39 protein-coding genes (2 of these 39 cut by a window edge) are annotated in these 57,671 nt (G+C 48.1%); 2 read left to right on the top strand and 37 right to left on the bottom strand.

The features are described 5' to 3' along the window. The 8 genes from LC508_RS14645 to LC508_RS14680 form a co-directional block, all read right to left on the bottom strand. On the bottom strand, positions 1 to 231 hold the 5' end (the start) of the coding sequence (locus tag LC508_RS14645) for a response regulator (RefSeq protein WP_118593790.1). The gene continues 1,278 nt to the left of window position 1, outside the view; only the first 231 of its 1,509 coding nucleotides appear in the window; it begins with the start codon at positions 229 to 231; the stop codon falls past the left edge of the window. 258 nt (positions 232 to 489) lie between these two features. Further along, positions 490 to 1,881 carry an alanine/glycine:cation symporter family protein gene (locus LC508_RS14650; protein ID WP_103732313.1) on the bottom strand — a complete coding sequence of 464 codons (1,392 nt, stop codon included), beginning with the start codon at positions 1,879 to 1,881 and terminating at the stop codon, positions 490 to 492. A gap of 140 nt (positions 1,882 to 2,021) precedes the next feature. Beyond that, on the bottom strand, positions 2,022 to 5,804 hold the full coding sequence (addA, locus tag LC508_RS14655; protein WP_103732312.1) for a helicase-exonuclease AddAB subunit AddA: 3,783 nt from the start codon (positions 5,802 to 5,804) through the stop codon (positions 2,022 to 2,024). A 3-nt stretch (positions 5,805 to 5,807) separates the two neighbouring features. Beyond that, entirely contained in the window at positions 5,808 to 9,239 is a 3,432-nt protein-coding gene (gene addB, locus LC508_RS14660) for a helicase-exonuclease AddAB subunit AddB (RefSeq protein WP_103732314.1), read from the bottom strand. Between the two features lie 14 nt (positions 9,240 to 9,253). Continuing rightward, on the bottom strand, positions 9,254 to 10,069 hold the full coding sequence (locus LC508_RS14665) for a Cof-type HAD-IIB family hydrolase (protein ID WP_033139207.1): 816 nt from the start codon (positions 10,067 to 10,069) through the stop codon (positions 9,254 to 9,256). Positions 10,070 to 10,234: 165 nt separating this feature from the next. Then, a complete protein-coding gene (locus LC508_RS14670; protein WP_103732897.1) occupies positions 10,235 to 11,620 on the bottom strand; it encodes an MFS transporter in 1,386 nt (461 codons plus the stop codon). A 13-nt stretch (positions 11,621 to 11,633) separates the two neighbouring features. Then, on the bottom strand, positions 11,634 to 13,187 hold the full coding sequence (locus LC508_RS14675; protein ID WP_103732896.1) for an alpha-N-arabinofuranosidase: 1,554 nt from the start codon (positions 13,185 to 13,187) through the stop codon (positions 11,634 to 11,636). A gap of 176 nt (positions 13,188 to 13,363) precedes the next feature. Next, complete coding sequence (locus LC508_RS14680; RefSeq protein WP_118593791.1) at positions 13,364 to 14,569, bottom strand: helix-turn-helix domain-containing protein; 1,206 nt, start codon at positions 14,567 to 14,569, stop codon at positions 13,364 to 13,366. 171 nt (positions 14,570 to 14,740) lie between these two features. Between LC508_RS14680 and LC508_RS14685 the strand changes: the two genes are divergently transcribed. Next, positions 14,741 to 15,178: a hypothetical protein gene (locus LC508_RS14685; protein WP_018597792.1), complete on the top strand. Its 438-nt coding sequence runs from the start codon at positions 14,741 to 14,743 to the stop codon at positions 15,176 to 15,178. 127 nt (positions 15,179 to 15,305) lie between these two features. Here LC508_RS14685 and LC508_RS14690 read toward each other — a convergent pair whose 3' ends face one another. The 21 genes from LC508_RS14690 to LC508_RS14790 form a co-directional block, all read right to left on the bottom strand. Further along, the gene (locus LC508_RS14690; protein ID WP_052098790.1) at positions 15,306 to 16,397 is read right to left on the bottom strand and encodes a LysM peptidoglycan-binding domain-containing protein; all 1,092 of its coding nucleotides are present in this window, start codon (positions 16,395 to 16,397) and stop codon (positions 15,306 to 15,308) included. A gap of 324 nt (positions 16,398 to 16,721) precedes the next feature. Further along, positions 16,722 to 17,579, bottom strand: coding sequence for a carbohydrate ABC transporter permease (locus LC508_RS14695; RefSeq protein ID WP_033139205.1), 858 nt, complete (start codon positions 17,577 to 17,579; stop codon positions 16,722 to 16,724). Then, positions 17,579 to 18,619 (bottom strand): carbohydrate ABC transporter permease, encoded by a 1,041-nt coding sequence (locus tag LC508_RS14700; RefSeq protein WP_033139204.1) that lies wholly within the window; start codon positions 18,617 to 18,619, stop codon positions 17,579 to 17,581. The genes LC508_RS14695 and LC508_RS14700 overlap by 1 nt, the downstream gene beginning before the upstream one ends. A 64-nt stretch (positions 18,620 to 18,683) precedes the next feature. After that, positions 18,684 to 20,018: an ABC transporter substrate-binding protein gene (locus LC508_RS14705; RefSeq protein ID WP_103732841.1), complete on the bottom strand. Its 1,335-nt coding sequence runs from the start codon at positions 20,016 to 20,018 to the stop codon at positions 18,684 to 18,686. Between the two features lie 525 nt (positions 20,019 to 20,543). Then, positions 20,544 to 21,560 carry a LacI family DNA-binding transcriptional regulator gene (locus tag LC508_RS14710; RefSeq protein ID WP_147396151.1) on the bottom strand — a complete coding sequence of 339 codons (1,017 nt, stop codon included), beginning with the start codon at positions 21,558 to 21,560 and terminating at the stop codon, positions 20,544 to 20,546. A gap of 19 nt (positions 21,561 to 21,579) precedes the next feature. Beyond that, positions 21,580 to 23,643 carry a glycoside hydrolase family 31 protein gene (locus LC508_RS14715; RefSeq protein WP_103732285.1) on the bottom strand — a complete coding sequence of 688 codons (2,064 nt, stop codon included), beginning with the start codon at positions 23,641 to 23,643 and terminating at the stop codon, positions 21,580 to 21,582. A gap of 282 nt (positions 23,644 to 23,925) precedes the next feature. Then, positions 23,926 to 25,005, bottom strand: coding sequence for a hypothetical protein (locus tag LC508_RS14720; protein ID WP_054352004.1), 1,080 nt, complete (start codon positions 25,003 to 25,005; stop codon positions 23,926 to 23,928). Positions 25,006 to 25,088: 83 nt separating this feature from the next. After that, positions 25,089 to 26,069 (bottom strand): Gfo/Idh/MocA family protein, encoded by a 981-nt coding sequence (locus tag LC508_RS14725; RefSeq protein WP_054352003.1) that lies wholly within the window; start codon positions 26,067 to 26,069, stop codon positions 25,089 to 25,091. A gap of 37 nt (positions 26,070 to 26,106) precedes the next feature. After that, positions 26,107 to 27,201, bottom strand: a complete 1,095-nt coding sequence (locus LC508_RS14730; RefSeq protein ID WP_054352002.1) for an alcohol dehydrogenase — start codon at positions 27,199 to 27,201, stop codon at positions 26,107 to 26,109. 52 nt (positions 27,202 to 27,253) lie between these two features. After that, on the bottom strand, positions 27,254 to 29,167 hold the full coding sequence (locus LC508_RS14735) for an NAD(+) synthase (protein ID WP_103732286.1): 1,914 nt from the start codon (positions 29,165 to 29,167) through the stop codon (positions 27,254 to 27,256). An 18-nt stretch (positions 29,168 to 29,185) separates the two neighbouring features. Continuing rightward, positions 29,186 to 30,070 (bottom strand): Hsp33 family molecular chaperone HslO, encoded by an 885-nt coding sequence (hslO, locus tag LC508_RS14740; RefSeq protein ID WP_054352001.1) that lies wholly within the window; start codon positions 30,068 to 30,070, stop codon positions 29,186 to 29,188. 66 nt (positions 30,071 to 30,136) lie between these two features. Further along, positions 30,137 to 30,898: a class I SAM-dependent DNA methyltransferase gene (locus LC508_RS14745; protein WP_033139195.1), complete on the bottom strand. Its 762-nt coding sequence runs from the start codon at positions 30,896 to 30,898 to the stop codon at positions 30,137 to 30,139. Between the two features lie 381 nt (positions 30,899 to 31,279). Continuing rightward, entirely contained in the window at positions 31,280 to 33,487 is a 2,208-nt protein-coding gene (gene bglX, locus LC508_RS14750; RefSeq protein ID WP_103732420.1) for a beta-glucosidase BglX, read from the bottom strand. A 17-nt stretch (positions 33,488 to 33,504) separates the two neighbouring features. Further along, on the bottom strand, positions 33,505 to 35,103 hold the full coding sequence (locus LC508_RS14755; RefSeq protein ID WP_158587224.1) for a response regulator transcription factor: 1,599 nt from the start codon (positions 35,101 to 35,103) through the stop codon (positions 33,505 to 33,507). After that, positions 35,078 to 36,865: a sensor histidine kinase gene (locus LC508_RS14760; protein WP_103732422.1), complete on the bottom strand. Its 1,788-nt coding sequence runs from the start codon at positions 36,863 to 36,865 to the stop codon at positions 35,078 to 35,080. The genes LC508_RS14755 and LC508_RS14760 overlap by 26 nt, the downstream gene beginning before the upstream one ends. Before the next feature lie 7 nt (positions 36,866 to 36,872). Next, the gene (locus LC508_RS14765) at positions 36,873 to 37,775 is read right to left on the bottom strand and encodes a carbohydrate ABC transporter permease (RefSeq protein ID WP_033139191.1); all 903 of its coding nucleotides are present in this window, start codon (positions 37,773 to 37,775) and stop codon (positions 36,873 to 36,875) included. Positions 37,776 to 37,785: 10 nt separating this feature from the next. After that, positions 37,786 to 38,709 (bottom strand): ABC transporter permease, encoded by a 924-nt coding sequence (locus tag LC508_RS14770; RefSeq protein ID WP_033139190.1) that lies wholly within the window; start codon positions 38,707 to 38,709, stop codon positions 37,786 to 37,788. Between the two features lie 144 nt (positions 38,710 to 38,853). Next, positions 38,854 to 40,359 carry an ABC transporter substrate-binding protein gene (locus tag LC508_RS14775; RefSeq protein ID WP_103732423.1) on the bottom strand — a complete coding sequence of 502 codons (1,506 nt, stop codon included), beginning with the start codon at positions 40,357 to 40,359 and terminating at the stop codon, positions 38,854 to 38,856. A 366-nt stretch (positions 40,360 to 40,725) separates the two neighbouring features. Further along, positions 40,726 to 40,899, bottom strand: a complete 174-nt coding sequence (locus tag LC508_RS14780; RefSeq protein WP_081960325.1) for a DUF4250 domain-containing protein — start codon at positions 40,897 to 40,899, stop codon at positions 40,726 to 40,728. Between the two features lie 15 nt (positions 40,900 to 40,914). Beyond that, positions 40,915 to 43,497, bottom strand: a complete 2,583-nt coding sequence (gene clpB, locus LC508_RS14785) for an ATP-dependent chaperone ClpB (RefSeq protein WP_033141394.1) — start codon at positions 43,495 to 43,497, stop codon at positions 40,915 to 40,917. A gap of 190 nt (positions 43,498 to 43,687) precedes the next feature. Further along, the gene (locus LC508_RS14790; RefSeq protein ID WP_118593793.1) at positions 43,688 to 45,070 is read right to left on the bottom strand and encodes an RNA-binding domain-containing protein; all 1,383 of its coding nucleotides are present in this window, start codon (positions 45,068 to 45,070) and stop codon (positions 43,688 to 43,690) included. Between the two features lie 433 nt (positions 45,071 to 45,503). On the opposite strand from LC508_RS14790, the gene mscL reads away from it, so the two are divergent. Beyond that, positions 45,504 to 45,902: a large conductance mechanosensitive channel protein MscL gene (gene mscL, locus LC508_RS14795; RefSeq protein WP_103732781.1), complete on the top strand. Its 399-nt coding sequence runs from the start codon at positions 45,504 to 45,506 to the stop codon at positions 45,900 to 45,902. A 234-nt stretch (positions 45,903 to 46,136) separates the two neighbouring features. Here the strand turns inward: mscL and LC508_RS14800 are convergent, their stop codons facing one another. The 8 genes from LC508_RS14800 to iorA form a co-directional block, all read right to left on the bottom strand. Next, positions 46,137 to 46,721, bottom strand: a complete 585-nt coding sequence (locus tag LC508_RS14800) for a 50S ribosomal protein L25 (protein ID WP_054351991.1) — start codon at positions 46,719 to 46,721, stop codon at positions 46,137 to 46,139. A 340-nt stretch (positions 46,722 to 47,061) separates the two neighbouring features. Next, positions 47,062 to 49,587: an FAD-dependent oxidoreductase gene (locus tag LC508_RS14805; protein ID WP_103732782.1), complete on the bottom strand. Its 2,526-nt coding sequence runs from the start codon at positions 49,585 to 49,587 to the stop codon at positions 47,062 to 47,064. Between the two features lie 543 nt (positions 49,588 to 50,130). Then, positions 50,131 to 51,486 (bottom strand): C40 family peptidase, encoded by a 1,356-nt coding sequence (locus tag LC508_RS14810; RefSeq protein WP_118593794.1) that lies wholly within the window; start codon positions 51,484 to 51,486, stop codon positions 50,131 to 50,133. Between the two features lie 331 nt (positions 51,487 to 51,817). After that, complete coding sequence (locus LC508_RS14815) at positions 51,818 to 53,239, bottom strand: C40 family peptidase (protein ID WP_103732188.1); 1,422 nt, start codon at positions 53,237 to 53,239, stop codon at positions 51,818 to 51,820. A gap of 184 nt (positions 53,240 to 53,423) precedes the next feature. After that, positions 53,424 to 54,986, bottom strand: coding sequence for a sodium:solute symporter family protein (locus tag LC508_RS14820; protein ID WP_103732189.1), 1,563 nt, complete (start codon positions 54,984 to 54,986; stop codon positions 53,424 to 53,426). Between the two features lie 145 nt (positions 54,987 to 55,131). Beyond that, positions 55,132 to 55,566, bottom strand: a complete 435-nt coding sequence (locus LC508_RS14825; RefSeq protein WP_033141402.1) for an amino acid-binding protein — start codon at positions 55,564 to 55,566, stop codon at positions 55,132 to 55,134. 86 nt (positions 55,567 to 55,652) lie between these two features. Beyond that, entirely contained in the window at positions 55,653 to 56,225 is a 573-nt protein-coding gene (locus LC508_RS14830; protein ID WP_033141403.1) for an indolepyruvate oxidoreductase subunit beta, read from the bottom strand. Next, a protein-coding gene (gene iorA, locus LC508_RS14835; RefSeq protein ID WP_033141404.1) for an indolepyruvate ferredoxin oxidoreductase subunit alpha crosses the window boundary here: on the bottom strand, positions 56,225 to 57,671 show its 3' portion. Its footprint extends 293 nt past the window's final position; only the last 1,447 of its 1,740 coding nucleotides appear in the window; the start codon falls outside the window, past its right edge — the gene reads right to left on this strand; its stop codon occupies positions 56,225 to 56,227. The genes LC508_RS14830 and iorA overlap by 1 nt, the downstream gene beginning before the upstream one ends.

Below are 57,671 nucleotides of genomic sequence, written 5' to 3' on the forward strand. Positions count from 1 at the left end.
AGGACGTATGTCCCGGATCTTCTCTATCAGAGTGACCCCTGATATGTGGGGCATTTTAATATCTGTCACCACCACGTCCACCTGACCCGGATTTTCCTCAATAAAACGGATGGCAGGCTCCGGATCTGTAAAGCTTCCCGTTATCTCGTGATCCGGAAACTCCTCCGCCAGCAAGTGGCTCATCCCCTGCAGCACTACTTGTTCATCATCAATCAATACAATCTTCAGCATAGTTTTCCACCCGCAATTCTGATCAATTTTCTGTTGACAGCTCTTTTTAACACAGTTCCTTTTCTGTATCTGTCCCCCATATGCCGCAGCTAAAAATCCTCTGCAAACTGCAGATATACAGAATATGTAGATTATTATAATATATTGTCGAATTATAGACAATGGGTAATCACTTTATTTCCTCTATTTCACATCAGGCAGACGCAAAAGAACCTGCGGCAGTCAGCGCAGGTTCTCTCTATACCTCTTACAGCAGGTTTATTTTTTCTTTACTTCTTTCTGGAAATCAAAACATTCTTCCGCCACCACATTACTGAGCACCAGAAGACAGATCAGGTTTGGTATCGCCATAAGACCGTTCATTGTATCTGAAAAATCCCATACGATCTGCAGCGTTCTTGTAGCGCCCACAAATGTGATAAAGGAAAACAGCACCCTGTATATCCTATTCATCTTTGTAGAGCGGACTAAGAATTCCAGGGATTTCTCCCCGTAGTATTCCCATCCCAGGATCGTGGAAAAGGCAAAAAGCATGATGCCAATGGATACCAGATAGCTTCCCATGGGCCCCAGCGCGCTCTCAAAGGCTTTTATGGTCAGGTTCACACCCGTGATCAGTTCACCGGAGGCATCCTTCATACCGAGGACACCGGAGGACGCAATGACAAGACCTGTAACGGAACAGACTACCAGTGTGTCAAAAAAGGTTCCTGTCATATTGATATATCCCTGTCTGGACGGATAATCCGTCTTGGCTGCAGCCGCTGCAATGGGAGCGGAGCCGAGACCTGCCTCATTGGAGAAGACGCCTCTGGCAACACCCCAGCGCATAGCCGATAACATTGTGGCAATAATATTGCCGCCCACACCGCCGGCTACCGCCTTTACGGAAAATGCCATGCCGAATATCTGGGCAAGCCCATCGGGGATATGCTTTGCATTTATAATAATAACACCTATTCCGCATGCAAAATACAGAACTGCCATAAAAGGAACCACCTTCTCACAGACCTTACCGATGCTTTTAATTCCACCTACCAAGACCACCAGTGCCAGTGTTGTGATCACTACGCCTGTCACAATGTTCGGAATCTTGAAGGTGCTGTTCAAAGCGTCCGCAATAGAATTGGCCTGTGTCATGTTGCCGATTCCGAAAGATGCCAGGACCGCGAAGACAGCAAAAAGCGTTGCCATCACTGCACCCAGTTTTTTGTATTTAAAACCGTTTTTCATGGCATACATAGGGCCGCCAACCATCTCGCCGTCTGCGTTCATTTCCCTGTATTTTACAGCGAGAACGCTCTCCGCGTATTTGGTGGAAAGCCCGAAGAGAGCAGAGATCCACATCCAGACGATCGCGCCGGGACCGCCCATGACCATGGCAGTGGCAACACCCACAATATTGCCGGTACCTATGGTTGCCGCAAGAGCGGTCATCAGAGACTGGAACGGTGTGATATCACCTTCCCTGCTGCCCATGCCTTCCTTGTCGGGATCTTTAAAAATAGACTTCAGCGCAAATCCCAGATTGCGCCATGGCAGAAAATTCAGCCGAATGGTAAGAAAAACTCCTGTACCCACCAGCAGTACCAGCATAAAAGGGCCCCATACAAAATCATTCACTGCTTTCAGTATTACTGCAAAATCCATACGTTACCTCCCTCACATGCGACAACGCAGAAAGGGACAGACTACCGACCGTCTGCCCCTTTGCTCCATCGCGTTATCACATCAACGTTTTATTCTTTCTTCCTATCATAACATGGGGGAAGGGGTTTGTAAATCTGAAATTACGGGGCAGCCTGCTGCACAGCCAATCCCTTCTGTAATTCCACGGAATAAATATACTTCTCCGTCACTTTCCTTCCCGTCACCCGTTCCAAGGCCTCCGCATAGTAATCAAGCTGGACCCTGTACTTCTCGATCAGATCACTTCCGTCTCTGCGGCGCACCCTGTCTGTTTTGTAATCCACAAGTACAATGCTGTCCCCCTCGTAGAAGAAGGCATCAATGATTCCCTGTACCAGAACACGCTCCTCCTCCGGGTATTCCTCCTTCAGCCTGTCCGCTGCAATCTCCATGACAAAGGGCTGTTCCCGATACAGCGATCCACGGGTCTGGGCTTCTGCCATGCGTCTGCCAATGGAGGAAGCGGCAAACTGATACACATCACGGGGAGAAACCGTGCGGCGGATCTCACTGTCAATCCTGTGTTCAGACTCCAGAGCCAAAAGCTGCTCCTCCGCCTCTTCTGCAGACCCGGCTTTTGAAAAGTCAAGGCACTCGAATACCCTGTGGTATGCGGTACCTCTTCCGGCTCCTGTCAGTCCTTCCTCGCGTTTTTCAATAAAGGACGGGATATAGGGTATCATCTCCTCCTCTTCTTCATACCAGGAAGTACTCTCCTCGTCTTCCATGTGCAGCCGCTTCACCTCGGATACCGTGACCTTTGCAGGAATCTTGTCCCGGTCCGGATAAGGATAAGAATAGGTAAAACGCTCCTCGATCTGTTCCCTGACCTTTTCATCCCAGACTGCGGCTGTATCAAATTCCAGAATTTCCTGCTTTTTCATCTTCTGTATCATTCTGGTCTCCGCTTCCTCCAGTGTAAGCTTTGTGGGTGAGATCACCTGTATATGGAAACCGGCCTCGTCATCGTGGAGCGGATTTAAAACATAGGGGCGTTTCTCATAGGAGAGGTACACCTCATCCATACAGCGGTGCCTTGCAAGGGCAGGGAAAATCCAGTCCAGATAACAGCGGGCTTTTGCCAGCCTGCCGTAAGATATCCTGCGCTCCTCCTGTTTTTTCAGGGGTTCTAAGGCAGTCAGCCGCTTTTCCAGCCTGGAGGTACTTCCGGTGAGGATCAGTTTTTCCTTGGCGCGGGTCAGCGCCACATAGAGAATACGCAGTTCCTCTCCCAGATTCTCAATCTGTATCTGGCGCTGCACTGCTTTTTTCAGAAGAGTCGGCGTTTTGGTGCGCAGCTCTGCATCCACCCAGTCGGCGCCCACTCCCAGATCAGGGTGCATGGCAAGGGATGCCCTGGCATCCTGCTGGTTGAACTGTTTTCCCATGCCGGAGACAAAGACCACCGGAAATTCCAGACCCTTGCTCTTGTGGATACTCATAATCTTCACTGTATCTTCATTTTCGGAAAGAATGTTCGCCTCCCCGAAATCCACCTGGTATTTCTGCAGATTCTCTATATACCTGACAAAGTTAAAGAGACCCCGATAGCTGGTACTCTCATAATCCCTGGCCTTCTGAAGAAGCATCAGCAGGTTGGCCTTCTGCTGTTCCCCGGAAGCTCCTGCCTGTATATAGTCAAAGAGTCCTGTCCTGTCATAGATCTCCCACAGCAGTTCATGCATGGGTGTGTAGGGAACTTTCTTCCGGATACTCTCATACAGCTCCAGGAAACGGCCTGCCTTCTCCCCGGTCTGCCTGTCCTGGGCATTATCCGATTCACACAGACTTTCCGCCGCCAGAAGTGACTGATACATGCCGGCTTTCTCCATCTCTCTGCCCACGCATTTTACACGGGCCAGCTCCTCCATGGAAAATCCGCCCGGCAGGTTGTGAAGCGCTCCGGTAAACGGAATGTCCTGCAGCGGATTGTCCAGAATGCGCAGATAGTTCAAAACGGTCATAACCTCTGAGGCGGAAAAATATCCCGTCTTTGTCGTCACACTGGCCGGAATCCCCTGGGCATTCAAAACGCGTTTAAAAGTCTCCGACCAGCCGGAAAGGGTTCTGAGCAGTACCACACAGTCTCCAAACCTGGCCGGGCGGTACTGTCCCGTGGTTTTGTCAAGAACAGGATAGGAACCCACCAGCTCCTGAATCCTTGCGGCAGCGGCTCTGGCCTCCAGCTCCTGTACATTTTCACCGGACTCCATAACCTTCCACTCTTCCTCATCTGTCTCCACCAGGATCAGTTCCGTATCCGCCGCCGAGTTCTGTCGCTTCTCTGCCGCATCCGATCCACCATCCTGCTGGTTCTCTGACGCATCCGGTTCCCCATCCTGTCCCGCCGGATACGGAGGAAAAGATGCACCCGGATACAGCGCCGCTGCATCATCGTACTCCACTTTTCCAAGCGCTTCCCCCATGATCTGATAGAAAAGGAAATTCACCCCGTCCAGCACTTCCTTCCGGCTTCGGAAATTTTTGTGCAGGTCGATTCTAAGGCATTTCCCTCCGGCTGTGGAATAAGTTTTGAATTTTTCCATAAACAGATCCGGTCTTGCAAGACGGAAACGGTAGATGCTCTGTTTCACGTCCCCTACCATGAAAATATTGTTGTTTCCTTCCTCCATCTTAGACACAGCGTTTAAAAGCTTTTCCTGTACAAAGTTGCTGTCCTGGTATTCATCTATCATGACCTCAGCAAATCTGTCCGCCAGTTCCTTTGCCGCCTGAGTCCGCTTATCCTTCTCCCCGGAATGGTCCACCAGGATCTTCAGGGCAAAATGTTCCAGATCCGAAAAGTCCAGTATATTTTTCTCCCTCTTCTTCTCTGCAAACGCCCGGGCAAACGCAAGCGTCAGATCAATGAGCACCCCAACCGGACCTCCCGCCATACGCACATACTCCGCCGCGTCCTCCAGAGAGAGGGCAAAATACTGTTCCTTCAGTTCACCCAACAGGTCTTTTACCTGCTGCCGCAGATTCTTTGTTAGCTCCTTTGCCTCCTCTGAGACCTGGGGGTCCTTTTTTGCCGCAAGCCTTGCAAAGGAAAGACCGGAAAAAAGTTTCTGCCATTCCTCAAAGGAATCCGTCTGCAGCAGTTTCTGCACAAATATCCTGTCAGATTCCAGGGCATTTTCATAATAATAAGGTCCGCCCTCTCCTCTGGCTGTCTCCAGCGCCGCGTCTGCCAGATTCATGGCCTCCTGCAGGCTTTTTCTGATATCCTCTTTGATCATCTGCATCCATCCGGCCTGTTCCAGTTCCTCCACGAAAGAAATACTGTAAGCCTCCTTACAGGACAAAAGCCATTCCTCAGGATACGGATAGCTGACAGAAAAGGCATAGAGGTGCTTTATCATATCCTCGATCCCCTCATCCGTCTTCCCGGTGGAAAAACACTCCACAAACTGCAGAAATTCCGGCTCTTTCCTGTCGTACGCATCGTTAAGTACCTGGGCAGCCACATCCCCCTGCATCAGGCGAAGCTCACCCTCCTCCGCCATACGATAAGAAGGGTCCAGATCAATGAGATGAAAATAATTTTTCACCACATAGGAACAGAAGCTGTCAATGGTGGTGATCTGCGCGTGGTGAAGCAGTGTGCTCTGCCTCTGCAGATGCTCATTGTCCTCATCCTCCGCAAGCTTTTTTTCAATTGCCAGCCGGATACGTTCCCGCATCTCCCCCGCAGCCGCCCGGGTAAAAGTCACGATCAGCAGCCTGTCAATATCCACCGGATGCACCGGATCCGTGACCATGGAAATAATACGCTCCACAAGCACAGCCGTCTTGCCGCTTCCCGCCGCTGCACTGACCAGTATGTTGCAGTCTCTGGAATCGATCACCTTCTGCTGCTCTGTTGTCCACATCACTCCCATTTTTTACACCTCCTTATCCACAGGGTCTTCAGACTTTTCCCCGTCTTTCATTCTGCCCCATATCTCCTCCGGCTTCAGAGGATTCAGTCTGCGGTAGTGGTATCCCGCGGTTTTCTCGTCAAACCCGCAGGCACCTTTATAAGGACAATACTGACACGCATTTCGCTTTCCCATCTCATAAGGCTGAGTCTCAGCCTCCCCTGCTAAAATCCTGCGGCCGATCTCCTTCATCTTCTGGTTTACATAATTCGATATCAGACGGAACTGCTCCGGGCTGACCGCACTGGAATTCCGTGACAGGCTTCCGTCCTTGTTGATGGTCACCGGAACACAGAGGGATGAGGTACCGTTTGCGCTCAGGTTTTCATCCAGCTTTTCCAGCACACCCCTGTCTGAGGAGGCCAGGCCGTTCATGCGCAGCTCCTTCAAAATGCGGCGGTTCAGCGCCTCCGGGTCCTCCTCCTCCACTTTCTCAACCACAGGGTCTTTGATATTATAGTAAAAAATACCTGCAGGCACCACCTGCTTATCCGGATGGTTCCTCTGCTCCAGCTCCATAGCTGCGTTCATATACAGCACAAGCTGAAGCTGCAGGCCGTGATACAGAGCCAGCAGGTCAAAGGAGGTATTTCCTGACTTATAGTCAATGACCTTCACCAGAACCTTGTCCTCCTCCTCGCAGGTATCCACCCGGTCAATTCTGCCCAGGAGTTTCATTTTCTCCTCCTTTGACAGGGCAATGTTGATACTCTCCAGAGAATCTGCCATGGCAAAAGAGACCTCGAAACGGCTGGGCGTGAACGCTCCCTGCTCCATCTGCTTTGTCAAAGCCCAGATGGTGCGCTTCATCATCCTTTTTACCCGGCTGACCATGTATTCATTTCTGGCACTGCTTTTCAGCACGGTATTTCCGTAGTAAGAAACTACCTCCTCCACACAGTCTTCTGCCATCTCATCCATCTGAACCTCATCAAGAGCAGTCCACGAAAGACCGCGCTGGTGCATTTTTTTTGCAAAACTCTCAAGGCCGCTGTGCAGTACATTTCCCATATCCATGGGGCTGAATTCATATCTGGCCCGCTCTTTTAATTCCAGACCGTACGCCATAAAATGGGCACAGGCACACTGGGCAAACAATTCCAGACGGGTGGCGCTGTTCTCCAGGGTGGTGCCATAGAGTGCTCTTGCCACACTTCTTCCGATCTCATCCTCAGGATTGACGCGGAAAGCTCCTTCCACCATATTCTCCATGGTCTGTTTCCAGGCATCCTGCTTCTGGTACCAGGAAAAAAGCTCCTTCCAGAGCAAAGAAGGCTCACGTTCCAGAATTTCCTTAAATCCCCACGCCAGATACGCAAGCGCGCTTTTGGGATTTTCCACTTCCCAGACAGCATCCTCGGACGGCCGTTCCAGAACAAGCGCCGGAAACAGCTTCTTGACTGCACCGATCAAAAAGGACTGGGTCATGGGTTCCCCTCCGTCGTCGGCTCTGCTGTAGGAGAGATACAGTTTATCGGATGGCTTTGTCATATTCAGGTACAGATAGAACCTCTGGGTGTACAGATTTTCCCGGTAGGTGGGCGCCAGGGCAACAGAGGAAGCCTTTAAATCCTCCCGATTCAAATCTGACAGGATCTTGCCTGCAGCGTCCTCTCTTGGAATTTTCCCGTCATTTACACCCACAAAGAAAAGCACCCGGATATCCTTAAGCCTGGTCCTCTCCATATCACCCACGAGCACCTGGTCGGAACTGGGCGGAATGATGCCGATCTTCACTTCGGAAAGGCCTGCCTCCAAAAGCTCCTTGAACTCCCGGAGGCTTACTTTCTCCTCCCCCAGAACCTCTGTCATCTTGTCAAAAAGGTCCATGACCATAGGGTAGATCTGCTCATATTCTTTTGCCCTGTCCATGGCGTTTTCTTTTGCGAACTCTTTTCCGCTTCTGTCCAGTTTTTCCTGGATACCACAGGCAGTGATAAATTCATAGAATGCCAGGACGCGTTCCCGGACAGTCCCTTTTCTTGTCTTCATCTGTTCTGTAAACGGCGCCAGGGTCTCCATGAGCTGCTGCCGTATCCTGTCAATCTCAGGAACCTCCTCCGGCCTTTCCCCGCGGTAGTGGAGCACCCACTCCTCCTGCCATTTGCGGAACCCCCGGATTCCCATGCCAAGCACATAATTTTCCAGCCGGTCCATATCCCGGCAGGGCAGATCCAGCAGTCCGCAGCGCAGCAGCCGAAAAACACTCTCATAACTGTAATTTTCCAGAAGCATATCCACAGCCGAGCGGAGAAATTCCACAAAAGGATTCATGAATACAGACTTCTTCTGGTCTATGAAACAGGGGATATCAAACTTATCAAAGGCCCTTGCCGCATGGTCCGCATAGGTCTCCATATCTCCTGTGATCACTGCGAAATCCCGGCATCTGTATCCTTCCTCCCGCATCAGACGGCGTATCATAAGAGCTGTCTCCTCCATCTCCCGGGCCGGGTTTCTGCTCTCCCGGATATGAACTGCCTGCTGTTCTTCTGTATAGACTTCCTTTCTGAACCGGAACAGATTCCGTTCCAGAAATGCCATAGGCTTATTAGCTGAAAATCTTCCGTTTTCTTTTACCCATGTCTCCTCGATCTGACTGCCCGCCGCCCCCGCAAGTTTACATAACTTAGCCACTGTTTCCCTGCTCAGATGAAAGAGATGGTGGGGGCTGCCCGGGCGATAGGGGTCCAGACGGTCATCCATGGTGACGGTCACGTACATGGTCTCACACAGAGGGAGAATCCGCTCCAAAAGCTGTAACTGAATAGGGGTAAAACCCGTATAGCCGTCCAGGACCATCACGCTCCCTGCCAGCTTTCCGGACTGCCCTGCCACCCTTCCCAGCACCTCCAGCACCTCCTCCTGGGTGATAAAATTCCCTTCCAGGTAATCAAAAAATCCCTGATACAGCACAGAGATATCTTTCAGCTTGTAATACAGCTCCGGCTTGTTTTTCGCATAGTCCAGCATAAGGTCCATATCCTCTTTTGTGACCTCATACTGCTTCAGCTCTGACACCATGGATTTCATCTGGGAAATATAGCCCTGCTTTTTCATTTTCTCTCCCAGGATCTTCAGTTCCTTTTTCTTCTCCTGGGATACCTTGCGAAGCACCAGGCTTTTTCCCGTCTCTTCCAGGACCTGCGCGCAGGATTCCCCTGTCTCCTCCAGAACGCGGTAGGCAAGGCGCTCAAAACTCAGGACATCTATGTTCAGAATCCCCTTTTTGGGGTGCATCATTACAAGCTCTTTCTGCGTCTGCATGGTAAACTGCTCCGGAACCAGCACCAGATACTGCCGTCCGGGATGCTCCATGGATTCCTGTATGATCTTCTGATAAATATAGTGCGATTTCCCGGCCCCTGAAGCGCCGAATATAAAATGCAGCGGCATGGATTCCCTCCTTATTATTCTTTCAAGAAAAATTTCTCTATCACTTCTTCGACTCCGTCCTCATCATTGCTGCGGACTGTGATATAGTCAGCCACATCTTTTACCTTTTCCTGGGCATTTGCCATAGCTGCCCCAAGGCCTGCAAACTGTATCATGGAAATGTCGTTATATCCGTCCCCGCAGCACACCATCTCCTCCCTGGATATGCCCAGAAGCTTCAGCAGCTTTTCCAGACAGTAGGCCTTGTCCACATTTTTAGGCGTTGCCTCCAGGAAAAACGGCTCTGAACGGAATATCTGGGCCTCATGGAGATACTCCTCAGCCAGAAGCGGCTCAATTCTCTCCAACTCATCCGGCTCTCCTGTGAGAAGACATTTATTCACCGGAAAGTTTACATAATTAGGAAAATCCTGTCTGTAACAGATGGGCAGTCCTGTGATCCTTGACTCTGTCTCCATATAGATATCCGGCGTTGTCCCGGCAATGATCTGCTCCTCTTCATATGTGATGATCCCTACCTCATGGCGCACTGCGCTGCGGTAGAGCTTTCTGGGCATTCCCAGAGGAAGGGTCTTGGAATAAATGCACTCCTTTGTCTTCCAGTTCACGATCCTGGCGCCGTTAAAGGCCAGCACATAACTGCCGTATTTATCAAACTCCAGTTCATCTGCCACCGGCGCGATCCCCCTTGTGGGCCGCCCGGAAGCAATGGCCACCAGGGTGCCCTGCTCCTGCAGTTTCTTTATAGCTGCTTTTGTCCTCGGTGTCACTTTTTTCTCTGTATTGGTAACTGTGCCGTCAATGTCCAGCACAAGCAATCGGTACTTCATATTTCTCCTGCCTCCTTAGCGACAAAAATTGTCTTTGTCTGCAACCAGTGTATCACAAAACGGGGGCGGAACCAACCTTGTTTTTCTGTTGGTGTATACTGAATAAATACTTTCCTACTATAGAAAAGGGCCGCCGGCACACTGCCGGCAGCCTGGTTACACACATTATGATTCCAATGCTGTTTCGTTCATACGAACCGCTGCTTTCCTCTCTTCCAGTTCCTTCTTGATCGTTCCGTACCCTTTGTCCAGCTTATAGAAATGAAGCAGAATCATACACGCCGCATTGCAGAGAATAGGAAGCCCCACAAAAGCCGCAATGATAGCTGTCTGCGCTGCCGGAGACTGCACCGCCGCGGTCCCGTCATAACCGCCCGAGGACAGAAGCCATGCCACGATGGCAGACGCGGATGCAGAGGCCACCTTATTCACAAAACCACTGACAGCCGCCTGGGTGCCCGCAAGGTTCTTTTTGAATTTCCACTCGCCATAGTCCACCACATCTGCCAGCATGGAATAATACATGGTGGTACGGAACCCGTTCCCAAGACCTGCCAGCAGAATTCCGGCGTAGATGACAGATGTATTTCCGCCTGAGATTCCCACAAGTATAAATCCGAGAATCCCCACCAAGGTTCCGAACTGGGTGATATCTTTCTTACCGAATCTTTTATTTGCCACAGGGGAGAGCAGCATGGTGAGAATAGGGGCAATGGTCATAATACTGATGGCAGCACTTGTCTGCATTTCATTTCCCACAATGTATTTAAAATAGTAAGCAATGGCTGCGAACATGCCAAGATATCCCACAAAGAGAAAGTAGGTATCACCAGCCATGAGCAGATAGGGTTTATTCTGCATCAGACATTTAAAGTCATGGAAGACGCTTGTTTTCTTCACCACCTGTGGTGCCGGATTCACTTCCCGGATACTGGCAACACAGATCAGCAGAATAATGACCACGATCACACCGAAGACAAGGTTTGTCCTGAAATATCCCTTCACCACATTGTCTCCCCCCAGCTTTGCGATCAGAAACAAGGCCATAGAAGCTGATGTCAGGGAGCCAAGGCTTGAAAAGATACTTCTGGATGTAGCGATATTGGTCCGCTCAATGGGATCAGCACTCAGAGTAGGCAGAATGGAAGCCATGGGAATGTTCACCAGGGTATATCCAAAAGAAAATAACATATAGGTGAAATAAGCCCACGCCAGCTTGCCCGTTGTCCCAAAGTCCGGGGCAGTAAACAGAAGGATCATGCCGATTGCCAGAACCGGCGCACCGGCCAGCATCCAGGGCCTGTTTCTTCCCATCCTGGTGTTCGTCTTGTCTATCAGAGTTCCAACCATATAATCAGTGAACGCGTCAAAGAATTTTGTGATCAGAAACATAAATCCCGCTGCCGCCGCACTGATGCCTGCCACATCGGTATAATAGATCAGCAGATATGTATTCACCATCAGATATGCCAGGTTACAGGCATAATCCGAAATCCCAAACCCAATCCTCTGCCTCCATAAAAATGCCTTGCTGTATGTTTTCCCGTTCATTTTCTTTCTCCTCTCAATCCTTCTTCTCTGTATTCAGGGCAAATGTATAGACACTGACAGACGCCGGCGGCAGTATCACCTGTGCCCGTTTTCCATGTAAAACAGGTGCTTCTGCCACTCTTTTACGAATCAGGTCCGGCTGATCTGCCGTATTGCAGTCATGGACATCACCGGAATACAATGCCTCACCACCTGCGTAAGTGACCGCCTGTGTAAACGTGAGTTCTGCGATTCTGCTGCTCACCATATCTGTATTCACCAGATTCACGTATATTATTCCGCCCTTTCTGGATGCAAATCCATTAATCCTTTCCTCTTCTCCGCCGCTGTCCCGGGAGACCGCAAGTGCTTCACCGCCCCGATGCACTTTGTACATGTCAAACACATGATAATTCGGCGTACGGATACACTGCCCCTTCTCTGTCAGCAAAAGGGAATTCAACACATTCACACTCTGAGCCACACAGGCTGCTTTTACCTTCTCACAGTTCCTGTGGAAAATATCAAGTGTCAGCGCGCTTGTCACCGCATCCAGCATAGTACACTGCTGATACAGGGCAGGCCGGTTCCCGAACGCGGCGCCGTGCCAGTTCCCCCACTCTCCCACGATCAGATCACACTTCTTTTCCGGTGAGGGAAAAGGTCCTTCTGCCTCTCTGAAACTGTCAAGACCTTCCCTTACCAGCCTGTACTGTTCCAGGATGACCTCTTCCAGTTCACGGCAGCCGTCAATCACACGGTACCAGTCTTCTTCCCCATACTCAGTTTCCTTCTGCGCCGGATTTTCAATGTTCCAATTGTAAAAATGAATGTCATACCCATCCAGGATTGGCTGCCTGAAACGGGAGAGCTCTTTAAAAAATTCCCTGGTCCACTCTGCCCGCTCCCTGGGTTTATTTCCGTCCGGTCCGCAGGCAATGCGGTACATTTTTGGCTGTTCCTCCTGCTTCTTTCCCAGTTTTGCGAAAGATGGAAATGCTGAGGCGTATTTCCGGTATTCCGCTGCATACCCGGCTGCTGTCATGGTGCCGCCGCCTGCCCACATCTCGTTTCCAACGCCCCAGTATTCCACCTGAAAAGGTTCCTCCGAGCCGTTTTTCTTCCGCTCTGCGGCAAGGGATGTGGAATCCTCCCTGTTACAGTATTCCATCCATTCCCGCATCTCCGCCACGCTGCCGCTCATCATATTGATGTTAAACCACGGTTTTGCTCCGATCAAACGGCAGAACTCCATAAATTCATGAGTCCCGAACTGGTTGCTGTCCGGCTCAAATGTGCCGAAGTTTTCATTGTAAGTTACAGGCCGCCTGTCTCTTGGTCCTATTCCGTCCCTCCAGTGATAAGTGTCCGCATAACACCCTCCCGGCCAGCGCACCAGCGGCGGCTGAATTTCCTTAAGCGCGTCCACTACATCCTTTCTCAGCCCGTGGTAATTGGGTATTTCCGAATCTTCCCCCACCCAGATACCGTCATAAATACAAGCACCAAGAAATTCAATAAACTGACTGTGCAGTTCCGGACTGATACGGCCCTTTTCTTTATGGATATCAATTTTAATCCGTTCCATGACTACCTCACTTTTCTCAATATTGGAATTCCTATTAATAGAGGATAGCAGAGAAAATGAGGAAGTTATATCATAATTTTAATCTGTTTATCATATTTTTATCTTCTTTGAAATCAAAAAAGGCGCCTCAGCGGACAAATTCTTTTATCCCCTGTCAGCGCCTGTCTTCTGAATGCTCAATCTTCCATAAATTCCCTGACTCCGTATTTACTGCGATACTGGCCCGGAGTCATATTTTTCCACTTTTTAAACACTTTTCCGTAATGGCTCTGGGAACAGAATCCAAAATAATAACTGATTTCCCTCATGGAATATCTGGAATACATCAGCAGATTCTCTGAGAGCCTGACCTTTTCCCTCATAATATAATCATTGACTGTGATGCCCTCTGCCCTTTTAAAAAGAGCGGACAGATATTCCGGGGTAATATGGATCTCCCCTGCCACATCTTTAATAATGATTTTTTTATGCATGTCCCTGAAAATAATACGCTTGGCTTCCTCCACCAGCGTATTCTCTTTCCTGTGCTCTTTCAGGTTATGTACCAGCGTGGCATACTCTACCTTTGCTTCATAGTCAAGAGCTCCTATCTGCTCTATAGTAGCGGCTGCATCCACGCGGAGAATATAACTGTCATTGATGGAAAAAGCCTCCTCCGGGTTCATCCCTCCGTCTATAGCGGCTCTCGCCACAATAGCTAGGGCTACGATTTCCAGATTCTTCATGGAGCGCAGAGAATCTTTGGACAGGACCGCATATTCGCCTTCAACGACCTCTTTCAGAGTCATTTTCAGCTTTTCCACATTTCCTTCCCGGATACTGTTCATCTCCCGCCTCTCATGGTCATAAGAATTATGTACCTTTTCATTTTCCTGGTACTGGAAATACACGCGGCTTCTCTCCGCCCGGACATTATGCCTGACTTCCTCCTTCGCGACAGACCACATACAAAGCTCCGAATAGGTATAATCTGTGTCTGCAAGACAGTTGAACAACAGAAGATACTCCTCACAGAAATTCTTATGCTCACAAAAAGAGATTCTGTATTTGTCCTCCGGCAGATGATGCAGTCCGGCGTAATACCTGCCAATAGGCTGCTGCTGAATAGTTGTCACCGTAAAATCAATATTGACAGGCCCCATAATGTAAATCTTGCCTTTTGCCCTGATCACGCCGTAATAGATGGGATACATTTCCTGATAGATCATGGGCACATTCTCCTCCGCACAGGAAGACAATATATCCAGGAACTCCGCATCATGGAAAAGAACATCCTCCTTTGCTCCATCCCCGTTGTAACGGATCATATTTTTATATTCATCATATTCCCTGACAGGTACATTGACTGCGGCCACAATATGATTGATGATCTTCTGAACCATGAATACTCCTCCTGCGCCACTGCTTTATGTCCGTATTTTAACACAACTTCACGCCCCGGGCCACTCCAATCTCCATCCGCCTCCCCAACAATTTGTCCTCCCCAAAAGAATCCTTGCATATTTTCCCCACTTCCATAATAAGTTATAAAAAGGAATGCAGGAGGTGCAGCCATGAGCTCAAAGACCAAGATTGTCGTATTACATATGAAAGAAGTCATTTATACCATTATTTTCGTGGTACTTGCCATTCTTCTGGCGGTTCTTCTCTTTATGATGTTCGGAAAAGACCGGAAAGCCGACTCAGCCGCCACTTCAGCCGCTGTCTACCACGCTGGCGTGTATAAAAGCCCCATCACACTAAATGGCAACACATTTGACGTTGAGGTTACCGTGGACGAAAACCACATAAATGCCATATCTCTGGTAAATTTAAGCGAGACCACCACTGCCATGTATCCGCTGATGGAGCCCGCACTGGATGCGCTCTCCAGCCAGATATACGCATCGCAGACCACGGAAAACATCACCTATACAGACGAAAACAAATACACCTCAATGCTTCTGCTGGACGCCATCAATGAGGCACTTGACAAAGCAAAAGCTGACTGAACGCTGCGGCTCTTATCATGTGCCGGCTCTTACAAAAACGGGGATGCTCCGGAACATCCCCGTTTTTTTCTGTCTGTTCTTCTATCTGTTCTTTTACCTGCATTTCATATCGTCTCTTCCTGCCTGCTCAGCTGACTGTAAGAACTTCCCCGGCGTAAATCAGATTCGGGTCCGCTATCCCGTTAACTGCCGCAAGCTGTGAAACCGTAGTCCCAAACCTGGCCGCGATCCCTGACAGCGTATCCCCGTAACGCACAATATAGGTCCTTCCCACATCCCCCGTACTTCCGGAGGCTGAAATCTGCAGAACCTCCCCGGGATAGATCAGGTTCGGATCAGAGATATGATTTATAGCCGCAAGCCTTGCCACAGAAATCCTGTACATCCGCGCTATCCCCCAGAGGGTATCTCCTCTTCGCACCATATACGTGTTATCCACCTGAGAAGACGATACCTGATCCGCAAGTGTGATCCTCAGCACTTCCCCGGGGTAAATCAGGTTGGGATTTGCTATCCCATTTTCAGAAACAATAGCAGATACACTGGTTCTGTACATCCGGGCAATCCCCCACAGCGTATCCCCGCTCTTAACCGTATACTCCACCGTAGACGAAGAAGGTTCGGGCATAGGCACAGGCCCCGGCACGCTTCCCGCTTCCTCTAAAAACATAGCATCTGTATAACGGTCCAAATCCACATACCCGGAAATCCCGGCCACATTCCCCGTATCCGAATACTGCCATCCTGCCCATGAGTCCCAGTTCACCTGTGACGAAGGCTCTGACACATCATATTCCGCGATCCAAAGGGGGTATTCTGTCAGCTCTCCCCCAAACACGTTCCCGGCATTGTAGGCATCACTATACACCACTGTCCCTTTACCGCTCAGGTTTTCCACGGTCCTGATAAACGCCAGCCCAATCTCATTCGCCTCCCCGGCACTCAGACGGGTCAAATCCTCAAAATCCATAGCCAGCCGACACTGAAACTCCTTTCCCTGAATCACGTTCATATAAAAATGTGCCTCATACACCGCCTGGGAAACTGTCCTGGCGGTCACATAATGATAAAATCCCACATTCAGCCCTGCTGCCCTGGCTCTCTCATAATTCTGTTCAAAATATGGGTCTGTATAATCACTTCCCAGACTGGACCGGATATAGACTGTATCCACTCCGGTACCTGCCACCTCCTCAAAATCAATATCCCCCTGCCACATACTCACGTCAATCCCCTGCCGCTGATTCCCATCTTCAGGCGGCAGCGCGAAAACCGATGTACACCCCAACAGCATCAAAACACAAAAAAATAATATATATGAAGATACTCTCCTGATCATATTCATAAAAATCCTTTTTTTCTATCATATGACCCTCGTTTCCAATCGGTCACCTGCCGCCCTCCACTACCAGGGGAAAGCAAAGGGCCCGGGGCCGGGAGGCAAAGGCATCCGGACCCTTTGCTTTCCATGTCCATGTACCAAAAAAGCACCGGATACATTCTCCCCATATCCGGTGCCCAACTTCAAAACCTTTTTCACTTCTTACTTAATCGCTCCATCCACCATACCCTGAATGATCTGCTTCTGCGCAAACAGGAACAAAATAATAATAGGAATCATAGCCAGCAGCGCTGCCGACAAAATCAAATCCCACTGCTTCACATAAGACCCCACAAAACTGCTGACCGCCACAGGCAGCGTCTTGATCTTCCCATTCAGCCCCAGCATCAGAGAGGGAAGCAGGTAATCATTCCAGATCCAGATACCGTTCAGTATCAGAACCGTCACCTGTACCGGTTTCAAAAGCGGGAAAATAATACGGAAGAATGTCCCTTCCGGACTGCACCCATCGATCCAGGCAGCCTCCTCCAGCTCATAAGGAATCCCTTTCACAAATCCATGCAGAATAAACACGGACATAGACCCGCCGAATCCCAGATAAGCAAAGATAATCCCCTTATAACTCTGCAGCATCTGAATCCCGAAGAAGTTGGAGGTTTCCCGGAATGTGGAAAGCAGCGGCAGCATAACGACCTGGAAAGGAATAACCATAGCTGACACAAACAGCATAAAAATGAAACTGGACCATTTTGTTTTGTTTCTCACCAGAACCCATGCCGCCATACTGGAAAATACGGTCAGCAGCAAAAGGGAAACCGCTGTGATCAGCAGAGAGCTGAAGAAAGAATTCCAGTAGTTAAAGTTCTGGTTATGTATTACATTGCTCAGATTTGTAAAAATCTGTCCCCAATGTTCCGGCAGGGAAATAGGGCTTGTGATAATATCCGCGCTGCTCTTTGCGGAGTTCACAACCACCAGCAGGAAAGGAGCCAGGATGATAATTGTAAGAATCACACCAATAATTTCTGCGATTCCGGTTCTTATTTTCTGTGCCTTCATTACATTTCAACCTCCTTCTTCTTACTGATGGATACCTGTGTCAAAGACACGATCGCCAGGATGATAAAGAATACCACTGCCTTTGTCTGTCCCAATGCATACTGGTTTTTACTGATAGCCGTGTTATAAATATTCAATGCCAAAAACTCGGTTGCCTGCACCGGTTTACCCGCCAGAATACGGCTGGGCGCACCATTGGTGATAGCCAGGTTCAGGTCAAACTGTTTGAATGAGTTGACCAGTGTCAGGAAAATACATACAGTGAATGTATTTGCGATCATGGGAACCTTGATCTTCAGCAGGGTTGTGATCTGGTTAGCCCCATCCACATTGGATGCTTCCAGAATATCCTTTGGCACACTCTGCAGACCTGTCACATAGATCATCATAATATACCCCGCGTACTGCCAGGTACTTACGATCAAAATAGCGGCAATCGCCAGATTGGGATCTGTCAGCATGGACGTGCTGCCTTCGATCACAGTTGTCATTACCTTGTTGAAAATAAACTGCCATACATAACCAAGTACAATACCGCCGATCAGGTTCGGGATAAAGTAAGCCGCACGATAGAAGTTTCTTCCCTTAACTTTTGATGTACAAAGAAGAGCCAGTCCGAAAGCCACCAGGTTCACAGCCAGCATATTGATCACCGTGAAGATAAAGGTTACCACAAATGAATAAATATAATCATTTGATTTAAACATACTGATGTAGTTGCCAAGTCCCACAAACTTCTCAAATTTGATTCCATTCCAGTCTGTCATGGAGTAAAAGATACCGCAGGCAAACGGAATCAATACTGTCACCGCAAACGCAAAGATCAGCGGAAACAGGAACAGCACATTGATAATGGAGCGGTGCTTTCTGGTCGGAAGCAGGTAGACGCCGGCTATCACAAGCAAAGCCCCTGCAATAAGAAGCGGTCCCCTGATCGTGGAGGCGCTGCCCGAAAAATCCATATAGAGTGCTGCTGCCATACCTATAATGCCCGCAGCCATGGCAGCGATTGATATCGTTTTTTTCAATTGAACATTCATGCCTTTTCCCCTTTTGAAAATTTACCGGCTGTCCTCCCCTCGGGGAAAACCGCCGGTAAACTGGTTAATTGCTTCCGTTAGATGCTACATAATCTTTGATTACTGATTCCATGGTGTCTACAAATCCCTGTTTATCCAGCTGTCCTTTTGCGTACAGCTCAAATACAGCTCCTGTGGCATTCTGTGCAATACCTTCCGGCTGTGTCAGCCAATCCCATGCATAGGTTTTTCCGTCCTTGATATAAGGAAGCATGCTTTTTGCCAGCGGTGTGCTCGGCTCCAGTGTGCAGGATTTATACGGAGAAACCATTCCGCAGTCCTCAACCAGGGCTCTCTGTCCCTCTTCGCTCTCTGCCAATGCCTTTAAAAATTCCTTGCAGGCGTCAATCTTATCACTCTCATTATAGATACCCCATACAGCCGGTGCGTCCACTATGATGCCGTCTGTATCCTCTTCCATAAATGCCGCCGGTGCCAGTCCGCATGCAAACTCTGCTTCATAGGTGGGAAGTGACGGGTCGATCCAGTTACCCTGGGTGATGAATGCTGCTTTTCCTGTAGCCCACAGTGCAAGCTGGTCATCATATGTACCGGAGATCAATACGTTTTGATCTGAATAATCAAACAATAACTGAAGCCAGTCACCGAACTGTCCCATTCTGTCTTTATCAATCTCCCCTTTGTTCAGCTTATCAATAATATCTTTGTCCGTTCTGTCTTTTCCCTGAGAAATGTAAGCTGCCATCATATGGTTGCCCGTTGACCAGTACATCTGTCCTGACTCTGCCGCTACAGCACACACGGATGTAATTCCCAGCTCGTCCTTCATGGAATCTATCTTCTCAAATGCCTCTTTGTAAGCATTGATATTTGTCAGCGCTGACGGGTCAACCCCCGCTTTATCCAGAATATCTTTGTTGTATGCCAGACCGATTCCTTCCAGTGCGAAAGGCATTCCGTATACTTTTCCGTCCTCTCCCTTAAACGCATAATCCGTATCGTCAATCCAGGACTCTCCGTCCAGTGGTTCCAGCCAGTCTTTAAAAGAAGATTTGTAAGAGTCTGCAGCAAATGCAAAGATGTCCGGCATGTTGCCTGCTGCATAATAATTTTTGAGCTGTCCGTTTACATCCACACCGCCGCCCAGGGATTCGATCACAACTTCCTGTCCTGTCTCTTCCTGGTACTGCTTTGCAAACTCTTTCAAAGCTCCGTCAATCTCGATCTTTGTGTTCATAAAGCGAATGGCATCCTTGCTCACATCCGCTGTGTCCGTTGTCCCCTGTGTGTTGTCGTCTGCCTTGCTGGTGTCATTTCCACTGCCTGTATTCCCTCCGCATGCTCCCAGTGTAACTGTCATTGCTCCGGCAAGCAGTGCCGCTAAAACCTTCTTTTTCATCTCTCTTACCAACCTTTCTGAGGATTATCTTTTTATACCTTTTGCGCATAAGGTTTTGATGTTTTGTATCTTACCACCACTTCCGCGTAAAATCAATGTTTTTTATAACCTCTTATATTCATTTCTCTATTTTTCACAGAAACACTTCCCATTTTCCTGGTATTCAGTCTATATTTTTGTATAATTTTTACAAAAGGTTTTTCGCAAAACCTTTTTCTGTTCATTCGATGCTTTAATACTTTTGCGCATAAGCTTATATTCTGTATTCTCTGCTGCTGCCCTTTTCTTATGTCATTCACATTGTACACAATCCATAAAAAAAGCAAAAAAATACCGTATGGCGGCAGTATCTCTGCAGCCATACGGTATATTATTTGTAACGATTCAGCCAGCTGAATCGTTACGGGTATTCGCCCATTAAAAATCGCTTCGCGATGGGGCGAATACTTGCCGCCACTACTCTTTTGCACGGTCAGCGCAGTAAATGCGCAGACCTGACAGAACAGTTACTATTATTTTACTTTCTTACCCGTTAATCCTTTTTACAGAATCACGAATGACCATCTGTGTGGGAAGGACAACCAATGTCTCCATGTCCTTGGGGTTTTCCTCCAACATTTTTACAAGCATATCAACCGCCACCAGTCCTTTTTCCTGGATATCCTGGCGCACAGTGGTGAGTGCCGGCCTTACCAGGGAGGCGTACTCCACGTCATCAAAGCCGGTGATGGATATGTCATCCGGAATCTTTCTCCCTCTGTCTTGAAAAGTATTGAGGAGCATTGCGGCATAATAATCCGAAGAACATATGATCGCCGTATAGGCAAAGGATCTCTCATACAGCTCATCCAGATTGTTCTTCTCTCCCCTGTTTCCGGGACATATTTTCAGAAAATTTTCCTCGCTGCCAAAAAGTCCGGCCTCATCCATGGCCTGGCAGTATCCCAGGAACCGCTGATGATCCAGGTTCACATTATTATCGGCAAGAAACGCGATTTTTTTATGACCGCATCCGATGACATATTTTGTCATCTCATAGGCAGCTTTCTTATCCTCCAGCCGGATATTGATGCAGCGCTCCAGGTCATTTGTATCATAATCGTCAATGATCACAATCGGCTTTTTGTAACGTTCCTGCAGGTATGAGATTTCCCCTTCCACAAAACCGCAGGTCACCAGTCCATCCATATTCCATGACAGGATAAATTTCTGGACCTGCCGGACATCATTCAGTGCATAGACCATCAGATTATAGCCTCTGCTTCTCACACGGTCCTCCACTGCACCCAGCAGCTCCCCAAAAAACTGGTCTTTAAACGGATTTTCCTTTCCATTGACCTTTACCACCATACCGATGATCTTAGAGCGGTTGCTTGCCAGGTTGCGGGCATTGATGTTGGGCATATAGTCATACTCATCCAGAACCTTCCGGATACGCTCCACATTGGCAGGTGATACCTCTTTTGTCTTGCCGTGGATAACATTTGACACCGTGGTGGTGCTCACATTCAGCATATTGGCTATCTCTTTTATTGTAATCATTCTTAAATCCCCAATCTGTTTACAGTATTTCAGCCTGAATCTCTTTCTTCCGGCAGCCTGTATACACACAGGTTCCTGCCTTGTCGATTTCAATCATACCATAATTCGCCGGGTTTTCAAAGTCTTTCCCTTTTCCGTCATCCTCATACCACTCGTAAACAGCCTTCTCTTTTACGAATGCCAGGGCTTTTACGGAATCCGTATCCACATCTTCCGTGGATTCTCCGCCTTCAGACAACAGAAGGATCTTATCCGGGCGCACAAATACCAGCATCTCATACAGACCTGCTTTCACATAATGATGGCCTGCCGGCAGGATTTCCTTATCAAAGTCCGTCAGGCTCCGGAAACGCAGAAGCGCCATCTCCTCCGGCAGATACACATATCTTCCCTCCGCGTTCTGGCTGTACACAGGAGCTATCATAAGGCTGTCTCCCACAAGAAGCTGGTCCTCCACCTGGGGTGCAAATTCATCTTCCGTGTAGACAAAGGACAGCGGTGTAAAATACATCTCACCGCGCAGGGCCGCCTTCATGTATTCGCTGTAAATATAGGGCAGCATGCCGTAGCGCAGTCCCAGAATATCCCTGAACCGGTCCATATGGTCAAACTGATAGACCTCCTGCATTCTGGTTCCCAGTGCCGTATGATTTCTCATAAGCGGTGAGAACATGGCAAGCTGGATCCAGCGCATTACCAGGTCTTCCGTGGTATCAGAACCGAATCCTCCGATATCGGCGCCTGTGTAGAGAATCCCCACCATGTTAAGGCTCGGCATCATCTTCAGGTTGAGAAGCAGGTGCTGCCACCAGGACTTGTTGTCCCCTGTCCAGATACCGCCGTAGCGGTGCATTCCCACGTAAGAGGAGCGGGAGAACATAAGTATCCTCTTGTCCGGACACAGACGCTCAAAGGCTTCCCCTGCCGCTCTGGTCATATTATAGCCGAACAGGTTGTGAACCTTGTCGTGGCGCATCTGTCCTGCATCCGTCTTGTGATAGAATTTTTTAAAGTCATCTGTATTATTCGCCAGACCGTCCACCAGACCGGTAAATTTCTGGAAAGTATCCAGGTCCAGGTTCTTCCCTTTCAGGTCTGCAATGGCGTCAATAGTATCATCCATGCGATCCTGAGCAAAGAAAATGCTGGGCTCGTTCATATCATTCCAGAAGCCTTCGATCCCCTTATCCAGCAAAAACTGATACTGGTTTCCAAACCACTCCCTGGCCTCTTTGTTCAGCACGTCAGGAAAATGCACCTGTCCCGGCCACACACCGGCGATAAATTCTTTTCCGTCTTCGTCTTTGCAGAAATATCCCTTCTCCAAACCTTCCTCATAGACGGAATAGCCTTTTTCCACTTTCACACCGGCATCAATGATAGGCACCAGACGGATATTCTGCGCCTTCATATCCCTCACCAGACCTTCAAAATCCGGAAAACGCTCCTCGTCAATAGTGAAGTCCTTATACCGCTCCATGTAATCAATATCAAGGTAAATGCTGTCAAGAGGCAGATGATTCTTCCTGTGGCCCTCTGCTATCTCCCTGATGTCCGCCTCACATTTATAACCCCAGCGGCTCTGCTGGTATCCGAATGCCCATCTGGGCGGAATATAACTTCTGCCGATCAGACCCCTGAACTCCTTTACGATCTGCCGGATATCGCTGCCCTCCAGAATATAGACATCCGCATCCGGTTCCTCCAGTGTGATCACCAGCTCATCCATGTGGGTATAGCCCACGTCAAAGCTGATAATGCCCGGATAATCAAAAAAGACGCCAAAGGTCGTCTCACCGGCAATCACTAAAAAGTTGTGGGATGCGTACAGAGAATGCCTGTCCTCCAGATGGTTTGGCTCATCTGCACAGCAGCTTCGGTAAAGCCATCCCCGCTTGTTGATCCCTCTTACATTTTCACCCAGTCCGTACACCAGGTCCTTTTCCCCAAGGCTGCAGGAAAATATAAGCCTGCCGTCCTGCTCTGCCTTTTGCAGATATGGCAGAGTCTGGGTCTCTGCCGCCATATCCTTTACAACCGCGTCCGTACAAAAAGGATTTCCGTATGTATATTTCCGTATCATGTCTGTTCCTCCTGGTTCTCCATATTTATTTTGACATCATAGCATATGCGTATTTTAGCCGCAATACCTTTTGCGCATAATTGATACAACGCACAATATATATCGAATGTATCATTGCATATTTCACTTGTTTATTTCTTTTTCTTCGTTTTTATGCACAAAACACATTTGATAAATTCAGTCAAAATAACATAATGAAAATCCCGGATTTTTTATACAGCAAAAAGGGGAACGTACCCATATACGTTCCCCGCTGCCTGCCTTAAATCTCAGTTCCGGCACTCACTGTGTTTCATCTGTATTCTGTTCTGCAGATCCTGAATCCTCCTCTGTCCCTTTTTCCCTTTCCTCTTCTTCCATCTTCTCTCTGGCTTCCTTTGGTCTTAAATAATACTTATTAAACGGAACTTCCCCGTACTTTTCCAGAGCTTTCTCTTCCCCGTATTTTTCCACATACTCATCAATGGACATATCATCGTCAGAATCGGTATCCGCAGGGTCTGAATCCTGCCCGCTTTGTTCCGGCTCCTCCTGTTCTCCGCTGTTGGATTCCTGATTCTCAGAGTCCGGTGTTTCCGGTGTATCGGAAGGATTCTCCTGTTCCCCGGAAACTTCTCCCTGCTCCTCACCAGAATCAGCATTTTCGGGCACCGCTGCAGATATGACCTCCTTCACCGCATAGGGAAACAGCCCGCCGTAAGGGTTCTCCACAATGCGAAAGGAACTCACGGCTGACGGTGTATCGGAGGATGCCGGATATGGATAATGTGAACTCACATTTACGATCCAGCCCCCGTCTGTGCCTTCTTTATAGTCCTGTATGGAGACAGTCATTTCCACCTGGTCACCAAGAACAAAGAGATATTCATTTTCCACAGACTCTATACCAATCTCCTGCTCTAAGTCCGCCGTAAGTTCAGGCAGTGTTTCAATACCTGCAAACAGTCCCTGGGCATATTCTTTTACCACTCCGGACGGGACACGTTTCATGGAGGAATCCTCTGTGTAATCCACTCCGTTATCGCCGACTCTGGCGTAATCTGTGATAATGCGGTTCAGGACTCCCCATACATATTTACTGTCAGAAGCGCTGTATTCAAGCGGCTCCCGGCTTTGTGCCTGAAAGCGTATCACGGAGTCAAAGATCGGAAGCATTTTCTCCAGCTTCCCGGTCTCTATGGCTGCCTTCTCCGCGGTATCCCCTTTTGCATCTGTTTTTTCTTCTTTTCCAGTTTCCTCCCGGGTCTCTGTTTTCTTGTCAGACTTGTCGTTCTCTTTTGAAGAACATCCCATAAGACCGGTGACTGCAAACAGAAGCACAGCCATGGATGCAGCAAGGACAATCCCTCTTTTTTTAATCATTCTTGTACTCCTCCCTTTTTCTACAAATGTAGTATCTATCTATATACTACATTTGCAGTAAGGAAAAGTCAACCGGTATTTTCTTATTTTTCCATTGGATAACGAAAGCCCCATTTCTCACGGACAGCATCCATCTGCTCCATAATGCGGAGCGTTTCGCTGTGGGGCATATCCGGGCATTCGCACATTCCCTCTTCTATGGCCTTTTTGCAGGCCCTTACCTCGTATTCATAGCCGCTGATCTGTTTTGGCTGGTCATATCTGGCTGTCACTTCCCGTTTTTCATTATAGACTGTGATGGACTCGAAATTATTGATGTTTTCCACAACCAGAAAGCCCTTTGTCCCGTAAATGATTCCCTGTCTGTCGGAAAGGGCGCGGAGGGAACTGTTCAGCACCGACATCTTCCCATCCGGATAGCCAATGGTTATGCTGCTCTGTGCGTCCACTCCCGTGTCTGTCATAATGACGGAAGTGTCAATGGAGGAGATGTCATCCCCGAACGCAATAGATGCAAATGTCAGAGTGTAGACACCTACATCCAAAAGGGCGCCGCCTGCCAGTTCAGGCTTCATCATCCTGGGTACTGACTCCAGCAGATATCCCAGGTTAGCGGTCAGGGTATACGGTGTGCCGATGGCACCGGAGGCAAGTACCTCCTGCAGTGTCCTTGCCATGGGCATATATCTGACCCACATGGCCTCTGCCAGAAGCAGTCCCTTTTCTTTTGAGAGCGCAGTCATCTCTTCGGCCTCCCGGGCATTTACGGCAAATGCCTTCTCGCACAGGACGTTCCTGCCGTTTTCAAGCAGCATTTTCACATGGGAACAGTGTTCTGAGATTGGGGTTGCCACATAGACCAGGTCTACCTTCTCATCTGCTGCCATCTCTTCATATGTACCGAATGCCTTTTCAAATCCGTATTTTTCTGCAAACGCGTCTGCCTTCTCCTGACATCTGGATGCCACTGCATACAGCTCCACATCCTCCATACAGCGGAGTGTCTCCGCCATAGTGGCTGCAATATTTCCTGTGCTCAATACACCCACTCTTAATTTTTCCATATCGTTCTCCTTCTGCGGTCTTATTTTGTCCGCATTCTTATGGTTTTACCGCGTATTTTATCACGCCGTCCTTTTTCTGTTCAAATATCTCATATGCCTTCATAATATCTTCCAGACGGGTCCTGTGGGTGATCAGGCATCCTGTATCCAGCTTCTTTGCCGCCAGAAGCTCCATGATCTCCTCACAATAGCAGCCGTCCACTCCGCCTGTTTTAAAAGTCAGATTCCTGCCGTACATCTGCGGCAGGGGCAGAGTCTGATCTCTTTCATACATGGCAGCGATCACCACAACCGCGTTGGGCCTGGCTGTCTTCCAGGCCAGCTCAAAGGTATCCGTTCCGCCTGCGGCCTCAAATACCACATCTGCGCCTCTTCCGTGGCTCTCTGCAAGGACACGCTGCACAACAGTCTCCTGTACCTTCCCCGCAACATCGGCATAATCCTCTGCCCCATAGCGGCAGGGCTCTTCCGCGGGACATACCGTCACATCGGCAAGCCCCTGTCTTTTCGCCAGTTCCAGTCTGCTTTCATCCACGTCTATGGCGATGATCTTGGCAGGACTGTACAGCCGGGCACACATCATGGTACAGAGTCCGGTGGGGCCGGCTCCTATAACCACAACTGTATCTGCCGGCTTTACCTCACCCAGTCTGGCAGCCCAGTAGCCGGTGGAGAGTATATCCCCGGTAAAAAGAGCCTCCTCATCGGTCACATGGTCCGGTATCTTAGTCAGTCCATTGTCCGCACAGGGAATGCGGCAGTATTCCGCCTGTCCTCCGTCTATGCGGCATCCGAGAGCCCAGCCTCCGTTTTCATGCTCACAGTTGTTCACAAACCCGCGCCTGCAGAAAAAGCACTCCCCGCAGAAAGTCTCCACATTGACAGCCACTCTGTCTCCGGGCTTCACCTTCTTCACCGCGCTTCCTGTTTCCACCACCTGTCCGACAAACTCGTGCCCCAGGATGGTTCCCGGTACGGCTTTCGGCACTGCACCGTGTTTTATATGAATATCGCTGGAGCATATGGTGGTAAGTGTCACTTTCACAATAGCATCCCCCGGGTCCCGGATCACAGGGATATCACGCTCCTCCAGAGATACCGCGCCTTTCCCCTGATACACTACAGCACGCATTTTATTCGTCCGCAAATCCTGCGCCCCCTTTCTATCCTCTGGCCTTATCCGCTTATCCCAGAGTCTCCAACTCATCCATCCAGATCCTCACAGATGCGTCACTGGGCATCCGCAGATCTCCTCTGGGTGACACTGCCACGCTGCCCACTTTTGGACCGTCCGGCAGGCAGGAACGCTTAAACTGCTGGGAGAAAAATCTCCAGTAAAATTTCTTCAGCCATTTCAGGATCACTTCGTCATGATACATGCCCGCGAAGGCGATTCTGGCTATGCGGTAGATCTTAGCGGGACCGAACTGGAAACGCATCATATAATACAGGAAGAAATCGTGCAGCTCGTAGGGGCCCACCAAATCCTCTGTCTTCTGGGAAATAACACCGTCCGTGGGCGGAAGCAGCTCAGGGCTCACCGGTGTATCCAACACATCCTCCAGAATGGCTGCCAGTTCCGGTTCCCCGCAGGTATCCGCGTAATAGCGCACCAGATGGCGGACGAGAGTCTTCGGCACAGAGCCGTTTACCCCGTACATGGACATATGGTCCCCGTTGTAAGTTGCCCATCCGAGAGCCAGCTCCGACAAATCCCCTGTTCCGATCACAAGGCCGCCGCAGCTGTTGGCAATGTCCATAATAACCTGGGTCCTCTCCCTGGCCTGTGCGTTTTCAAAGGTCACATTGTGGTCCTGATAGTCATGACCGATGTCCTCAAAATGCTGCAGCACTGCCTTTTTTATGTCAACCTCACGAAGCGTGGCTCCCAGCCTTCTTGTGAGTTCACAGGCATTGGTATATGTCCTGTCCGTGGTGCCGAAGCAGGGCATGGTCACCGCTGTGATCTGGCTTCTGGCAAGACCGCACAGATCAAAGGCTCTTGCAGTCACCAGAAGGGCAAGGGTGGAATCCAGACCGCCGGAAATGCCCAGAACTGCAGCTTTGCATCCTGTATGGTCCAGACGTTTTTTAAGACCCATGGCCTGCATGGTGAGGATCTCATCACATCTTCTCTCTCTGTCTTTTTTATCATCCGGCACAAAGGGGCTGGGGTCAAAGAAACGGGACAGGGCTGTCTGCTCCTGTTTCACATGGAAGGAAATCTGTGTATATTCCTCCTTGGATTCCGGCTGCCAGGTAGAGATCCTTCTTCTCTCGCTTTCCAGGCGCTCCACATCAATTTCACCGTAAATGGTCTCATTGGCAAAGCGTTTTGCCTCCCGCAGAATGGTTCCGTTCTCCGCGATCAGATTCTGTCCTCCGAATACCAGATCCTGGGTGGACTCCCCGTTGCCTGCGGTTGCATATACATATCCGCAGATGAGGCGGGCGGACTGTCCACCTACCAGTTCTCTTCGGTAGGCATCCTTTCCTGTGGTCTCGTCGCTGGCTGAGAGATTGACGATCAAAGTGGCTCCTGCCATGGCATGGAAAATACTGGGCGGATTCGGTGCCCACAGGTCTTCACAGATTTCTGCTGCCACACAGAGTCCCGGTACTTCCGCACAGTGGAACAGCAGATTCTGTCCAAAGGGAACTTTCTCCCCCTGCCAGTCCACATATCCGTCAAATGCCTGGCCAGGAACAAAGTATCTGGCCTCGTAAAATTCACCGTAATTGGGCAGATGGTGCTTGGGGACAAATCCCAGTATCCTGCCCTGGTTCAGCACTGCCGCCGCATTGTAGAGCTTGCCTTTATGCCTCAGGGGAAGTCCGATGAAAATCAGACCGTCCACATCCTGAAGCTCTCTCTGGATTGTCTTCAGCTCCTCCTCTGCCCTGTGTAAAAGAGCTCCCTGCCAAAACAGGTCCTGGCAGGTATATCCTGTCAGACAAAGCTCCGGGAACACCAGGATCTTTGCCCCGTTCCCGGCCATTTCCCTGGCCTTCTCCACAATTTCCTGTCTGTTGTGTGCACAGTCTGCTACCAGTATATCCGGTGTTGCGGCCGCCACTTTGATAAAACCATCTCTCATATTGTACCTGACCTTTCTTTACCCTCTTTTGCAGCGTTTTAATATATTTTTCAGCTCTTCCACAGAGAATGTGTAATTTCTGTTGCAGAAGTGACAGTTCATCTCTATCTCTTTCCCCTCATCGATCATTTCCTGCAGCTCTTTTCTGCCTACGCTGATCAGTGCTTTTTCTACCCGGTCTTTATCGCAGTTGCAGTAAAATTGTGTGGGAATCGTCTCATTGATTTCTATATCAAAGCCTTTCAGCAGGGTCTTCAGCAGAGATTCCGGTGTATGGCCTTCCTCCAGCATGGTTGTGACAGAGGTTACATCTTTCAGATTTTCTTCCAGCTGACTGATGACCGATTCCTCTGTAAAGGGCATGAGCTGGATGATAAAGCCGCCGGCCTGTTTTACCGTATTATCCTTTTCCATAAGGACACCAAGGCCTACGGATGAGGGAACCTGTTCGCTGGTAGCGAAATAATAGGTCAGATCCTCGGCGATCTCACTGGTCTGCAGCACGGTCTGGCCTACATACGGCTCCTTCAGACCCATATCTTTGATCACATTCATGAAGCCCACACCTACGGCTCCTGCCACGTCCAGCTTTCCCTTGTCATTTGCATGGAGGATGACATTTGGATTGCCCACATAGCCTTTCACATTGCCTTTGGAATCTGCGGTCACGGTTATGCCCTCCAGAGGACCTCCTGCCTTGACCTGCAGGGTCAGTAAATCTTTTTCGCCCTTCATCATGACGCCCATCATGCTTCCTGCGGTGAGGAGGCGTCCCAGGGCTGCTGTTGCCACCGGGCTTGTATTGTGCGCTGCCCGGGCGTGCTCTGTCAAATCTCTTGTGGTTGCAGCAAAAGCGCGGATCTGGCTGTTTGCTGCGGTTGCTCTTACTATATAGTCTGCCATGTTTTTTCTCCTTTTATTATAATAACTCAGGCTAATCTTTGCCGGTACTGCCTGTAGTAATCGCTTTTATTTTCCGTTTTCCTGTGCAAGGATGTAGACGCGCTCACTATCTTCCTTTACCGGGTCATGGGTGAATGCGTCGTAAGCGGCGAGGAATTTCATGCCGGATGCCTCTATGAGCTGTCTGATCTCCTCCAGGGTGTAGGCTTTCTGGTAGTGGACTTCCTCGTATTTGCGGTAGAGGATCTCCCCGCCGTGTTCTTCCGGAATGAAGAGAGAGAGGTCGTATTCGTTGATGTTCTCCTCCTCGTCAAAATAGTTGTCCCAGATAAAACTGGCGTCCTCCCGGTCCTCCGCTATGGTCTGTTCGCCCAGTATCTCTCTGTATTTGTAGAAAGTGTTCAGGTCAAATATGAAAATGCCCTTAGGGTCCAGGTAGTTGTTGACCAGACGGAATACCTCCAGGAGGTCTTCCTTTTCTGTGATGTAGTTCATGCTGTCGCAGATGGAGACTACTGCCCGCACAGTGCCGTAGAGCTCGAATTCGCGCATGTCCTGCAGAAGGTAGAGGATGTCCTGGCCGTCCTCCGCTTTTTTCTCCATGGCGATCTCCAGCATGTCCGGGGAGTTGTCAATGGCTATCATGTCGTAGCCGGAAGATGACAGGATCCTGGTGGCATTGCCGGTGCCGCAGCCTAATTCCAGGATTAGGCCGTCTTCTATATTATATTCTTTCAAAAGCCCGGTGAGATATGCGCACCATTCTTCATAGGGGATGTTGTCCATGAAGAGGTCGTATACGCGGGCGAAGTTTTCGTAGGAACTCATGAGGGGCCTCCGTGGGGGTTTTTCTTTTTTATACTATCACGAAAAGGGGGGTGGTGCAAGAGGGACGGGGAATCCGGTGCGGCGTCGGCGAGGGAGGGCTGTATCCCGGGGGCGAAGCGTTCCGCTGTCCGGAAGCTAACCTGCTCCCAGTCACTAAATTCGTCGGCAATGGCCTCCTCATTAAGTGTCTGGGGCAGGTGGATCTTCCGAACGCTCCACTAAGACATCGCCCCCGGGATACAGCCCTCCCTCGCCGACGCCGCACCGGATTCCCCTGGGTATTGGATGGCCGCAGGGTTGTGGAAAGGAAAAGAAAAAATCCCTCTCCTGCTTGTTATAGGGATAAGCGGGAGAGGGTTTGTATTTGTATTTAGTTTTTTGTTATGGTAAGAGGGTGAATTGGGTTTGGTTGGTGGTGGTGCTGTCGGTGCCTATGTAGAGGTCGAAGGTGCCGGGTTCGCTTTCCGGGAGGGAGTGTTCGGTGAGGAAGCGGAGGTCCTGGTCGGTGATGTGGAAGGTTACTTTTTGGGATTCACCGGGGTGGAGGTGGATCTTGCGGAAGTGTTTCAGCTCTTTGACAGGGCGGACGACGGTGGCGGCTCTATCGTGGATGTAGAGCTGGATGACCTCGGTTCCGGAAAGGGGACCTTCATTTTTAATGGTTACGGATGCCTGGATGGTTTCGGTTTTGGCCATTGCGGGCTTGTCCAGCTCTATGGGGGAGATAGAGAAGGTGGTGTAGCTCAGGCCGTAGCCGAAAGGATATAAGGGGGCATTGGGGATGTCCAGGTATTTGGAGCGGAAGCGGTCTTTGTCTGCTCCGGTATAGGGGCGGCCGGTGGAGTATTCGTTGTAATGGACCGGGACCTGGCCGACGCTGTAGGGGAAACTCATGGGGAGTTTGCCGCTGGGGTTAAAGGCACCTGTGAGAACATCCATGACCGCGTGGGCGCCTTCTGTGCCCGGCATCCATACCTGAAGGATGGCCTTGGCTTTACCGGAAAGTTCTCGGATGTCCAGGGGTCTTCCGGAGAAGAGGATGACGGCAATGTTCTGGTTGACCTCGTAAATTTTGTTGAAGAGGGTCTGCTGGATCTCGGGGATCTGTATGTTTGCATTGCTGGTGGCCTCGCCGGACTGGACGTAGTGCTCGCCTAAAGGCATGATGATCAGGTCTGCTGTTTTTGCGGCTTCTATGGCTTCTGTGAGCATCTTCTGCTGCTGCTCCGGTGAAATGGATTCCTCTGTCTGCTCTGTGAAGCCTTCCAGACGGATGTCATTTCCAAGGAGCGGACTGCCGGGATGGAAGGATACTTCTGTGCTGTCAAGGAATTCCAGGGCGGCTTCCCGGAGGGTCAGGGTGTCTTCCGGGCGGCCGATGAAGGACCAGGAGCCTGACATGCTGCGGTTATCTGTGTAGGGGCCTATGAATGCAATGTGCTGTCCTTTTTTCAGGGGAAGGACAGACTCGTTTTTCAGGAGGACGAAGGACTTGCAGGCGGCCTCTCTGGCAAGAGCTTTGTGTTCCTTACATAGGATGATTTCTTTTTCTTTGGACTCGTCTGCGTCTTTGTATGGGTTCTCAAAGAGGCCCAGTTTGTTTTTCAGCTCCAGAATGCGGAGAACTGCTTCATCCACCAGTTGTTCATCGAGGATACCCTCCTCTATGAGTGCTGTCAGATGTTCGGAGTAGATGCCGGTCATCATATCAATGTCAACACCGGCTTCGGCGGCTCTGACGGCTGCTTCTTTTCTGTCTTCACAGTATCCGTGGTAGATGATCTCCTCGATAGCGGCCCAGTCGGATATGAGGACTCCGTCAAAACCCATCTCCTCTCTCAGGATATGACGCATGAGCCATTTATTGCCGGTTGCAGGGACTCCGTTTATGGTGTTGAAGGAGGTCATGACCAGGGCTGCACCCGCGTCAATGCCGGCTTTGTAGGAGGGAAGGTAAAATTCGCGCAGGGTATGTTCTGAAAGCTCCACGGTGTTATAGTCACGGCCTGCCGTGGGGGCGCCGTATCCCGCAAAATGTTTTACACAGGCAGCTATGTTGTAAGGCTCTTTCAGGTCCTCCCCCTGAAAGCCCCGGACCATGGCCTCGGAGAAGAGGCAGTTCAGATAGGTATCCTCCCCGGTGGATTCCATGACTCTGCCCCAGCGGGCATCACGGACCAGGTCCACCATAGGCGCAAATGTCACGTGAAGGCCGCTGACAGCAGCTTCTTTGGCTGCGGCGGCAGCTAACTTTTCAGACAGCTCCGGCTCAAAAGTGGCGCCCTGCCCCAGGGGAATGGGGAATATGGTGCGGAAGCCGTTGATGATGTCAAGCATAAAGAGCAGCGGAATCTTGTGAGGATGTTTTTCCATATAGTTTTTCTGGATCTCTTTTATTTTTGACGCGCCAAGGGCACCTAAAACAGAACCGGCCTGGGATATATTCTCCTCTGTGAAGCCGTTTTCCTTCATAGGGCCTGTGATAACTGTGTCGTCCATGTAAAAATTGCCGGCCACCTGGAGCATCTGGTTAACCTTTTCCTGCAGGGACATGTCTTTTAAAAGTTCTGTTAACTGTTGTTTTGTCATGATCTTTCCTCTCTGTTTTACTGGTTTATTTTGAATTTTCTGCGGTATTCCAGGGGCGAGAATCCTGTGTTCTCCCGGAACATTTTTGTGAAATAGGAGAAATTGCTGTAACCTACATAAATGGATACGGTATTGATGGGCAGACTGCTCCGGGTCAGCATATTTTTTGCCTCCTCCACCCGTTTCTGCATCAGATAGGCACTGATGGAAATACCGGCCTCTTTTTTGAAGATTCTGGACATATAATCTACATTCAGATATACAAGCTCTGCCAGAGTCTCCCTTCTGATGTCCTGCTGGTAATGTGTGTCGATGTATTCTTTTAGCTGGTCTGCCACAGATTCACTTTTGTTGATATATTTCGTATATTCCACGGCAGCAGTCACCAGATGGGAGGCAAACTGCATGGCGCCATCCACACTCTCCAGGGCCTCCTGGTAATACTGTTCGTTCTCACTTCCGGCAAACAGCAGATGGGCCTTGATCTCCCTTGCGGCAAGCCAGGAATACGTTATCTGGGTAATGTCCATGCGGAAGCTTTTCAAAATGTCACGCGTGATCAGTTCACGCTCCGCAAGCTCTGTGAGATACTGCCGCATGCTGTTGATCAGAGCTTCCGGTTTCTGCTCGCCGAGAAGGGTCTCCCACACCGTGCGCTGTTTATTCTGATAGGCAATGCAGGGCTGTCGGAAATCGGACAGATACAGGACTTTATCCCACACGGTCAGACTGTTGTCCCGCATCTCCTGCAGTTGGGCAAGGCAGTCCGCCAGATCACCGATCCCGGCGCTGCTGCCGGCTCCGCACCAGATATCCATCTGCATGCGCTCCCTCAGCAGATTCCGGAAGGAGGAAAATACACCTTCCTCACTGAGCCGCTCCAGGTTCCCTGCAGTGCCCCGGCATATGACCGTATAGCTGTCTTTCCGGCAGGGCAGGACAGTTTCCACAGCCACCTGATATTCCTCAGCCAATTCCCCCAGAATATTTTTTATGATAAATAAAAGAATATTTTCATCCCAGTGCTCTCTTTTTTCTCTTCCCCCTCTGCCGGACAGGTGCAGGAGCACAGCCAGAAATCTGTCCTCCGGTTTATGATCCAGATGTCTTTTGCTGATTTCCTCCTCTATGGCGGATTGTTTTATCCTGCCGGTGAGCAGTTCAGACCAGAAGTTTTTCAGAAGGATTTCCCTGTTCTGCTCCCAGATTCTGCTCTCCTGACGATAAGCCTCGTAATTTAGCGCAGCCTTTACCCTGTCAGACGCTTTCTGAATGGCAGCGGTGAGTTTTTCAAAGTCTATGGGCTTCAGCAGATAATCCACACTGTCCAGGGCAATGGCACGGCGCGCAAAATCAAACTCTGCATAGCTGGTAAGAAATATAGCCTGTACCTCATACGCTTCTTTGCGCACCCATTCCATAAAATCAAAGCCGCTGCCTTTCGGCATGACAATATCACTCACGATCACATGGATAGGCATAAGTCCCATGACCGTCTGTGCCTGCTGCATGGAGGATGCCGTATAAATCTGCCCTATATCCAGCAGTTCCCAATCTACATTTTTCTTGATACTCTCTATCACATATTCCTCATCGTCCACCAATAACAGATTCATAAGTACCTCCCTGAACGGTTTTGTCTGCCTCCTTCTTCCCATGCTCCCGGAACGGGATATGGATATCCACTATGGCACCCTGCAGGGGACTGTTGTCAAAATTGATCTCCCCCTGTCCGCCGTAGTAGTAATGAAAACGCTTCAGGCAGTTTTCAATCCCCACATGTCTGCCGTTCTCGCTGATTCCCTTCCCCTGCCTAAGCCTTTCCAAAACATGCTTTGGAAATCCCTTTCCGGTGTCAGAGATATACAGATTGATATATTTCCCATCTTCCCTGTCCTCCGGAAATGCTGTAACTGAGATCAATATCTTCTCTTCCAGTGTCAGTGCATGCTTCGCCGCGTTCTCCACAAAGACCTGCAGCATGAAGGGAAATATCTCCCCGTTTTCGACCTCCTTATCGATCTCAATATAGTATTCAAAGCTGTCCGGATAGCGCAGAAGCAGTATTTTCAGATAGTCTTCGCAGTGCGCTGTCTCTGCCTTGACAGGCACCAGACCACTGGTGCTGCGAAATACATACTGGAGATAATCTGAGGTAGTCTTTGTCATCTTCTGCGCATTGCCGTACTGCTTGAAATCAATCATGCTGTATATAAAATTCAGACAGTTCAGATAAAAATGAGGGCGTATCTGCAGCTTCAGATAATCCATCTCTATCTTCTGCTTCTCTAATTCCTGCTCATACAGGGTGATCTTCAGGCGTCGGATCTGATGTATCATTCTTTTAAACTTGCCGTCAATCTGCTCCAGCTCCATCAGGTTGTTTTCCGTGATGTGGAAGGTATAATCATCGTCATCGTATTTTGTCAGATTATCCGTAAATTCCCTCACCGGCTCCAGCAGATACTTTTTCAGGTATAAAAGGATCGCGGCTCCGGCCAGGACCAGTGCTGCTGCCAGGACTAAAAGGAATCCCAGACTGCCCATCATGACGCCCAGTATCTTGTCCCCTGATATCTTCATCTGAATGGTAAAGGGTGCCTGTTTCAGATTTTTGCTGAGTGAGTATCCGCTGTTTGCCTCCCTAAAATCCAGCTCCTGTTCTATGCCTTTGCTGGTGATCTGACCCGCCACCCGGTTCCTGGCATCCACCAGGCGCACATATCCGTCATCGCCTACGATGGTGTCAGTGAAAGGCTCCAGAATACTTTTTACATTCACAAAACAGCCCATGTAAACATCCTGGTTCTGGGCTATTTTACAGATATAGTTTTCCTCGCCGCAGTCCATTTGGTTCCACTTTTTCTTGACCGAGTAGGAAGTGTCTGCAATGAGTCCCAGCTGGTTTCTCACTGCGTCTTCCAGGTCTTTATCAATATCATATCCCACCCCTGTCATGGTGAGCATGGTAAACATATCATTTTTCTTCAAATACAGGAAAAAGTGGTATTCTGTGCCATACTCCCACGCATAGGAGAGACAGATTCTCCGCAGGTTACTGACTGCATTATTTATTTTTACGGGGTCTCCGGAATGCTCCATGGTCTCAATATAGTCCCCCAATACAGAATACCCCTGATTCTTCTCCATAATATTGGAAAACAGGCTCCGGCTGATCCGCAGGAAACGGTTGTCCAATTCATCGGTATAGAGCTTTGACATTTCGTCCATCTCCTGTATGGCCTGCTTTCTGGTTCTTTCAAGCAGCATGGCGCTGACGCCCGCGTACACAGCCAGCACCACCATGAGAATAATAAGGATGGCCTTCATCTGCTGGGCCATATTTTTTTGTTTTCTGTATTTCGGAACTTTCCTCATGCGTTTTTTATCCTTTCACTGCCCCCAGAGTGATTCCCTCCGAGAAATATTTTTGAAGGAATGGATACACAATAAACAGCGGCAGCATGGCTATGAACGCAATGGCCATTCGGATGGATGTGGTGGGAAGCTTGGCGACCTCCGCGCCGATATTCCCCACAACTTTGCCGCTTGCCAGGTATTGGATATCCGTGATCATCTGGTTCAGAAGGTTCTGTATGCCGAACAGCTTCTGTCCCTGGTTTCCTGATAAATAGTATAAACCATTGGTCCAGTCGTTCCAATAGGCAAGTCCGGAAAAGAGTCCCATGGTCACAAGAATCGGCTTGCCCAGAGGCAGCACCACACTGGTAAATATCTTCATATGTCCTGCCCCGTCTATCTTGGCAGCTTCAAACAGGGCATCCGGTATGCTTGTAATGAAATAACTCCGTATCATCAGCACATTGTTGGCGCTCAGAAGAAGGTTGGGAAGAAGAAGCGCAAAAATCGTATTTTTAATATGCAGGTAATTCACATACATCAGATATGTAGGTACCAGGCCGCCATTGAAAAGCATGGTGAAAAATACGAAAAAGGTCAGTGCCCTTCTGTGGGGAAGGGTCTTAATGGTCAGCGGGTAAGCCATCAGCGCTGACAGACTGATATTCAGTATAGTGCCCACGACCGTCACAAATATGGTGATCCCATACGCGCGCAGTATTTTTTCTCCCTGCTTGATAATATACTGGTAAGCGTAAAGACTTAATTTCTCAGGAAAAAATGAGTAGCCGTTGCGAATCAGTGTATTTTCATCTGTGACGGAAGAAATGAACACCAGTACAAAAGGCAGTATAATGACCAATGTCATAAGAATCAGAATTATATTGATGAAAAACTGATACCGTTTTTCTTTTGCTGAATTTTTCATTTCTCTCCTCCTAAAACAATGCCTGTTCTTTATCTACTTTTCTCACGACCCAATTGCTCAGCATAACAATGGCAAATCCCACAATGGACTGGTACACGCCTGCCGCGGATGACATACTGATATTTCCCCGCTCAATGAGCGCTCTGTACACATAGGTGTCGATCACATTGGTCGTCGGAAAGAGAACCCCGGAATTCATAGGCACCTGATAAAACAGGCCGAAATCCGAATAGAAAATACGTCCGATATTTAACAGAAGCAGAGTGATAATTGTGGGTACCAGACTTGGCAGGGTGATCTTTGTGATCTGCTGCCATTTTGTTGCACCGTCCAGGCTGGCTGCCTCATAGTAGGACGGGTCAATGCCGATAATAGAGGCAATATAGATCAGGCATCCGTACCCAACGCCCTTCCAGCAGTTAGCAAATACCAGGATAAACGGCCAGTATTTAGGCTGCTGATACCACTGCACCGGTTCTTTTCCCAGGGCGCTTAAAATGGTGTTGTTTATCAAGCCGTTCTCGGAACTGAGCAGTGCATAAACAATGTAGCTCAGTATTACCATGGACATGAGGAAAGGCAGCAAAATGGCGCTCTGGTAGAGCTTTTTCATTTTATTGTTCCGCACTTCACAGATCAATATGGCTACCGCAATACCTACTATCATATTTACGGCAATGAAGGCCACATTATAAAGCAGTGTATTTCTGGTAATGATCCAGGCATCCTTTGACTGGAATAAAAACTTGAAGTTATCCAGTCCGCACCAGGGACTTGCAAATATGCCTTTTGCAAAATTCAGCTTTTTAAAGGCAATCACAATTCCACCCATGGGAATATAGTTGTTGATCAGCAGGTACAAAAGTCCCGGCAGCATCATCAGGTATAGGGGCCAGTGTTGCTTGTAGACACTGAGCCTGGATTTTTTCTTCATATTTCTCCTCCTCTGTCTTATGAATGGTTTCTTTCCGGCAAAAAGGCTGCCGCGCTAAGAGCTTTTTCTGTTTCCTAGAGCGACAGCCTGCTGTCAAAAATGATCCTGTCTATTTATTGTTGACGGGCAGAGAATAAACAGTAACTATTTATTCTCTTCCAGCCATTTGTCAAACTGTTCCTGTTTTGCCTGGATGATCTCGTCAATTCCGGCTGCCTGAAGAGCATCCAAAAACTCCGGCAGATACGTTTCAGGGTCAGCAGAACCGCTGTTCAGTGAACCGGTATACTGTTTTACAACATTGGCCAGCGCCGCTACCTGACTCTCATACTGGGTGTTGTCAAAGCAGAAGCCGACTGCCTTTGACTCTTTTGCGGAATCGTTGAATTCCTCCATCTTCTCCCAAAGCTGCGGGTCAGAGCCTGTCCACTTATGTGCGATGAACTGGTTCGGCAGCTCCCAGCCCAGATTTAGGCTGTATCCCACATTGTCAGCGGTGATGCCCTCCGGGTAGTTGATGATGCCGTTCTCCTCATCCTCTATGACATAATCCACACCTTCCTCACCCCAGTTCAGCAGATTCATGATCTCAGGGCTTCCATAGATGTAATCCAGAGTTTCCATGGTCTTTTCCGGATTCTCTGAGTTCTGTGCAATGGAATAGATAATACCGTTGTAGGTCTGGCAGTTTTTGATCGGATAGTCCCTGAACGGAACGATCTCAAAATCATATCCGGTTGAGCTTTTGAATTCCACAGGAGTTCCCGGATGATAGGCAAAAAACAGAGAAAACAGATTGCCTGCCTTGCAGACGGTACGCCAGTTTTCTGTATCTGTTCCGGCGTCCTTGCTGATATATCCCTTCTGATACCAGTCATAGAGCATCGTGGTGGTATCCTTATACCAATCACTGGCGAAGAAATTGGTGATGGTGGTGTCATTTTCCTGATCCATGAGTACGCCCAGGAAATTGGCATCTGACAAGGGGTCCCCTCCGAACAGCCTTGTCAGCGGCGTATCCCCCTCATTGATGGAAAACAGCATGGTCATGTCCGGCTCCCCTGCTTTGACTGTCTCAAAAACAGATTCCATATCTTTTGGTTCTTTGATGGCAGATGTATCTATACCGTACTTCTCCACCAGGTCTTTTCTCATGAAGACAGCAGGGATACTTCCTCTTTCAATCTGGTTTGGTACGCCGTACAGAAAACCATCCACTGTATTGCTGTTCAGTACATCTTCGCCGTAAATTTCCTTCAGGTTCTTACCGTATTTGTCCACCAGTTCTGACATATCCATGATCTGTCCGCTGTGCATGTACTGGATAGCATTTGTGGCATTTGTATAAAAGCAGTCGATTTTTTCATCTCCTGCCAGCATGAGCTGGAGCTGCTGCGCGGCGCTGGCCCAGGGAAGCACCACGATGTCCAGATTGGCATTCACTTCCTTTTCCAGAATCTCATTGATCTTTTCCTCGATCCGCTCTTCGTCGGCGGGCTGGCTTCCCTGCAGTACCATGGTCACGGTATAAGGTTCCTTTCCGCCTTCCCCTGATGCTGTCTCCTTGCCCTCACTGCCGCTTCCGCCGCAGGCTGCCAGTGACAATACCATGGCTGCTGTGAGTATGGCAGCTGCTATCTTTTTCTTCATGTGATTTCCTCCTTCATTTCTGTTCCTTTGATACGTCTATCTTATTCTTTTCCCTGTTTCTTTTCTATAACTGGTCTGACTTAAAAATATCACTCATTTGACTCCTCTGCGCGTCCGAGGACATAAAAAAGCCTGTATACCCCATTTGTGTCACATGGTATACAGGCTTTTTCCTGTTTCAGTCCACACCCGTAATTTCACAGAGTGCGGCATAGCTTATATTGCTGTAACTGTTCAGTCAGATCTGCGCATTTACTGCGCTGACCGTGCAAAAGAGTAGTGGCGGCAGGTATTCGCCCCATCGCGAAGCGATTTTTAATGGGCGAATACCCGTAACGATTCAGCTGGCTGAATCGTTACATATTGCTAAATAAACTGATTTACATTTTCATCATAGGCGTAATCAATAGCGCCCAGCTTTTTCTCCAGTTCTTTTCTGTCAAGCTGCAAATCTTCGCACATGTCATCCAGAGAGGAATAGAAATCCCTCAGCTTCATGTTTGCAAAGCTTAAAAGCATCACCGGATCTTTTGGTATCATAATCTCTCTCACCTCTTATGCCCTGCGGGCTGTAAGTTCACCATTTTCCACATCAATGACAATGGTGTCCTCTGTTCCCACATTGCCGGAGAGAATAAGCTTTGCAGTCAGTGTCTCCACGTATTTCTGCAGGTAACGTTTCAGAGGACGCGCACCATAGATGGGGTCGTATCCGCCCTCAATAATATAATCTTTTGCGGCATCTGTCAAGCGTAAAGACAGCTCCTGGTCTTTCAGCCTGCGGTTCAGATCCTCCACAAGCAGGTCCACAATACCGCCGATGTTCTCCTTGGTAAGCGGCTTAAACATGATGATCTCATCCAGACGGTTTAGGAATTCCGGACGGAAGTGTGCCCGCAGATCCCTGTCAACCATATCTCTGGCTTCCTGGCTGATCTCCCCGTTTGGCTCAATGCCGTCCAGCAGATAGGTGGAGCCCAGATTGGATGTCATGATCAGGATGGTATTCTTAAAGTCAACGGTACGTCCCTGGGAATCTGTGATACGGCCGTCATCCAGCACCTGAAGCAGGACGTTGAAGACATCCGGGTGTGCCTTTTCAATTTCATCAAACAGAACTACGGAGTAAGGTTTCCTTCTGACAGCCTCTGTGAGCTGTCCGCCCTCCTCGTATCCCACATATCCCGGAGGCGCTCCAATCAGACGTGACACGGAATATTTCTCCATGTACTCACTCATATCAATACGCACCATATTCTGCTCGTCATCAAACAGGGTAGCTGCCAGTGTCTTGGCAAGCTCTGTCTTACCGACACCGGTTGGCCCCAGGAAGAGGAAGGAACCGATTGGTTTTGTGGGGTCCTTGATGCCGGCTTTGGAGCGGATAATGGCATCTGTTACTTTCTGGACACCCTCATCCTGACCGATGACACGCTTGTGCAGTTCATCCTCCAGGCCCAGAATCTTTGTCTTTTCCCCTTCTGTCAGCTTGGCAACAGGGATTCCTGTCCAGCGGGAGATGATTCTGGCGATCTCCTCATCTGTGACACTCTCGTGTACCAGGGATAGATCCTGACTCTTTACTTTTTCCTCTTCCACCTCTAATTGTTTCTGAAGTTTCGGAAGTTCGCCGTACTGCAGCCTTGCCGCTTCATTCAGGTCATAATTTCTCTGAGCAACCTGAATCTGTTTATTCATATCTTCTATCTGCTCGCGCAGTTTGGAAAGCTTTTCCACGGACGCTTTTTCATTGTCCCACTGGGCTTTCTTACCGTTAAATTCGTCGCGCAGCTCTGCCATATCTTTCTGCAGATCCACCAGACGGTCCTGACTGAGACGGTCGTTTTCTTTTTTCAGAGCCGCCTCCTCAATCTCCATCTGCATGATCCTTCTGCGCAGGTCATCCAGTTCTGTCGGCATGGAATCCAGCTCTGTCTTAATAAGCGCACATGCCTCATCCACCAGGTCAATGGCCTTATCCGGCAGGAACCTGTCGGAAATATAACGGTTCGATAAGGTAGCTGCCGCTACCAGGGCACCGTCTGTGATCTTGACGCCATGGAAGACTTCATACCGCTCTTTCAGACCTCTCAGAATAGAGATGGTATCCTCAACTGTCGGCTCATCCACCATAACGGGCTGGAACCGGCGTTCAAGTGCCGCGTCTTTTTCAATATACTGACGGTACTCATCCAGAGTGGTGGCACCGATACAGTGCAGTTCACCTCTGGCCAGCATGGGTTTCAGCATATTGCCTGCATCCATGGCGCCCTCTGTCTTGCCTGCACCTACGATCAGATGAAGCTCGTCGATGAACAGTATGATCTGTCCCTCACTTTTTCTGACTTCCTCCAGTACGGCTTTCAGACGCTCCTCAAATTCACCTCTGTACTTGGCGCCTGCTACCAGCGCGCCCATATCCAGTGCGAAAATCTTCTTATCTTTTAACCCTTCCGGCACATCCCCCTGAACGATTCGCTGCGCCAGGCCCTCCACAGCGGCAGTTTTACCTACGCCGGGTTCACCGATCAATACAGGGTTATTTTTTGTTTTCCTGGACAGGATCCGAATGACATTACGAATCTCTGCATCCCTGCCGATCACCGGGTCAAGCTTCTGCTCCCTGGCTTTTTCCACCAGGTCCTGGCCGTATTTGTTCAGTGTGTCATACGTGGCCTCCGGATTGTCGGTAGTCACCCGCTGGTTGCCCCGCACAGTGCTCAAAGCCTGCAGGAAACGTTCTTTTGTAATCCCATACTCCTGCCAGATTTTTTTCATGGATGGGCTGGGGTTGTTGACCAGTGCCAGAAACAGATGCTCCACAGAGACGTATTCGTCTCCCATGGCTTTTGCCTCATCCTCAGCGCTCACCAGGGCTTTGTTCAGATACTGCCCGATATACGGCTGACCGCCGGATACTTTGGTCCGGGCATTCAGTGCCCGCTCCACATTGTTCAGAAAGTGTTCTTTCTGAATTTCCATTTTTTCAATCAGTTTCAGGATCAAGCTGTCCTCCTGATGTAAAAGATTGTATAGTAAATGCTCCTGTTCGACCTCCTGATTGCCGAACTCATAAGCTGTCTTTTCCAAGTCCTGAACTGCCTGAAGTGATTTCTGTGTAAATTTGCTGATGTTCATAAAATCCCTCCATTCCGAGATTTGAGTTCTTTGTTATTTGTTCTAGTGCTAATATAACACTGTTTGTTAGCACTGTCAATAGGTGAGTGCTAATTTATTGAATTTAATTTTCTGCTTTCCTTCCATCTGGCACAGCATCATGGAACTCATAGCCACCCCCAAGATTTTTGTAAACAAGCTGTTATAATGCTTACTCAAGAGCTTTCCAATAACCGGTCTTTTTAGAACCAACTCTTTCCACATATCCATTTTCTTTTAAAAATGTCAAATTATTTTCTACTGCCGTTTCACTAATCCCCAGTATTTGATGCAATTCCCTGGCAGTAATGTTCGGATTATCTCTTATTTCTGTTATGATTCTTTCTCTTCTTGCATTTAATCCTTTTTTATTCCCAACTTTTTTCCCAACCTTATTCCCGTATTTTTTTATTCGCTGAAACGGGATTGTAACAACAATCGAGTTTTCTCTAAAGGTAAATGCTTCCTTCCCATATGTTTCAATAATCTTAGGCACACCACGACCTGATTTTTCACTAATATGAAGCTGAAGAAAGATTTCTGACAGCTTTTCATTTACAGGGATTGATTCTCCCAGGAAAAAGCCTTCCAAAGTCTGCGCCGGTGCCAGTGTTCCTCTTGATAAAATTTCTATTCTATCTGAAAATACAGAAATCATTGGCTCGTTTCCGCTTATCCACAGATTATGCAAAATAGCATTTATGATTGCTTCTCTAAACGCTTTGTTATCGAACAATGGTATTTCCGTACGTTCCACCACACGCTCGCTCTCATCTGTCTGAATCAAATTTAATACATCCGCATATCTTAAAACCTCATCCAAACTGTAGAGCAGACAATTATTTCCAAATTCCCTTACAGAAAATAAATTGGAGCCTTTTGTCTCTCCTTCAAAAATTGATACTCTTAATGGAAAATGTGAATTATCCGAAAGCAACTGTGCCAACAGGTTATATTCTCCATCTTTATTTCTTAATCCGAGGTTTTTTTCAAAGGTTTTCTCATTTAGTACAATCCCTTTTGAACCATAATATCCAAATAATTTTGAAAATGTCAGTTCCTGATATTTCGCCGGTAATGTTTCAATGGTCTCCACTCTTCCGTCCAAAATTTTGAACAATTGGATTTCCCGTTTCGGATAATCTTTCAAATTTGCTTTAGAAGAACCAATACGAATATATCGCTTTTCTTTAAAAGCTGTCGGGATTTCCTGTGCTGCAGGAATCACTAAAACAACAACCCTCTTGTCATTTATAGTTGCTTCCTCAAACAAAAAATTGACGCTTGGAGACAGATTCCTTGCCAAAAAATTTTGGTATGGCTCTTTGTTATGGTCGCAATACTGATTAAATGTTGTACCAACAATTTCATGTGTCTCATCATTAACACCCCACACAAAATATGCCTGAGCCTTATAATGAAATGCTGCTGCATTTGACAAAGCTGATATATATTCCCCCAAGCCTTCCGGCTGAAACCAATTTTCTTTAAATTCAAACCATTCCTGTTCATTGTTATACGCACATAAATCTAAAACCAATTTTTCGACATTCATAAACCATCATCCTTTTCCCAACTTTTATTCCCAACTTTTGTATTATAGCACATTGGGATTAAAGTTGGGAATATTTTGTGCATTTTTCAAAAAATTATTCTTAAAAACTATGAAATTATCACAGCCAAATAGGAATCTATTCTCTCTGCCCCTGCTGTCAAACTCCCGCGTAAATGCGTGGGGAAAGCACTCTGTCATACGGAACAGTGGTCATCACGCAACAAACATCCTTATGGCGAGAAAATGGCTGACCAGCGGATAAGCGAGCTCCTTAACCGCATGAATGGCTTGAAACAGCATCTCCATATCAAATAGCATAGTTGATTTTCAACAGTCAGTTTTCATCTATATGAAACATTATCTTTATTTGGAAATCATCGAAATATATGGTATGCTTAATTAAAAATACAAAAGAGAAACCAGGAGGTACACTATGAAAAAATTTATAGAGGAGTTCAAGTCATTTGCACTCCGCGGCAACGTTATGGACATGGCCGTCGGCGTCATAATCGGCGGCGCTTTTTCCGGGATCGTGACATCTCTGACGGACAATTTTATTAATCCCATTTTGAATTTTCTGACCGGACATGCAAAATATAATGCACAGGATATTGCCGGATTTGCCTCAGCTTTTGTATCTGCTGTTATTAATTTTCTGATCATGGCATTGATTTTATTCTGTCTTATGAAGGGAATCAATAAATTTCTCTCTTTTGGGCAGAAAAAAGAAGAGCCGGCAGCCCCGGCAACAAAGGTATGTCCTTTCTGTAAAAGTGAAATTGCAGTTGATGCTGTGCGGTGCCCTCACTGCACATCTGAACTTTCAAAATAGCAAAGCATGGTTATGGGCCGGCACATGCATGCCATACTTTTTCACAAACCCCATAAGCCTGCGCATATTCCAGGAGAAACACACCCGGATATAAAGCGGCCGGACACCACGCTTTCCTGAAACAGATCGACCACATTATACAAATCATAAACCGTCCATGAAAAATGCCATAAGCCCCTTACCGTTACACGCGGCAAGGGGCTTATGGCATTTTTTAAGTTCCATGTTAAAACACTATTCCTGTGTTTCCTCTTCCTCTGTATCATCCGGCAGTGAATTATGTACTGCTGATACGCTCACAACAACGGCCTCCGGATCTGTCATCAGTTCAATATCCTTGTTCTGGCTGATCTCCAGATCCTTTACCCGGAGGGAATCACCGGCCCGCATATTTCCCACATCAACGATTACTTTTTCCACCAGTGCTGCCGGAACCGCTTTATATGAAATTTCTTTTAAGATCTCCTGCAGAACTCCTTCTATCACATTTTCATGATTTAATAATACAACCTCAGCAACAGAATGTACTTTTTCATTGCTGATCAAAGCCTGAAAATCAATCTCCTCTACACACCGAGCCATAGCATTGTAATCGATTTCTTTAATCAGCGCATCATAGGTCTGTCCATCTATTTCCAGCATAACCTGTCCGCCTTTTCTTTCCGTCTTGAGGAGCTGCTCCACATCTCTTTTGGCTATCTTTAGCGGAATGGATCCCTGCAGTTCCCGTCCGAACAGGTTTCCTGTGACAAAACCTTCTCTTCTTAATCTCCTTGCTTTCACGTTCATGTTTCTTTTTTCAGCTTTTAAAGTATTCATTTATCTTTTCCTCCGAAAAACCTGATCGCTTAGCATGCCTCGTATGAGGTTGTTTTAAGTATTTCCTTTTGTTACAAGTTCATTATAGCACTACTGCCCAAAAAAGATTCACCAATATTTACAGTCATCAAATATGAATTTTGGTCATTATTAGTTCTCCGGTGTTTTCCAGTATTAAAATTCCAATTCCTTTTCTCTCCCTGGTTATATGCTGCTAAACAACTGCCAGAAGATCCATGTCACCTTGGCCACTTCACATTTTGCCGTCCTATAGAGAGACCCCTTAAAAGCCGTAAAAAACCAGGCAGAGCTACACACCCTGCCTGGTTTCCCGCAAATACTATTTCATCACTTCCTGATACGTGGCATGTCTTTCCAGAGCCTCCGTCATCTCCGCCAGACGGCTTACATCTCCGATCAAAATCACACCGCACAGTCTGTTATTCAGGAAATAGAATTTCTGATACTGCTTTTTCCCCATATCCTTAAACTCAACTGTTTTATAGATCAGATTTGGATTCTTACCATTATCACCTGCCGCGAAAAGCGCAGTCCCCATTCCATGGAAGTTCAGCGCAGCGGATACCGTCTCATATTCCAGATTGTCCCCTGCTGCATTGGCACCTGCAGTCTTGCCCTGTTCCACAGCCTGGCTCCACAGACCATAATTGATGCCTTGATACTGAGCACAGTCACCACACGCATAAATATCTTCTGCGCTGGTTTCCATCCTGGCATTGACCACAACAGAGCGGTCCACTTCAAGACCTGCCTCTTTTGCCACTGCGGTATTGGCCCTCACGCCGCAGGAAACCACCACCATATCAGCCGGAAGCACCTCGCCATCCTCCATACGGATTCCGGAGACAAAATCTTCTCCCTCCAAAGCCGCGATCTTAACGCCGGTACGGATTTCGATATCCTGCGCTTCACTTATCTTTTTCAAAAGCTCGGCTGCCGGTTCATCCAACTGGCGTCCCATGATCACAGGGGCAAGCTCCAGCACTGTCACACGGCATTTTGCTTTCTTCAGTTCCCAGGCAGCCTCCAGGCCAAGCACACCGCCGCCGATCACTGCCACATTTTTCACCTGGGGAAGCACATCCGCAATCTTCTTCGTATCATCCAGCCTGCGGATCGCAAATACGTTCTTCTTCTCCACGCCCTTCATAGGCGGCACAAAACACTCTGCTCCAAGAGCATAGATAAGCTTCGTATATTTCAGCTTCATGCCGTCATCCAGAACCACCTCTTTGCTGTCCGTATCAATCCGCTCCACCCGGCGTCCCAAAATCTGGAATACTCTGTTCTCCTCATACCAGGAAGTCTCGTGCACAGCGATCTGACCGGCATCTAAATCTGCCATAATAGATTTTGTCAGCATGGGCCTGTTATAGGTACTGTAAATTTCATTGGAAATCATGGTAATAGACCCTGTCTTATCCCTCTGCCTGATAGCCTCCGCAGCACTGATACCTGCGGCACCATTTCCAAGAATAAGATAAAAATTCTTTGTGTCCCTGCTAAACTGATTTTCCTCTTCCTCAACAGGTACAAAATGCTCTTTTCCCACTCCGCATACCGGGCATATATCAATGGAGGAATCAAAAATAGCACCGCACACCAGACACTTCACCAGTCTGCTTCTGCCTGACTTCCTCTCATTTTCCTTATTCTGAAGGGTACAGCCGAAATTATAGCCAAAGTCATAGGCATCGATCAAGTCCGCCTCACTGGGTTTAAACCGCACGCGAAAGCCGTCCATCGTCTTCATCCGAAGCTGTTTCAGCCGCTCCATCACATGAGGCACGCCCTCACCGCTCCAGCCATAACTTCCGAACGCACTTGCCAGCTTCTTCCCATGAGTCACAGGATACATGGAGATCAGCAGATCCCAGACAGGCTTCAATGCCTCTCCCAAAATAGTCGGTGTGCCGAACAGGATACCATCTGCAAATCCCAGTTCCTCCAGCACCTTCTCCTGCTCTGCTTCCACCAGATCATAACTGCGCACAGCAATATCCCCGCTGTCCTCCACGCCTTTCGCAATCCGCTCTGCCAGCATTTTCGTATATCCGTAAGCACTCACATAAGGGATAATCACGGTTTTCGTGCTGTTTGGATTCACAACTGTACACCATTCCTCGTAAATGTCATACATCTGTTCAATCTTATCATCCAGCACCGGCCCGTGCCCGGTACAGATCATGGACACATCCAACTCCCTGACCCTTGCCAGCGCTTTCAGCATATACGGTTTAAACGGACCCAAAATACAGTCAAAATAATACTTTGTCGCCCGCATATATCCTTCCCTGTCTGTCACCCTGCTTGCCAGCACATCCGAAAATCCATAATGGGACCCAAAAGAATCACAAGTCACCAAAATCTGTTCTTCCTCAATATAAGTATACATGGTATCCGGCCAATGCAGATTCGGCACCACAAGGAACCGCAGAGTCTTGTCCCCAATTTTCATGGTCTCATTATCCTTCACCGCAATCCCGGTAAAATCACCATTTACGATCTCTTTCAGGAACCCAAGCGCACAGCCCGTAGCCACGATCTTCAGCCCCGGATTCAGCTTCAGCAGATTCTCAATACTTCCCGCATGGTCCGGTTCCGTATGACTCACAACAAGATAATCAATCTCATCAACTGCCGTTACCTCCTGCACCTTCTCCAAATACTCATCCCAGAATTTCACCTTAGCAGTCTCAAACAAAACCGTCTTATCCCCGGCTTTCAGCACATAAGAGTTATATGTAGTGCCAAACTCTGTATACATTATAATATCAAACACCCGCAAATTTGAATCCACAATCCCAGTCCAATAAAAATTCTTTCTAAGCTCCAATGTTTTCAACTCTTATACCTTCTTTCTCTCTTTATTATCAGTTTTACCCCACAACCCCATTATATTCCAAAACCCTCAAAAAAGATATTCCCATTTTCCATTCCCCTCCCATACTCAAAATATACACCATTTTACTCCACATTAAAACCCCCTATTTTATATCTTTTATTATATCCTTTCTCTTTTATCCTTTCTTTTTTCTTTTTTCTTTTCTTTTTCCTTTTCTCCTCCTCCCGCCCTATCATCCCCAGGGGAATCCAAAGCATCCGGGGCCGGCCGGTGTCTGTGTGGGGTGAGCGATGTCTAGTGGAGCGCCGGGGAGATCCACCTGCCCCAGACACTTAATGAGGAGGCCATTGCCGACGAATTTAGTGACTGGGAGCAGGTTAGCTTCCCGGCAAGCGCAACGCTTCGCTCACCCCACACAGACACCGGCCGGCCCCGGATGCTTTGGATTCCCCGTCCCCATGAAAGCCACCCGCCCACATAAACACCCAAAAAAAGGACCCATGCTCCCAAAAAGCATGAGTCCCATATATGTACTAAATAAAATCAATCTACAATACGTCTAACCGCAATATAAGGCCTATACAACGCATTACTGGAATATTTAATTCCACCCTGCGGATACGGTGCAGAGTTAGATGCATGTACAATACCGCCGTCACCTGTCAGAATGGCAACATGTCCGGAATAAACGATGATATCACCCGCACGTGACTGGGAATAAGAAATTCCGCGTCCGTCTCCCGCCTGTGAATCACTTGTTCTGGAAATGCTGTATCCAAAGTGAGCGAATACCTGCTGTGTAAATCCTGAACAGTCAATACCATTTGTCAGACTGTTGCCGCCATACACATACGGATTACCGATAAACTGGCTTGCGTAAGCAACAACCGCTTCTCCGGTAGCGCTGTATCCGCCGCCGCCCTGTTCCTCTTCTTCCGGCTCATAGGAAGGAGTTTCCGGTTCCGGCACATTCTCATTATTACCGCCTCCATTATTACTTGGAGTCTCCGGCACGTCCTCATTTTCCACATCGTCATTGTTATTATTATTGTTGTTATTATTGTTATTATTCTGAGGTTTCTGTGTGTTCTGCTGCTCCTGTCTCTGTGCAGCCGCCTCAGCTTCTTTTGCAGCTTTCTCTCTTGCCTTTTTCGCTTCTGCAGCCTGTCTTGCTTCTTCTTCCTGAATCTTCTGCAGCTCTGCATTCTGCTGTTCGATCAGACTTCTGTACTCATCTGCCTGTGCCTGAACATTTGCAATCTGTGTCTCATAATCAGAAGCAACTGCTTTTTTCTCTTCCAGTGCTGTCTCTAAATTAGCCTGCTGGTCTTCCTGAGCCTGTTTCATCTCTTCTAACTCAGCTTTTTCCTGCTCCAGCTGATTGCCCAAATCAGTCACCTGCTGAACAGTGTCTCTCAGCTTCTCCAGCTCGTCCCTGTCAAACTGATACATCTTCTCCGTGTATTCAGCTTTGCTGAGCAGGTCTGTAATGCTGTTGACTTCCAGAAGCATCTGCGCCCATGCGTCACTTCCGCCGTTCTCATACAGATACTGGATTCTTTTCTTCATTGCAGCATACTGCTCATCGCGGTCAGCCTCTGCTTCTGCTAAATCCTCTTTTGTTTCTACAATGGCGTTCTCTTTGTCAGAGATTTCACCCTTCAGTATGTCAATCTGTGCGATAACCTGAACCAGATTCTGATCCAGAGAATCAATCTCTCCAAGTAAATTGTTCTTTTTCTCTTCAAGCTCCGCTTCCTTGCTCTCTGTTGCGGACAGTTTGCTCTGTGTGTTTGCTTTTTCAGCCTGCACTTCGTCTTTTCTTGCAGCTGCCACCGGCATTACCTGTGCTGCGGTCAGTGCAAAAATAAGGCTGAGACAAAGGAATCTCTTTTTCATACTGCTATGTACCTCACTGTTGGTATTTAATATTTGCTATTCTCTAAGTAATATTTCCGAAATAATTTTCACTTCCCGCTTATGATATCACAGATTTATTACACTTGCAAGAGGAAATCCCCTAATTCTTTAAGTTTTTGTTACAAAAATAAATTTTATAGTAATATTTTATAAATTCCTTCCATATATTCCCTGACCCATAGGGCAGATGGGCTGACATCGCGGTATCACAGCAGATGCGTTCCTTCTATAAATATATAAAAGCCGTGCTTCCACCTCTCGGTGAGGAAGCACGGCTCTGCTATGCATGATATAATACCTGGCTATGTAATTACTCTACAATTCTTCTGATTGCAATATATGGTCTGTACAGCGCATTGCTGGAGTATTTGATTCCGCCCTGCGGATACGGTGCAGAATTGGATGCATGTACGATTCCGCCGTCACCTGTCAGGATTGCTACGTGTCCGGAATATACAATGATGTCACCTGCACGGGATTCGGAATAGGAAATTCCGCGGCCTGCGCCAGCCTGATCATCACTTACACGCGGCAGGCTGTAACCAAAGTGTGAAAATACAGACTGTACAAACCCGGAACAGTCAGCACCGTTTGTCAGGCTTGTTCCGCCCCAAACATAAGGATTGCCGATAAACTGGCTTGCATAATCCACAACTGCCTGTCCTGAAGCGCTGTAACCACTGTCACTGCCCTGCTCCTCTTCGGGTTCCTCATTATCCGGTGTCTCAGGTTCGTCGTAATTCGGAGTATTTGTTTCTTCTGCCGGAGGTGTCACATCATTATTATTGTCTTCCGGCTCTTCTCCGTCATTGTTGTCATTGGTTGCTTCGTTTCCGTTATCTGTATTGTCATTGGTATTGCTGTCATTTGAACTTACGTCTGTGCTGTTCTGGCCGGTGCCCTCTTCCTCAGCATCATCCTTTGCTTTCTGCTCTGCTTCCTGAGCTGCCTTCTCCTGCGCTTTTCTGGCTTCTTCAGCTTTCTTCGCTTCCTCTGCCTGACGTGCTTTCTCTTCCTGGATCTTCTGAAGCTCTGCATTCTGCTGTTCGATCAGGCTTCTGTATTCATCTGCCTGTGCACGCACATTTGCAATCTGTGTCTCATAATCAGAAGCTGTTGCTTTCTTTTCATCAAGAGCACTCTGCAGACTTGCCTGCTGCTGTTCCTGAGCCTGTTTCATCTCTTCCAGTTCTGCTTTTTCCTGGGCGAGCTGATTGCCAAGATCTGTGACTTCCTGAACTGTTTCCTTCATCTTCTTCAGCTCATCTCTGTCATACTGATACATTTTCTCTGTATACTCTGCCTTGCTGAGAAGTCCTGTGATACTGTCAGACTCTAAAAGCATCTGTGCCCATGCATTGGAGCCCCCGTTCTCATACAGGTACTGGATTCTCTTCTTCATATCCTCGTACTGTTTGTCACGGTTTGCTTCCGCTACAGCCAAATCTTCTTTTGTCTGGCCGATGGCACTTTCTTTATCTGTAATCTCACCATTCAGAATATCAATCTGTGCCATAACCTGTACAAGGTTCTGGTCAATGGAGTCGATTTCGTTCAATAACGCGTTTTTCTGGTCTTCCAACTCAGATTCTTTGCTCTCTGCTGCTGATAATTTACTCTGTGTCTCTGCCTTCTCAGCCTGCACGTCATCTTCCCTTGCGGCTGCTACCGGCACAACCTGGGTCATGGCCATTGTAAAAATAAGACTGAGAATAAGAAATCTTTTTTTCATTATTATGTACCTCACTATTCATGTCTGAATCTGTAACTACCTGTAACATTTTTGAAATATTTCTTATCTGTCACCCATAATACCACATAATTATTACAGATGCAAGGGGTAAATTTCCAATTAGTTAAATATTTGTTACAAAATGGCACTTTTTCGTAATAATTAGCGGATACATTTTTAACAACTATGCCTCTACTGCAAGGGAACCTCCGTCCTCTTTTTCCTCAGGCAATACCTTTTTCGGCGTGGAGACCACTTCCTGATTGTAACAGAAGAAAATATCCTCCACCTTCTCTTTCTCCATTTTAGGAGTGACAAGGCTTACCACCGGCACTACAACAAATCCGACTACCATAGCAAAGGCCCCTGCATTAATGGGGGATGCAATATAATGTAGGAACAAATTGGATACCGTAATGCCGATTCCTGCTATAAAGCAGACCCATACAGACAGCTTTGTCGTTCTCTTCCAGTAGAGACCGAATAAAAACGGCGCCAAAAATGCTCCTGCCAGCGCTCCCCATGAAATTCCCATGAGCTGAGCGATAAATGTTGGCGGATCAAGGGCAAGTACAACGGAGATTACAATAAATACAACGATCAGTCCACGCATCACACGAAGCTGGTTTTTCTCGCTCATATCCTTTGCCACAGTCCCTTTCAGGAAATCCAGCGTCAGTGTAGAGCTGGATGTCAGAACCAGGGAAGAAAGCGTTGACATGGACGCGGAGAGCACCAGTACGATCACAACACCAATCAAAATATCCGGCAGTGTGGACAGCATATAAGGAACAATACCGTCATAGATCACAGTGCCGTCTGCTTTATATAAGGAGGGGTTATCAAAAAGCCGTCCAAATCCTCCCAGGAAATAGCATCCTCCGGAGATCACAATGGCAAATACAGTGGAAACTACCGTTCCGGTCTGAATCGCCTTCTCATCCTTAATGGCATAGAATTTCTGAACCATCTGCGGAAGCCCCCAGGTGCCAAGGGAGGTCAAGATAACAACTCCCAGAAGATTAATGGGGTCAGGTCCGAAAAATGAGGTAAAGGCACCTGACTGTCCTGCTGTTGCCGGAACATCGCTGGGAATCGACGCAAGCTGTCTCACTGCCTCTGTAAATCCACCCTGGCCGCTTAAGACAGCACCGATCACAGCAGCAATACCGAACAGCATGATAATCCCCTGGATAAAGTCATTGATAGCGGTCGCCATATAACCGCCCAGAATCACATACGCCCCGGTCAGGGCAGCCATAACTACCACGCATGCTGCGTACGGTACATCAAAGGCCAGCTCAAATAATCTGGACAGCCCGTTATAAATGGATGCGGTATAAGGTACCAGGAAGATAAATACAATGGCTGATGCCGCAATCCTGAGTGCATTACTGTCAAAACGTTTGCCGAAGAAATCCGGCATGGTGGCCGCATGCAGATGCTTTGTCATGACACGTGTCCTTCGTCCGAGGACTACCCATGCCAAAAGACTTCCGATTATGGCATTGCCTATCCCGATCCACGTACCTGCCAGTCCGTACTTCCATCCAAACTGTCCTGCATAACCTACAAACACAACTGCGGAAAAATAGGATGTTCCATATGCAAATGCCGTAAGCCAGGGGCCTACGCTCCTTCCTCCCAGTACAAATCCCGCCACATTTGTAGCATGTTTTCGGGAATACAGCCCAATACCCACCATAGAGCCGAAAAACAGCAGCAAAAACAGTATCTTAATCTCCATCTTTTTATTCTCCTTTTTTATTATGATTTCACTTACGCTTTAAACCGCAACGGTTTAAACCACTAAAGCAATAATTGCAAAGAAAAAGAGGCGCCGCTTTCCGCTGTGAAAAGCGGACGCTTCTTAATTCTCCTGTATCCAGTTCTTATTTTTTCAGTTCATTCAGTTCTTCTTCCGAGAACATTTTCATGCCCGCATCTTTTAATGTCTGGTAGGTACGTGCCTGGTCTGAGGTTTTCACAACCATAGCACCGCCCTCTTTGCCGGTAACCAGCGCATACATATATTCCAGATTCAACCCTTTTGTACTTAAGGTATCCAGAATCTGGCTCAGCGCGCCTACCTCCTGCTGCAGTTCTACTACAAGCACAGGTGTCAGCACTGCCGTATACCCTTTTTCCAGCAGTACCTGTTTGGCTCTGGCAGAATCAGACACAATCATCCTTGCAATACCATAGTCCGTGGTGTCAGAAAGTCCCAGGGAGATAATATTAATATTTTTCTCCTTGAGCGCATCCGCAATCCCCTTCAGCTTTCCCGGACGATTCTCCAGAAATATGGATAATTGTTCTATAAACATTTATGCTACCTATCCTTTCTCTGCCCTCTGCATTTAAGAAGACAGGGAATTTTAGCTGCTTTTAGTCTTTAGACCCCATACAGCAATTATTTCAACTCATAACCGGTCAGAAATGCCTTTTTGTTCATCTCCACTGTCTTAGGCGGAACGGTCTTTTCAATCACATTGAGCCATTCTTCCTTTGAATAGTCCATGTGCTGTGCAGCCACACCCAGTACAATGACATTGAACACCTTGGGATTCCCCAGTTCCTTTGCCACCTTCATGGCATCCACAGCGTAGACTTTGTGGGTCTCGCGAAGGGTATCCAGGATTCCTTCCGGATACTCCGCAACGCCTGTCACAACTGTGATCGGGTCAATTCTCTGGTCGTTGACAATGATAACACCGTCTTTTTTCAGGAACTGACGGTAACGCAGTGCCTCCAGCCTTTCAAACGCGATCAGAACATCCGCCTGACCTTCCTCCACGATTGGCTCCTGTACTTTTTCTCCATAGCGGACAAAGGTAACTACACTTCCGCCCCTCTGCGCCATTCCATGTACCTCGGAAAGCTTTACATCATAACCGCCTTCCACGGCGAGTCCTCCTAAAATACGGCTGGTGAGAAGTGTTCCCTGACCGCCGACTCCCACTATCATAATATTTCTCGTTGCCATTACACTTCTACCTCCTCTATTGCATCAGCAGGACAGAGCTGTTTACAGAGTCCGCAGCCGTTGCACATGGTATCATCAATGGAAATCGTTCCATCTTCATTCTTGGTAAGAGCCGGACATCCCGGTCTTAAACAAAGCCCGCATTTTTTACATTTCTCTGAAACCGGTCTGCATTTTGTCTTAAATACATTGGTCTTTAACAATGCGCATGGTGCCTGGGCAATGATCACGGATACAGCATCTCTTGCCACTTCCTCCCTGATCGTCTTTTCCAGTTCCTTAATATCAAAGGCATTCACCACATTGACATGCTCAATACCGATGGCTTTGCAGAGTTTGTAGATATCAATGGCCGGAACCACCTGGCCTTTCAGGGTTTTGCCGGTTGCGGCATGGTCCTGGTGGCCCGTCATACCTGTGGTGGAGTTATCAAGAATAATAACCGTTCCGGTAGCCTGGTTGTAAACCATGTTCATCAGGGAGTTCACACCTGTATGCATGAAAGTGGAATCTCCGATGACAGCCACCCAGTCCTTGACATATTCTTTGCCTCTGGCCTTCTCCATACCGTGCAGGGAACTGATGGATGCTCCCATACAGATCGTGGTGTCCACAACACTCAGCGGAGCAACTGCGCCCAGAGTGTAACATCCGATATCACCGGCTGCATGAATCTTCATTTTCTTCAGAACAGAGTAAACGCTTCTGTGCGGACATCCCGGACAGAGGATCGGCGGACGTGCCGGTACCGGCGCCGGTGCTGCAGCCTCAATCTCCTCGCCCAGCACTCTGCGGCGAATCATATTGGCACTGTATTCACCCTGCAGAGTAAATACATCTTTTCCTGAACATGGGATTCCCCAGGATTTGATCTGCTCCTCAAATACAGGCTCCAGTTCCTCAAATATGTAAAGCTTATCAACTTTAGAGGCAAATTCTTCAATGAGCTTTCTCGGCAGCGGATGTACCATACCTAATTTCAGTACGCTGGCGTTGGGCATTGCTTCCTTTACATAATTATACGGAATACCGCTGGTAATGAAACCAATGGACGTGTCATTATACTCTGCTTTATTGATTTCCAGGCTGTTGGCATCTTCGGCCAGCTTCTTCATTCTCTCTTCCACAACCGGATGGCGTCTGATGGCATTGCCCGGCATCATGACATACTTCTGGAACTTGCGCTCATAAGGAGTGTCTTCTCTCTCCACTCTGTCCTCCAGCTCCACGATACCCTGGGAATGTGCCAGACGTGTTGTTGTCCTTACAAATACCGGCGTATCATATTTTTCACTGATGTCATAAGCCAGCTTTACAAAATCTTTTGCATCCTGGGAATCTGACGGCTCCAGTACCGGAACCTGCGCTGCCCTTGCAACCGCTCTGGTATCCTGCTCATTCTGGGAACTGTACATTCCGGGATCATCTGCCACAACCAGGACCAGA

This window comes from Blautia parvula (assembly GCF_020215665.1).
Lineage (GTDB): Bacteria > Bacillota > Clostridia > Lachnospirales > Lachnospiraceae > Blautia > Blautia celeris.

Coding starts and splice junctions, on each gene's coding strand:
- LC508_RS14780 (WP_081960325.1), bottom strand. CDS start 40,899: ATGATACCAAAAGATCCGGTGATGCTTTTAAGCTTTGCAAACATGAAG.
- mscL (WP_103732781.1), top strand. CDS start 45,504: ATGAAAAAATTTATAGAGGAGTTCAAGTCATTTGCACTCCGCGGCAAC.
- LC508_RS14700 (WP_033139204.1), bottom strand. CDS start 18,619: ATGAATGTTCAATTGAAAAAAACGATATCAATCGCTGCCATGGCTGCG.
- LC508_RS14690 (WP_052098790.1), bottom strand. CDS start 16,397: ATGTGGCAGGGGGATATTGATTTTGAGGAGGTGGCAGGTACCGGAGTG.
- LC508_RS14755 (WP_158587224.1), bottom strand. CDS start 35,103: ATGAATCTGTTATTGGTGGACGATGAGGAATATGTGATAGAGAGTATC.
- LC508_RS14770 (WP_033139190.1), bottom strand. CDS start 38,709: ATGAAGAAAAAATCCAGGCTCAGTGTCTACAAGCAACACTGGCCCCTA.
- LC508_RS14820 (WP_103732189.1), bottom strand. CDS start 54,986: ATGGAGATTAAGATACTGTTTTTGCTGCTGTTTTTCGGCTCTATGGTG.
- addA (WP_103732312.1), bottom strand. CDS start 5,804: ATGGGAGTGATGTGGACAACAGAGCAGCAGAAGGTGATCGATTCCAGA.
- addB (WP_103732314.1), bottom strand. CDS start 9,239: ATGCCGCTGCATTTTATATTCGGCGCTTCAGGGGCCGGGAAATCGCAC.
- LC508_RS14710 (WP_147396151.1), bottom strand. CDS start 21,560: ATGATTACAATAAAAGAGATAGCCAATATGCTGAATGTGAGCACCACC.
- LC508_RS14680 (WP_118593791.1), bottom strand. CDS start 14,569: ATGGTTCAGAAGATCATCAATCATATTGTGGCCGCAGTCAATGTACCT.
- LC508_RS14685 (WP_018597792.1), top strand. CDS start 14,741: ATGAGCTCAAAGACCAAGATTGTCGTATTACATATGAAAGAAGTCATT.
- LC508_RS14775 (WP_103732423.1), bottom strand. CDS start 40,359: ATGAAGAAAAAGATAGCAGCTGCCATACTCACAGCAGCCATGGTATTG.
- LC508_RS14810 (WP_118593794.1), bottom strand. CDS start 51,486: ATGAAAAAGAGATTCCTTTGTCTCAGCCTTATTTTTGCACTGACCGCA.
- LC508_RS14830 (WP_033141403.1), bottom strand. CDS start 56,225: ATGGCAACGAGAAATATTATGATAGTGGGAGTCGGCGGTCAGGGAACA.
- LC508_RS14800 (WP_054351991.1), bottom strand. CDS start 46,721: ATGAATACTTTAAAAGCTGAAAAAAGAAACATGAACGTGAAAGCAAGG.
- LC508_RS14735 (WP_103732286.1), bottom strand. CDS start 29,167: ATGAGAGATGGTTTTATCAAAGTGGCGGCCGCAACACCGGATATACTG.
- LC508_RS14790 (WP_118593793.1), bottom strand. CDS start 45,070: ATGAATGTCGAAAAATTGGTTTTAGATTTATGTGCGTATAACAATGAA.
- bglX (WP_103732420.1), bottom strand. CDS start 33,487: ATGACAAAACAACAGTTAACAGAACTTTTAAAAGACATGTCCCTGCAG.
- LC508_RS14675 (WP_103732896.1), bottom strand. CDS start 13,187: ATGGAACGGATTAAAATTGATATCCATAAAGAAAAGGGCCGTATCAGT.
- LC508_RS14725 (WP_054352003.1), bottom strand. CDS start 26,069: ATGGAAAAATTAAGAGTGGGTGTATTGAGCACAGGAAATATTGCAGCC.
- LC508_RS14705 (WP_103732841.1), bottom strand. CDS start 20,018: ATGAAAAAGAAGGTTTTAGCGGCACTGCTTGCCGGAGCAATGACAGTT.
- LC508_RS14760 (WP_103732422.1), bottom strand. CDS start 36,865: ATGAGGAAAGTTCCGAAATACAGAAAACAAAAAAATATGGCCCAGCAG.
- LC508_RS14650 (WP_103732313.1), bottom strand. CDS start 1,881: ATGGATTTTGCAGTAATACTGAAAGCAGTGAATGATTTTGTATGGGGC.
- LC508_RS14745 (WP_033139195.1), bottom strand. CDS start 30,898: ATGAGTTCCTACGAAAACTTCGCCCGCGTATACGACCTCTTCATGGAC.
- clpB (WP_033141394.1), bottom strand. CDS start 43,497: ATGAACATCAGCAAATTTACACAGAAATCACTTCAGGCAGTTCAGGAC.
- LC508_RS14715 (WP_103732285.1), bottom strand. CDS start 23,643: ATGATACGGAAATATACATACGGAAATCCTTTTTGTACGGACGCGGTT.
- hslO (WP_054352001.1), bottom strand. CDS start 30,070: ATGGCAGACTATATAGTAAGAGCAACCGCAGCAAACAGCCAGATCCGC.
- LC508_RS14665 (WP_033139207.1), bottom strand. CDS start 10,069: ATGAAGTACCGATTGCTTGTGCTGGACATTGACGGCACAGTTACCAAT.
- LC508_RS14670 (WP_103732897.1), bottom strand. CDS start 11,620: ATGAACGGGAAAACATACAGCAAGGCATTTTTATGGAGGCAGAGGATT.
- LC508_RS14815 (WP_103732188.1), bottom strand. CDS start 53,239: ATGAAAAAAAGATTTCTTATTCTCAGTCTTATTTTTACAATGGCCATG.
- LC508_RS14765 (WP_033139191.1), bottom strand. CDS start 37,775: ATGAAAAATTCAGCAAAAGAAAAACGGTATCAGTTTTTCATCAATATA.
- LC508_RS14720 (WP_054352004.1), bottom strand. CDS start 25,005: ATGATTAAAAAAAGAGGGATTGTCCTTGCTGCATCCATGGCTGTGCTT.
- LC508_RS14730 (WP_054352002.1), bottom strand. CDS start 27,201: ATGCGTGCTGTAGTGTATCAGGGGAAAGGCGCGGTATCTCTGGAGGAG.
- LC508_RS14825 (WP_033141402.1), bottom strand. CDS start 55,566: ATGTTTATAGAACAATTATCCATATTTCTGGAGAATCGTCCGGGAAAG.
- LC508_RS14695 (WP_033139205.1), bottom strand. CDS start 17,579: ATGAAGGCACAGAAAATAAGAACCGGAATCGCAGAAATTATTGGTGTG.